General features: G+C 36.4%; 46 protein-coding genes, 1 riboswitch and 1 other annotated feature (1 of these 48 running past the window's edge). Of the genes, 13 read left to right on the forward strand and 33 right to left on the reverse strand.

Annotated elements, in window-relative coordinates; translation table 11 throughout:
- The 5 genes from CWO92_RS18825 to CWO92_RS18845 all read right to left on the reverse strand — a co-directional run.
- The coding region (locus CWO92_RS18825; RefSeq protein WP_101355758.1) for a response regulator at positions 1-1,149 on the reverse strand (1,149 nt) is incomplete at its 3' end.
- 184 nt (positions 1,150-1,333) lie between these two features.
- Entirely contained in the window at positions 1,334-4,525 is a 3,192-nt protein-coding gene (locus CWO92_RS18830) for a hypothetical protein (RefSeq protein WP_101355759.1), read from the reverse strand.
- Entirely contained in the window at positions 4,522-5,940 is a 1,419-nt protein-coding gene (locus CWO92_RS18835) for a glycosyltransferase family 2 protein (protein WP_101355760.1), read from the reverse strand. Before CWO92_RS18835 ends, CWO92_RS18830 begins: the two co-directional genes overlap by 4 nt.
- 2 nt (positions 5,941-5,942) lie before the next feature.
- Positions 5,943-6,983: a HEAT repeat domain-containing protein gene (locus CWO92_RS18840; protein ID WP_101355761.1), complete on the reverse strand. Its 1,041-nt coding sequence runs from the start codon at positions 6,981-6,983 to the stop codon at positions 5,943-5,945.
- Positions 6,980-7,903, reverse strand: a complete 924-nt coding sequence (locus CWO92_RS18845) for a response regulator (protein ID WP_101355762.1) — start codon at positions 7,901-7,903, stop codon at positions 6,980-6,982. The genes CWO92_RS18840 and CWO92_RS18845 overlap by 4 nt, the downstream gene beginning before the upstream one ends.
- Positions 7,904-8,772: 869 nt before the next feature.
- Here CWO92_RS18845 and CWO92_RS18850 point away from each other — a divergent pair.
- From CWO92_RS18850 to CWO92_RS18865, 4 genes are all read left to right on the forward strand, one after another.
- A complete protein-coding gene (locus CWO92_RS18850) occupies positions 8,773-12,900 on the forward strand; it encodes a collagen binding domain-containing protein (RefSeq protein ID WP_165786724.1) in 4,128 nt (1,375 codons plus the stop codon).
- 762 nt (positions 12,901-13,662) lie between these two features.
- Positions 13,663-14,226, forward strand: coding sequence for an alkyl hydroperoxide reductase subunit C (ahpC, locus tag CWO92_RS18855; protein ID WP_101355764.1), 564 nt, complete (start codon positions 13,663-13,665; stop codon positions 14,224-14,226).
- Between the two features lie 11 nt (positions 14,227-14,237).
- Positions 14,238-15,767: an alkyl hydroperoxide reductase subunit F gene (gene ahpF, locus CWO92_RS18860; RefSeq protein ID WP_101355765.1), complete on the forward strand. Its 1,530-nt coding sequence runs from the start codon at positions 14,238-14,240 to the stop codon at positions 15,765-15,767.
- Positions 15,768-15,949: 182 nt separating this feature from the next.
- Entirely contained in the window at positions 15,950-16,807 is an 858-nt protein-coding gene (locus CWO92_RS18865; protein WP_101355766.1) for a dimethylarginine dimethylaminohydrolase family protein, read from the forward strand.
- Positions 16,808-16,930: 123 nt separating this feature from the next.
- On the opposite strand, the gene CWO92_RS18870 is transcribed toward CWO92_RS18865, so the two are convergent.
- The 9 genes from CWO92_RS18870 to CWO92_RS18910 all read right to left on the reverse strand — a co-directional run bounded on the left by CWO92_RS18870 (position 16,931) and on the right by CWO92_RS18910 (position 26,455).
- Positions 16,931-17,665, reverse strand: a complete 735-nt coding sequence (locus CWO92_RS18870) for an SIS domain-containing protein (protein ID WP_101355767.1) — start codon at positions 17,663-17,665, stop codon at positions 16,931-16,933.
- Positions 17,666-17,671: 6 nt separating this feature from the next.
- Positions 17,672-18,397, reverse strand: coding sequence for a KDGP aldolase (locus CWO92_RS18875; RefSeq protein ID WP_165786727.1), 726 nt, complete (start codon positions 18,395-18,397; stop codon positions 17,672-17,674).
- Entirely contained in the window at positions 18,366-19,106 is a 741-nt protein-coding gene (locus CWO92_RS18880) for a creatininase family protein (RefSeq protein WP_101355769.1), read from the reverse strand. The genes CWO92_RS18875 and CWO92_RS18880 overlap by 32 nt, the downstream gene beginning before the upstream one ends.
- A 15-nt stretch (positions 19,107-19,121) precedes the next feature.
- Positions 19,122-20,114: a phosphotriesterase family protein gene (locus CWO92_RS18885; protein WP_101355770.1), complete on the reverse strand. Its 993-nt coding sequence runs from the start codon at positions 20,112-20,114 to the stop codon at positions 19,122-19,124.
- Between the two features lie 86 nt (positions 20,115-20,200).
- Positions 20,201-21,502 carry a PTS ascorbate transporter subunit IIC gene (ulaA, locus tag CWO92_RS18890; RefSeq protein WP_101355771.1) on the reverse strand — a complete coding sequence of 434 codons (1,302 nt, stop codon included), beginning with the start codon at positions 21,500-21,502 and terminating at the stop codon, positions 20,201-20,203.
- 23 nt (positions 21,503-21,525) lie between these two features.
- The gene (locus CWO92_RS18895; protein WP_101355772.1) at positions 21,526-21,792 is read right to left on the reverse strand and encodes a PTS sugar transporter subunit IIB; all 267 of its coding nucleotides are present in this window, start codon (positions 21,790-21,792) and stop codon (positions 21,526-21,528) included.
- The gene (locus CWO92_RS18900; protein WP_101355773.1) at positions 21,789-22,232 is read right to left on the reverse strand and encodes a PTS sugar transporter subunit IIA; all 444 of its coding nucleotides are present in this window, start codon (positions 22,230-22,232) and stop codon (positions 21,789-21,791) included. The genes CWO92_RS18895 and CWO92_RS18900 overlap by 4 nt, the downstream gene beginning before the upstream one ends.
- A gap of 33 nt (positions 22,233-22,265) precedes the next feature.
- The gene (locus CWO92_RS18905) at positions 22,266-24,365 is read right to left on the reverse strand and encodes a BglG family transcription antiterminator (RefSeq protein WP_101355774.1); all 2,100 of its coding nucleotides are present in this window, start codon (positions 24,363-24,365) and stop codon (positions 22,266-22,268) included.
- Between the two features lie 509 nt (positions 24,366-24,874).
- Positions 24,875-26,455, reverse strand: a complete 1,581-nt coding sequence (locus CWO92_RS18910) for a malate:quinone oxidoreductase (protein ID WP_268877606.1) — start codon at positions 26,453-26,455, stop codon at positions 24,875-24,877.
- A gap of 797 nt (positions 26,456-27,252) precedes the next feature.
- Here CWO92_RS18910 and CWO92_RS18915 point away from each other — a divergent pair.
- Together CWO92_RS18915 and nspC are read left to right on the forward strand one after the other, a co-directional pair.
- Positions 27,253-28,491, forward strand: a complete 1,239-nt coding sequence (locus tag CWO92_RS18915) for a saccharopine dehydrogenase family protein (RefSeq protein ID WP_101355776.1) — start codon at positions 27,253-27,255, stop codon at positions 28,489-28,491.
- Position 28,492: 1 nt separating this feature from the next.
- A complete protein-coding gene (gene nspC / locus CWO92_RS18920) occupies positions 28,493-29,620 on the forward strand; it encodes a carboxynorspermidine decarboxylase (RefSeq protein ID WP_101355777.1) in 1,128 nt (375 codons plus the stop codon).
- 194 nt (positions 29,621-29,814) lie between these two features.
- Here the strand turns inward: nspC and aspA are convergent, their stop codons facing one another.
- The 4 genes from aspA to yeiL form a co-directional block, all read right to left on the reverse strand.
- Positions 29,815-31,245, reverse strand: coding sequence for an aspartate ammonia-lyase (gene aspA, locus CWO92_RS18925; RefSeq protein ID WP_101355778.1), 1,431 nt, complete (start codon positions 31,243-31,245; stop codon positions 29,815-29,817).
- A 121-nt stretch (positions 31,246-31,366) separates the two neighbouring features.
- On the reverse strand, positions 31,367-32,764 hold the full coding sequence (locus tag CWO92_RS18930; protein ID WP_101355779.1) for an NAD-dependent malic enzyme: 1,398 nt from the start codon (positions 32,762-32,764) through the stop codon (positions 31,367-31,369).
- A gap of 341 nt (positions 32,765-33,105) precedes the next feature.
- Entirely contained in the window at positions 33,106-33,861 is a 756-nt protein-coding gene (locus tag CWO92_RS18935; RefSeq protein WP_101355780.1) for a uracil-DNA glycosylase family protein, read from the reverse strand.
- Positions 33,862-34,097: 236 nt separating this feature from the next.
- Positions 34,098-34,769, reverse strand: a complete 672-nt coding sequence (gene yeiL, locus CWO92_RS18940; RefSeq protein WP_101355781.1) for a transcriptional regulator YeiL — start codon at positions 34,767-34,769, stop codon at positions 34,098-34,100.
- A gap of 83 nt (positions 34,770-34,852) precedes the next feature.
- On the opposite strand from yeiL, the gene CWO92_RS18945 reads away from it, so the two are divergent.
- Positions 34,853-36,013: an MFS transporter gene (locus CWO92_RS18945; RefSeq protein ID WP_101355782.1), complete on the forward strand. Its 1,161-nt coding sequence runs from the start codon at positions 34,853-34,855 to the stop codon at positions 36,011-36,013.
- A 243-nt stretch (positions 36,014-36,256) separates the two neighbouring features.
- Here CWO92_RS18945 and CWO92_RS18950 read toward each other — a convergent pair whose 3' ends face one another.
- Complete coding sequence (locus CWO92_RS18950; protein WP_101355783.1) at positions 36,257-36,601, reverse strand: Na-translocating system protein MpsC family protein; 345 nt, start codon at positions 36,599-36,601, stop codon at positions 36,257-36,259.
- 302 nt (positions 36,602-36,903) lie between these two features.
- Between CWO92_RS18950 and CWO92_RS18955 the strand changes: the two genes are divergently transcribed.
- A complete protein-coding gene (locus tag CWO92_RS18955; protein ID WP_101355784.1) occupies positions 36,904-37,506 on the forward strand; it encodes a trimeric intracellular cation channel family protein in 603 nt (200 codons plus the stop codon).
- Positions 37,507-37,724: 218 nt separating this feature from the next.
- Here CWO92_RS18955 and CWO92_RS25580 read toward each other — a convergent pair whose 3' ends face one another.
- The gene (locus CWO92_RS25580; protein WP_158176775.1) at positions 37,725-37,874 is read right to left on the reverse strand and encodes a hypothetical protein; all 150 of its coding nucleotides are present in this window, start codon (positions 37,872-37,874) and stop codon (positions 37,725-37,727) included.
- A 78-nt stretch (positions 37,875-37,952) separates the two neighbouring features.
- A complete protein-coding gene (locus CWO92_RS18960; protein WP_367593496.1) occupies positions 37,953-38,816 on the reverse strand; it encodes an ATP-dependent DNA ligase in 864 nt (287 codons plus the stop codon).
- Positions 38,817-39,125: 309 nt separating this feature from the next.
- Here CWO92_RS18960 and ligD point away from each other — a divergent pair, with 309 nt between their 5' ends.
- Positions 39,126-40,019 (forward strand): non-homologous end-joining DNA ligase, encoded by an 894-nt coding sequence (ligD, locus tag CWO92_RS18965; protein WP_101355785.1) that lies wholly within the window; start codon positions 39,126-39,128, stop codon positions 40,017-40,019.
- A gap of 146 nt (positions 40,020-40,165) precedes the next feature.
- Here the strand turns inward: ligD and CWO92_RS18970 are convergent, their stop codons facing one another.
- Both CWO92_RS18970 and CWO92_RS18975 read right to left on the reverse strand, forming a co-directional pair.
- On the reverse strand, positions 40,166-40,822 hold the full coding sequence (locus CWO92_RS18970; protein WP_101355786.1) for a type 1 glutamine amidotransferase domain-containing protein: 657 nt from the start codon (positions 40,820-40,822) through the stop codon (positions 40,166-40,168).
- Positions 40,823-40,890: 68 nt separating this feature from the next.
- A complete protein-coding gene (locus CWO92_RS18975) occupies positions 40,891-41,922 on the reverse strand; it encodes an NADH:flavin oxidoreductase/NADH oxidase (RefSeq protein WP_101355787.1) in 1,032 nt (343 codons plus the stop codon).
- A 470-nt stretch (positions 41,923-42,392) separates the two neighbouring features.
- Positions 42,393-42,631 (forward strand) — a binding site (T-box leader).
- A 47-nt stretch (positions 42,632-42,678) separates the two neighbouring features.
- Between CWO92_RS18975 and gltX the strand changes: the two genes are divergently transcribed.
- Positions 42,679-44,343, forward strand: coding sequence for a glutamate--tRNA ligase (gene gltX, locus CWO92_RS18980; protein WP_101355788.1), 1,665 nt, complete (start codon positions 42,679-42,681; stop codon positions 44,341-44,343).
- 482 nt (positions 44,344-44,825) lie between these two features.
- On the opposite strand, the gene CWO92_RS18985 is transcribed toward gltX, so the two are convergent.
- On the reverse strand, positions 44,826-45,407 hold the full coding sequence (locus tag CWO92_RS18985; protein WP_101355789.1) for a TetR/AcrR family transcriptional regulator: 582 nt from the start codon (positions 45,405-45,407) through the stop codon (positions 44,826-44,828).
- Between the two features lie 157 nt (positions 45,408-45,564).
- On the opposite strand from CWO92_RS18985, the gene CWO92_RS18990 reads away from it, so the two are divergent.
- Positions 45,565-46,299: a glucose 1-dehydrogenase gene (locus tag CWO92_RS18990; protein WP_101355790.1), complete on the forward strand. Its 735-nt coding sequence runs from the start codon at positions 45,565-45,567 to the stop codon at positions 46,297-46,299.
- A 337-nt stretch (positions 46,300-46,636) separates the two neighbouring features.
- Here CWO92_RS18990 and CWO92_RS18995 read toward each other — a convergent pair whose 3' ends face one another.
- From CWO92_RS18995 to tenA, 6 genes are all read right to left on the reverse strand, one after another.
- Entirely contained in the window at positions 46,637-48,001 is a 1,365-nt protein-coding gene (locus tag CWO92_RS18995) for an amino acid permease (protein ID WP_101355791.1), read from the reverse strand.
- A gap of 719 nt (positions 48,002-48,720) precedes the next feature.
- Positions 48,721-49,734, reverse strand: a complete 1,014-nt coding sequence (locus tag CWO92_RS19000) for an NADP-dependent oxidoreductase (protein ID WP_101355792.1) — start codon at positions 49,732-49,734, stop codon at positions 48,721-48,723.
- A gap of 273 nt (positions 49,735-50,007) precedes the next feature.
- Entirely contained in the window at positions 50,008-50,745 is a 738-nt protein-coding gene (locus CWO92_RS19005) for an energy-coupling factor transporter transmembrane component T family protein (RefSeq protein ID WP_101355793.1), read from the reverse strand.
- Complete coding sequence (locus CWO92_RS19010; protein ID WP_101355794.1) at positions 50,742-52,319, reverse strand: ABC transporter ATP-binding protein; 1,578 nt, start codon at positions 52,317-52,319, stop codon at positions 50,742-50,744. The genes CWO92_RS19005 and CWO92_RS19010 overlap by 4 nt, the downstream gene beginning before the upstream one ends.
- A complete protein-coding gene (locus CWO92_RS19015; RefSeq protein WP_101355795.1) occupies positions 52,297-52,893 on the reverse strand; it encodes an ECF transporter S component in 597 nt (198 codons plus the stop codon). Before CWO92_RS19015 ends, CWO92_RS19010 begins: the two co-directional genes overlap by 23 nt.
- Positions 52,890-53,576, reverse strand: a complete 687-nt coding sequence (tenA, locus tag CWO92_RS19020; protein WP_101355796.1) for a thiaminase II — start codon at positions 53,574-53,576, stop codon at positions 52,890-52,892. The genes CWO92_RS19015 and tenA overlap by 4 nt, the downstream gene beginning before the upstream one ends.
- Positions 53,577-53,686: 110 nt before the next feature.
- Positions 53,687-53,788, reverse strand: a riboswitch (TPP riboswitch).
- A gap of 685 nt (positions 53,789-54,473) precedes the next feature.
- On the opposite strand from tenA, the gene CWO92_RS19025 reads away from it, so the two are divergent.
- On the forward strand, positions 54,474-55,043 hold the full coding sequence (locus CWO92_RS19025; RefSeq protein ID WP_101355797.1) for a bifunctional transcriptional activator/DNA repair enzyme AdaA: 570 nt from the start codon (positions 54,474-54,476) through the stop codon (positions 55,041-55,043).
- 88 nt (positions 55,044-55,131) lie between these two features.
- On the forward strand, positions 55,132-55,758 hold the full coding sequence (locus tag CWO92_RS19030; RefSeq protein WP_101355798.1) for a flavin reductase family protein: 627 nt from the start codon (positions 55,132-55,134) through the stop codon (positions 55,756-55,758).
- Positions 55,759-56,105: 347 nt separating this feature from the next.
- Here CWO92_RS19030 and CWO92_RS19035 read toward each other — a convergent pair whose 3' ends face one another.
- From CWO92_RS19035 to CWO92_RS19050, 3 genes are all read right to left on the reverse strand, one after another.
- Positions 56,106-56,486, reverse strand: a complete 381-nt coding sequence (locus tag CWO92_RS19035) for a hypothetical protein (protein ID WP_101355799.1) — start codon at positions 56,484-56,486, stop codon at positions 56,106-56,108.
- A gap of 226 nt (positions 56,487-56,712) precedes the next feature.
- Positions 56,713-57,192, reverse strand: coding sequence for a 23S rRNA (pseudouridine(1915)-N(3))-methyltransferase RlmH (gene rlmH, locus CWO92_RS19045; protein WP_101355801.1), 480 nt, complete (start codon positions 57,190-57,192; stop codon positions 56,713-56,715).
- Positions 57,193-57,509: 317 nt separating this feature from the next.
- A protein-coding gene (locus tag CWO92_RS19050; RefSeq protein ID WP_101355802.1) for a S1C family serine protease crosses the window boundary here: on the reverse strand, positions 57,510-57,671 show its 3' end. Its footprint extends 1,086 nt past the window's final position; only the last 162 of its 1,248 coding nucleotides appear in the window; its start codon lies off the right edge, out of view; its stop codon occupies positions 57,510-57,512.

Consider the following 57,671-nt stretch of genomic DNA (forward strand, 5'->3'; position numbering starts at 1 on the left):
TTTGAAGCTAGTTATGTCCCAGCCTCTTTTTTGACTCCATTTTTGATACCATGCTTTAATACTGGTGCTTGGATATACATTAAACTCCTCCATTAACACTTTAGCAAGGAGTTCATATTGTTGATGCACCATAATATTATTTTGTTCGGAAGCATATATCTGCATTAAAGCATAGTGCGCCTCTTCCGTCACCGGATGCCGTCTGCAAATTTCTTGATACTTCTCGATAGCATTTTCCTTTTGATTAGAAGCATAATACCATTCCGCTATTTGTAAGTTTTTCCGAATCCATAAATCTCTCAATCTTTGACGCTTACTTTCCGCCCACCAATAATCATATTCCGATAAATAGTCATCCGTATACAGAAGCATTAATTCTTCATACTTATGAATGGTTTCCTCATTGATTGGATTTTCTAAAAGAATGTAATTCTCCCATTCTTCGACATCCAATTGAACCCCTTCTATTTTTAAAATATAGCCATCCATAACATTTAAAATTTGAAAATGGATATTAAAGGGTTCCAAAGTCTTTCTAATATGATAAATTGCCGTATACAATTGAGCATAGGCTCTGTTTGGTTCATATTCCGGCCAAAGTAACTCAATTAAAACAGATTTACGAATAAGTTGTCCGTAATGATGAAGCAAATAATGAAATAGTTCCTGTGCCTTTGCGGTCCTCCAGCGTAAAGGAGTATAATGTCCTTTCTCTGTCTCTATTAAAACTTGCTTAAACAGTTTCATATGAATCTTGCGAGCGGGAGGGATTGAAACGGTCTCTTTCCCCTCCCCCTGATTTTGAACCCGTCGAATAGTTTTTACTATTCTCTCCGTACTGACAGGTTTTAAAATATAATCCAAAGCATTAAGCTCAAAGGCTTCAATTGCATAGCGATCATAAGCTGTAATAAACACAATATTCATTTCGGGTCTTTCTAATAAAATTTCCCCTGCCAATTCAATTCCATTGATTTCAGGCAATTGGATATCCAAAAATACAATATCTACCTTATCCCTAAGAGCACCCTCTTTTCCCATAAAGGGATTGGTATACTTCCCTACAATATCAATGTCCGCAACTTTTAGAAGCTGATGCTCCAAATAATCCAAAGCCAATTTTTCATCGTCAATTAGAATAGCCTTCATAGGTTTCTCCTCATTCTCATCATTTAGTAAGGTTAAAGAAGCTTTGATACTATTTAATGGATAAATATTCTAATTGAAATCTATTATATCTGGTTATGTGAGTCAATTCTAAAAAGATGCTTAATTGATTCCATTTCTTATATTTTTATAGTATTAATTTGCAATACTATAATGTATTTTTTTCTTATTGGTATTTTGAATACAGATCTTTCACTATATAATACGACTGTTTTAAACGTTCTGTATACACTGGTTTATTCCAGTTGGTCCATGAATAACCTTCCATTTTTAACAGATTCCCCTTACTTGTAGAAGGGAAGGTATCAGTCAAATTACCGCTATCATCAAAATACAAAGCTCCTATATTGATTTTATCAATGAATGTACTCGCCTGTAATCCTTTTTTGATGATATCTCCCATAAATTCCTTTTGGCTAGGGTCCTTTGCCTGTATTAACATCCACGGAATTCTTAGTTCAATCACTCCATCTTTTTCATTTACATTGTAATCTGCAAGTGAATTATAATTTTTAGAAGCCGGATTTCCGTTTCCCTCTTTTAGTTTCCCCGTTTCATATTTACTAAACGGAAGAGTAATGTCTCTATCAGGTATATAATATGGCTTATTTAATGCATAATATATCCTGGAAAATGCCCCGCTATTTTTCTTCGGCAACTCTGGGGTTGGTTGAATCAATTTTACTTTATGGCCATATAGATAGGTGAAAAAGTCATAGTAATCATCCACTTCCACTCTTGATTCTTTTTTATTTAAATTGATTAAAAAATCAACCCCGTTTGTAAAATGAATACTTTCATTTCCTTTTATAAAATGATTTCCCTGATTCGGAATGACATCTAATAAAAAGATAGGATATCCTTTGCTTTTTGGATTGTAATTTAAACGAATATATAAATATTTTTCATCATGGTCAACATATAAAGCCTTCATGTCCCCCTGTTTTTTTTCATATAAACTATTCGTTTTCCATTCCTTTGTATTGCCATCCACTTGAATTTTATTTTGATCAAAACTTAATAATCCAAATTCCTGCTCATTTGTTTGGGTATTGGACCAGAATGGCCGTCTATCAGGATTATCATAGTCCATCGTGTTCCATGTTCGTTTAAACCATTCATCCTGCCATGTAAATATAAGTCCGCCAAGCAGTTTTTCATCCGAAATGTCCTTGAACAAATGGCTGAGAATTTCTCCTTGCTGCTTCTCTGATAAGTTTCCTTGATTCATCCCATAAATATTTTTGTGCGTTAACCCCCGTGAACTTGGCACTCCAAACTCCGCAACTAAAATCGGAATGCGATGTACTTTATGTAAATCAGATAAATAACCAGCGTAATTATCTAATTGACCGCGACGATTAACAGATTTTTGATATTTTTTATCATAGTTCAGAAAATCAGGGTAATAAGGATAAATATGATAAGAAGCAAATTCCTTCGTTAGATTCATCTCACTTTTCGTATAAATCACATTTGGATTGACACTTACGATATCCTCCTGGCCCGTTGAATCCGACGGATGCTTCAAAATATCAGTCGTAACCCAATTCGTAAAGCTCATCGGTCTTATCCAATGATAATTTTTGATTTCATATTTCGTAATGGTGTCCATTTGCGAAGCAAGCCAGTATTCAAAAGGCTTAGCATTTTTTGTTTCAAAGTACTGTCCGCTATAATCTCCTAATGAAGAATGGACTTTATTTGTATTTTGAACCATAAATGGATCCCATTCTATCCCTAATATCCACCCTATTACGTACTTGGAAATATCTGCCCTATATACACCTGATGCATGTCCGGTTCTCGGTTTCACAATTTTATTTCCGTGAATCACATCTACTGTCGTTTTCATTGCATTTTGAAACGCTTGTAAATTTTTCTTTTCAAACGCATCCTGTGATTTAACTAACGGCTCTTCATCAATCCAAACCCCATGTAATACATATATTTTTTCTTTATGGCTTTCGTTATATCGTTTTAAAGCATTATAAAAACCTGGTGGATGCAGGGTGTAGATACGTATCGTATTGGCATGCATCTTCCCAATTTCCGTTAACCACCTATAATATTCCTCCTCAGTTATAGAGGCTTCACCAGGATAACTTCCTGGTTTCCCCATCCCAATATTCACCCCTTTTATGGTTATCGGCACCCACTTGTTCCCCTTCAAAATTTCAAAGGAATCCTTTTGAATTCTTGCATTATATCCTATTTTTTCTGTGCGATTCTCTTTACTAATGTTATGGGATTTCTGATATTCTTCTAAAATAGTTTCCATCATCGGAAGATAGGTAGACCAATAGAAGGAGCTATCAGAATACTTTTGAGCTAATTTATATACTTTCTGTATACCTTTTATTTGATAATATTGAGGCACTGTTGAAATATCATTAAAATCTCCCGCAAAATAGTAACTAGAGGATGAACCATGCTTACCGGAAATGACAGCTGCAAATTCATCAGGAATATTATTCTTTCTTAAAACATTCTTTCCTTCCGCGGTTAAATTCCACTTATAATTTGCTAATACGGTTGCATCTTCTTTAGGTGTCACGATATCAAACCAGTATTGATAGTTTGGACTATTCTCAAGCCCAAACAACTTCTTTCCTTCCTTTGTGAAAGAAAGGCTTATTCCCCCCTCCTTCATATGTTTCCCCGTTTCCAGGACAACTACTTTTTGAGTAAAATCATTTACTAAAATAAAGCCCTCGCCTTTATATTTCCAAGAATCCTGAAACTCATCCACAATCCATTTAGGAACTTCCTTATTTTTATTGGGATCAAGTTCATCAAAATAGCGTCCGGTCCAACCCGACCAATCAATTCCTAAATAATCCGTCACATTTTTCCTCACTACCTCATTTGTAGGGGACGCAAAAGTGTTATACTCTGCTACAAGCAGACTTTTCTTTTTCTTATTTAACCGGTCTATAATATTATTCCACTCTTTTTCCTGCAAACCGCCATATATCTTCTCTGATCGCGCTCCTTCTCGCGACTTTTCCACCCATGGGAGATCCTCTCTATAAACACCATATGTATCCGCAAGATAAATCACATCATATTTGTCATAGTTACTAGGCAGTGGACGAGTATGGTAGCTTTTCCTCTTTTCCTCTGGAACGAAACCAAAATAATCATTTGATGCGTTATATTTATTATTCTTATCATCTTTGTATTTTAAATAATTTAAAAGCCAAGTAATCCCTAGATGTTCCCGATATGTTTCATTGGGTACCGTTTTATCGATAATGGCAATTTGCAGCTTTTTGCCTGGCTCTAAATACCATAGTAGAATAGGCAAGGATAGAACGATAACCAAAATTAAGACTGCAAAATATACTTTCTTCATTCTGTCCACCCTTTCTTAGAAAGCCCGCCATGCTGCATATTTCCCCAATCCTTTCTTCTCCTAATAAAGGAGACAAAGCCCTCATATCTCCAAATGAGCGTTAATGGCTTATACCAAAATATCTCTAATAATGAAACCAGCATCAAACGATAGACATCTTTAATCCTTGGATATGTGTTCATTGCCCAAGCTTCCAGCAATATGGAGGCTACAGAAAATAGTGAACCATACAAAATAAAAAGGAAGCATAATGCGATTGCAAATTCATAATAAATATCTCCCATAAAAAAGGCGATAATAATATAAATATATCCTCCTAGTTCAATCAAGGGCCCAAAGCATTCAATCATCCAAAAATATGGGAATGAAATCAATCCCACCGCACCGTATTTTGGATTAAAGGTCATTTTTCTATGCTTCCATAAACTTTCAATTAAGCCTTGATGCCATCTTCTTCGTTGCTTTCTTAAAATCGACATATGTTGGGGAGCTTCTGTCCAGCATACTGGCTCAGGTACAAACTCAATTCTCTTCTTTAATTTTTTTTCTTTTATCAACCGATGTAATTTCACCACCAGTTCCATGTCTTCCCCAATCATCTTAGTGGAATACCCGTTTACCTCTACAGCCCATTGTTTAGAAAACACACTGAATGCGCCGGAAATAATAAGAACTAAATTAAATTTACTTAATGCCATTCTACCTAGCAAAAAGGCTCTAACATATTCTATTATCTGCATCACTACAAGAAGGTTACTGGATAATTTCCTTTGGAAAACAGACCCGAGGTGCACATCCATACCATTTGCAATCCGAACATTTCCTCCGGCGGCTATGACTTCTTCATTTGAAAAAATAATAGGTTTCATCACACGCAAAAGAGATTTCTCTTCCAGAAGAGTGTCACCATCAATCGTACAAAAGTATGGATATTTTGAAACATTTATTCCTGCATTAAGAGCATCTGCCTTGCCTCCATTTTCCTTTTCAATTAATAATAAATTTGGGTGAATTTCCGATTGAAATATTTGGCGGATAGGCTTCGTTGAAAGTTGTTCATGTACAACTTTCTGTATCTGTTTCATTTGAAATTGCTCTATCACTTTTTGTTGGGTCTGATCTGTTGAACCGTCATTGACAACGACAATCTCTACTTGAGGATATTGAAGACTGAGCAATGAATGTATGCTGTCAATAATACCAGCTTCTTCGTTAAATGCTGGTACAATTATCGAAACCGGCTTCGTATAAATGGCTTCTATATACTCATCTTCAGCCTCATTATCTAATTGATATTTTTTTCTTAATTTAAAAAAGGAAACAATCATCATGCAGCTGTATGACAAGATGACAATAGCCATATAAAGAAAGATGAGACCGCCAAAAAAAAGTAATATATAGTCTAATATCTTCATATTCAATACACCCTTTTCTTCAGGACTTCATTTGCCATATCTGCAGCAAAAGAATCCTTTGTTTCTAATATCACTTGCTTCAGCAATTTCTCACCGTCTTTATATTTTCCTATTGTCGTTGCCGCTTGGGAACGCACCCACCATGATTGGTCTGTTAATAATTTTTCTAAATGAAGACCAGCTTCTGACAGCGGCAATACTCCCAATAATTTTGCCATCATTAAACGCTCTTCCCATATAGAAGAGTCAATAAAAGGCATATATTGGTTAAGATCTGAAATGATTCCTATTGCATAAATAGCTTTCAAAGATCGAATACGAATTTCCGTATTTTCATGCTGAAGCATCGACTCTAAAAATGACAGGTATTCAGAATTTCTCTTTATCCCCAAAATATCGATAATCGAGCATTGTACATTTAGTGGCAACTTATCAAAGCAATCAAGCAATTCTTCAAGAATTTCAGAGCTAACACCCGCTAGCAATTTCTTATATTCAAATTCCGAAAATGCTACTGTTAAAGAAAGGAATTCTTTTAAAAATGTTTTGGAGTCAAAAGAGGAATAAATTTTCAACAGCAGGAATTGTTCTTCGGCAGATAAATTTCTTGCTTTCAATGCTTTACAATCATTTACAAGACTATCAATATAAAAGTCTATAATCCTGTACATAGCATTCATTCTGGAACTCCATTTTCTACTCTTTAACTTCTTTTGATAATACTGTTTTAAATGCTGATTAGAGAATTGTTTAATCTTATTTTGGATGGATTCATTTGACAAATGTTTTATATAAACAAGAAATATTTCCTCCAGCCCTTGGATTTCAAATTTATCTTTTGGGATTAATTTTCGAGTAAAGCTAATTTCGTCACGAAAATAGCGATACCATAAGGTTTGATTATTCTTGATATACGAATTCTTTTTTTGTAGATGGGCAACTTCTATTCCCCTTCGTATGGATAAATAAATGCATACAAAAAGAAGGAATACCGATAACAGAATAATTCCCCGAATTAAAACATTTATAGATATTTCTATCATGACCATAACCTCTTAAATATTCTTTTCATTTTTGCCTCAAATAGCCGAATATTGAAAGGCTTATTCAAGTACTCATCCACACCTTTTTCATATGCATAAATCATGTTATCTTCCGAATTCATTTTAGTCATCATAAAAATCGTAAACCTTTTGTTGTTCGGTAGCAGGCGCAACGCATGTAAAACTTCCAAGCCGTTCTTCCTTGGAAGAGTATCATTCATAATAACAATATGGGTATGACTTGAATGGTACCAGTCAGATTCCATAAATTCATAACCATCTTGAAAAGTTCTTAGTTCCAATTGAAAGCCCTCTAACGGCAGTCCTTCAATGGATGTTTGCAGTACATGACGAAATATATCATTTTCTTCTAAAATACTTACTCTAATGGTTTCAATCTTTCGCTCTTTAAACAGAGGTACATATTCAATCTGCCAAGCACCTTTCTGTAATCCATTAATTAATTCATTATAACCGCTTTCTAAGAGTGCCTCGAAGCTCACATCGCTTGTACCAATTTCCGCAATACTGGCTGAAAAAGAAAGGTCGAAACGTTGAAACAAGAAGGTGCTTTTATCTTTCACCTGTGCATGCAATCGTTGAAAAAACGCCTTAGCTTCCCTCTCACCACTCTGTGACAATATAACACCCCACGCGAGCCCAGGTCTTTCTAATGGGAATAACAAATCCGTCTGTCTAATGGTAGATTGCAAAAACTTTGTTACTTCTGCTTGTATTTGATCAGCTTCTTCATCAAAGAAATCCACTGAATCATGAATCGCAATAAATATTGCGGTAATCGTAGTCCTTGAGCGTATGACATTGGCTTTTAATACATTAAATAGATACTTAACATTCTCCAGGTCTAGTAAGAGACCATTTGTTTCTAAACTTCCATTTTCTACAACTGAAGCATTCATATATTTCTTCCCTTTATCGTATTTTTAATTTATATAGAGTGGTAATTATTATATTCTCTTAAACTCTACAATTTATCAACAAATGGAATGGGATATCTTAATACCTATATTTTCTATGTTTCAGTATACTACAACTCTGAAAATTTACAATTTTAGAAATTGTATAGAATGAGACGATATGATAGTTTTGATAGTTCTTTTCTAACAGGAAGAATTCATCACAAAATATACTTTTTTTTCAAGAAGGAGGTAGACAAATTAGATGGAGTTGTAAAAGGTGATAAAGCGGATTGGCCTGGGGTTTAGCTTCAGTTCTATTAGGAGTCGCTTTTCTATTGTATCCTTGGGTGCAAAAAGAAAGATTCCATGCTAAACGGGAACATTTTTTGAGTAACTCGGTAAGTATGATAGCAGCTATGATAAAGCAATTGTCCCAATTAAATCTATTTCCAAACAGAATATAAATTCATTAAAAGGGACAATCAGCACGATTACTATTCCAAAGATTCCTTTTAAAACACTTATTTTAATCGATCAATTCAGAATTCTTAAGATAAGGGCATTGGATGGGAACTGCAAAATATTGGACTTTCAGGGTATCGTTCGATTGTATATGGTTAACAATTCAATTGCTTTGAAGAACTTACCAATAATGACAAATGGAGATTGGAACTAAATCTATTACTTTCACTTTTGTCGTTGACCCTGCATTTGGCGTTTCCCGTACGAATTACGAATATAGGAGTATTATCAGATAAAAGCCACCTATATGTAACATTAGTTCCTGTACCCCCATTGGAAAGAAAATCCGCAAAATCAATTAATCAAAGGTGATTGAAAGGCAAAACTGAAATAGCATGGAGGTAATTATGAGGAAAATTAGCATCATCATCATGATGTTACTGCTTGCAGCACAAAGTGTTTTCACCCCACTTGTTACAAAAGCTGACGAACCTCAAGATAACAAAGAGATTAAGGAAAATATTCTTACAAACGCTGTGCTGACATTTGAAAACACCGTTGGTCAACAAGTTGATCAAGTGGACCGCAGTACCATTATCTCAGTAAAATATGACTGGAAACTACCAAATGGGCATGGATATAAGAGTGGAGCAACCTATCAATTTAGACTACCTGAACCATTAGTAGTCTATGAAACTATTAAAGAGGAGCCTATATTATTTAATGGAGAAACAATAGGAACTTTTTCTGTTGATTTTGACGGAACAGTGAAAATTGTTTTTAATGATTTCATTGAAACGCACTCGAATATCAAAGGAACTATAGAAGTTTTATCAAAAATTAGCGAAACTGTCACCATTACCGAAGATAAAAAAATTATTATAACACCCATTGCAGATGGTAAACAGATAGAAATCCCCATTGTTTTTCAACCGGAAGGTCCGACCATTACTAAAAAAGGAACCCCTAACAAACCCTATAACACCGAGAGTATTGCATGGACTATAGACTTTAATAAAAACTTAGAAAATATTCATAGCGCCGTTCTAAAAGACCCGATTCAAGACGGCCAGGAATTAGATGCTAACTCAGTCAAGGTTTATAAACTTATAACTAGATTAGATGGGAGTGTAACCCAAGGGGAGGAAGTTCCCGGATTAAAAATAGAAAAGACTTCTGATGGTAGGGACTTCCAAATCAATCTTGGCGATATAAAATCCGCCTATCGTGTAATTTATACAACAAACATAATAGACCAAGATAAAACCAAGTACGAAAACATTGCTTTTTTAACAGGCAAAAATTTCAAGGAGCAATCAGCAACTGGATCTGTCAGTGTTCACAGAGGTGTTTCTTTAGAGAAAACATCTACAAAATATGACCCTGTATCACAGACCATTACTTGGGAAATTAAATATAACTATAATGAAAAAATTATCCCAAAAGAAAAGGCTATTTTAACCGATATGTTTAATGATTCTCAAGAACTGTTAGAGAATTCATTTACTGTGAAAAAGGTAAACATCGATTCAAATGGCAGAGAAGGCAATATACAAGATGTCGATAGTAGTGAATATACCCTAAATAAATTAACTGAAGAGAAACAAAATGGCTTTAAATTAAAGTTTAACGAGGATATCCAATCTGCTTATAAAATTGTTTACAAAACGAAAGCCTCCAGCCGTGTCTTTGAAAATACGAAAATTACAAACACAGTTCTATCATCGGAAAATAGTAAAACCGCAGAAAGAACCATTTATCAGCAAATCCTTTCTAAATCGAATGATACAACCGACTACAAAAATAAAACTACATCTTGGACCATCACCTTTAATAAGGATTATTTTCCGATGAACAATGTTATACTAACCGACACTTTTACAAATAAAGGATTGACGCTTCTGCCAGAAACATTAACCATCTCTAGCAGTAAAGGTCCTATGCAAGTAAATGAAGATTATAAACTAGTAGTCATCAGCGATAACGAGTTCAAAATTGAATTTTTGAATGGTTGTGATGGCCCCGTAACATTAAAGTACAAAACAGTTTTTAACTATGAGGGAAGGCAGGATCAAACAAAAACATATTTAGACAATAGAGCAATTCTCGTTTGGGAAGACGAAAATGGAAAAGAACACTCTAAAGATGCGAACGCTCAATTCACGCCTGATACGTACACACAATCTAACGGGTTTAAAAATGGATCCTATAATGCAATTAATAAAGAAATAACATGGAACATAGGGGTAAACTATAATCTCAAATCTATCACAGATCCATCCATTGTCGATATCATAAGCGGGGGTCAGCAACTTTTACTCGATTCTGTGAAGGTATATAAAATGGATCTAACTGGAGGTGCAAATGGCACGATTCAAACGGAACTTGCTCCAGACACGGATTATTCTGTTAAATGGGATGAAAGCAAAAAACAGCTAAAGATTATTTTTAATAAAAAAATCCACTCAGCCTATCTCATAACCTATAAAACTAGTCTTAACCATTTGCTGATTAAAGATAAATACGTTAATACAGCAAGTATTTATGACGGCGAAAATAAAGTAACAGACCTTTCTGCCAGTGTTTCTGTACCAAATGGCGGAAAATATATCGACAAGTCGGGAAATCAAAACGGAAAAATAATTAACTGGACGGCTAATATTAACTTTGGACAATCCTATGTATCGGATGTTAAATTAACGGATACTCCAAGCCCGAACCAAGTGATACTGGAAAACTCCTTTCATCTATACACGACATCAGTAGCTGAAAACGGGTCAGTATCCAAAGGATCCGAATTACAATTAAACAAGGATTATAAGCTTGCTTACTTACGGAATTCTGATGGTGAGGATTACTTTGAAATTACTTTTCCAGAACCTATTAGTAAACCGTATATTCTTGAATATCAATCTATGATTCTTGCAAAAGTCGGAGAGTCTATTCAAAACAATATACGGCTTACCGGAAAAGAAATTACAACGGAAGTAACGAAGTCTCAATCATCCGTTACGGTTAAACGAACTATAGGAATGGGAACCGGGGAAGGTGAAGTTGGAAGTCTTCAGGTTACGAAAGTAGACGCCGCAGATAACAAGCTTATGCTTGAAGGAGCAATTTTTTCTCTAATTGATGAACAGAGTGGTGCTGTCATTAAAACATTAACTACCGATAAAGATGGTAAGGTAAAATTTGATAAACTGCTTTATGGAAACTACCTTTTAAAGGAAGACCGTGCTCCTGAAGGATATGTTATAGGCATAAACGATGCCCAACCTATTGAAATTAAAGCACCAACCACCGAGGCGAAAATTGAAAATGAAAAAATCAATCATGCTGTTGAATTAACGAAGATTGATAATGAAAATCATGATTTAAAGCTTCAAGGTGCTGAATTTAAATTGCAGCATAAGGAAGGCAAGGATTATAAGACAGTCGGTACCTACTTAACGAATGAAGAAGGCAAAATCACGCTTAATAATCTAGAACCCGGAGAGTATCAATTTTTGGAATCTAAAGCTCCAAAATATTATAAGCAAGATGATTCCCCTATAAATTTTACAATTGATAAAGATCAGACGTCTCTGAAGAAAGTTACCAAAACAAATGAAAGGGGAAAAGGAAAGCTTACAATCATAAAAGTAGATGCAGCGAATCAGAATTCGTTAACTGGTGCTACATTTGAAATCTATAACAGTAAAAATAATTTAGTAACTACCGTTACTACAGACCAGGACGGAAAAGCATTCTTAGAAGATGTTCCATATGATAAATATACAATAAAAGAAGTTAAGGCACCTGATGGATATGCCGTCAACCATTCCGACATAACCGTTAATGTTGAGAATTCAAATACCGAAATTACAGTTAAGAACAATAAAATTATTCATGCATTAAAATTAGTAAAGGTAGACGCGAATAATCCTACAAAAAGATTAAAGGATGCAGTTTTTAAATTGCTTTATAAAAACGCTGCAACGGATGAGTACGGTATAGTAGAAGGAAAAGAATCCTTATCTACCGACGCAAACGGAGAAATCTATATTGAAAACCTCATTCCAGGGAAATACCAGCTTATAGAAATTAAAGCACCAAACGGATATATATTAGATAACAAACCTATTGAGTTTGAAATAAAAAATGAGCAAATAAGTATCCTTTCCCTAACCATAAAAAATAGACAAATGCCATCTATCCCCGGAGGAACAGACAACCCAAATAACCCTGGAGACACAAATAATCCAGATACTCCAACAAATCCAGGGGATACGAATCACCCAGATAATCCGACAAACTCAGGAGATACTGTTAATCCTGGAGACGCAAATGACCCGGATAAACCAACGAAATCAGGAGACATAAATAACTCGGATAAACCTAATGCTCCAGGAGTTACTGACGTTGTTAAACCTAAAGGTGAAAATTTACCACTAACTGGTGAAAATTCAAACTATACTACTCTTTATATTGGTTCTGGGTTCATCCTTATGGGATTGATTATTTTGCTATATAGAAGAAAGGAAAAGGTTCGATAAAAAGATAAGCTATTGATTGTTACTCCACAATCAATAGCTTTTTACATTTCGATAGTTTTCCGTTTAAAATACCAATGGAATAACTAAAATACAATTGGAAACAGAGTTTTTAGTGCATAGTTCAATCCATATAAGTACTTACGCTTTCATAGAAATACATGCACAGTATCCTACAGTCAGTGATAAATCTATAGATTTGTTATCTACCAATCAATTTCTCGCAATTTCGCATTTATCCTAATAAATGACCTGCTTCTAAAGAAGACTAAGTTGGACAAAATGCCTGAAATCCTTAATCCATATACTTGTCTCACACTATGTTATAGATCTTGTAAATAATAATTATCTCGTATCTTTGAACAAAGTGAGGTTTGGAATATAGTTTCATTTTAAAAAATAAGCAAGCCTTTCCACACTCGTTAACCCTTTGAATATTAGGTGATGATTACATATCGATGAAAAGAATTAATAAATAATCCATAATATCTTTTGTGAAAGCGTTCAAATAAGGCTATCAACCTATCATTTACTTTTTATTTTTCTCAATTACAATTGAAATTCATTTATGATGAAATAAAACAACTATGCAGTGCTCAATATATTTAAACTGTAAATCAAGGTACTTTATATTTGACATATATAATTATCTCTATATAATAATTAGTATAAATTAAAAACAATTATAGATAGATTGCTTCTATCAATTGGTATTGGACAACCTATCTATAATTTATAAATATTACATTTAGGAGGAACTAGATTATGTCATTAATCGGAAAAGAAGTACTACCATTCACAGCACAAGCTTACAGAAACGGTGAGTTTATCGAAGTAACGGAACAGGATTTTAAAGGTCAATGGAGTGTTGTTTGCTTCTATCCAGCAGACTTTACTTTTGTTTGCCCTACTGAGCTTGAGGATCTTCAAGATCAATACCCTACCTTACAAGAACTTGGCGTTGAAGTATTCTCTGTTTCAAGAGATTCTCACTTCACTCATAAAGCATGGCATGATACATCAGATGCAATTGGTAAAATTACTTACACAATGATTGGTGACCCTGCACATGTTCTTTCTCGTAACTTTGATGTGTTTATCGAAGAATTAGGTCAAGCTGACCGCGGTACATTCATCATTGATCCAGATGGTATCATCCAAGCTATTGAAATTAATGCAGATGGTATTGGCCGTGATGCAAGTACACTTATCAATAAAATTAAAGCAGCACAATATGTTCGTAATAATCCTGGGGAAGTTTGCCCAGCAAAATGGAAAGAAGGTTCTGAAACCCTTAAGCCAAGCCTTGATCTTGTAGGCAAAATTTAAGGAGTGTTATCATGATACTTGATGCAGATATTAAGGCACAACTAAACCAATATCTCCAGCTTTTGGAAAACGATGTGCTACTTAAAGTTAGTGCAGGTTCTGACCAATTATCTAATGACATGCTAGCTCTTGTAGATGAGCTAGCAACAATGTCATCGAAAATTAAAGTGGAGAAAACAACACTAGAAAGAACTCCTAGCTTTAGCGTAAACCGTATCGGTGAGGATTCAGGAATTGCGTTTGCTGGTATACCTCTAGGACATGAGTTTACTTCTTTCGTGTTGGCTCTGCTTCAAGTCAGTGGCAGACCTCCAAAGGTGGATCAAAAATTAATAGATCAAATCAAAAGCATTAAAGGTGAGTACCACTTTGTAACTTACGTTAGTTTAACATGCCATAACTGTCCTGATGTTGTGCAAGCACTTAATATCATGAGTGTTCTTAATCCTGATATTAGCCACACAATGATTGATGGCGCAGCATTCAAAGAAGAAGTAGAAAGCAAAGGAATCATGGCTGTCCCAACTGTTTTCCTTAACGGTGAAACATTTGGAAGCGGACGTATGACATTGGAAGAAATTCTCGCTAAGATGGGAAGTACATCAGATGCTTCTGAGCTTTCCGACAAGGAACCATATGACGTACTTGTTGTTGGAGGCGGACCAGCAGGTGCCAGTGCGGCAATCTATGCAGCTCGTAAAGGTATACGAACAGGAATTGTCGCTGAACGTTTTGGCGGTCAAATCATGGATACTCTGGGTATCGAAAACTTTATTAGCGTAAAATACACAGAAGGTCCTAAGCTTGCTGCAAGTCTGGAAGAGCATGTAAAACATTATAATGTTGATGTGATGAATTTGCAGCGTGCTAAGAGCATCGAAAAGAAAGACTTCATCGAAGTAGAATTAGAAAACGGAGCTGTGTTAAAGGGCAAAACTGTTATCCTTTCAACCGGTGCCCGTTGGCGAAATATCGGCGTTCCAGGAGAAGCAGAATTTAAGAACAAAGGTGTAGCATACTGCCCGCACTGTGATGGTCCATTATTCGAAGGAAAGGACGTAGCCGTAATTGGCGGCGGTAATTCCGGAATTGAAGCAGCCATTGATCTTGCTGGAATTGTAAAACATGTAACCGTTCTTGAGTTCGCATCAGAACTTAAAGCTGATTCTGTTCTTCAAGACCGTCTTTACAGTCTTCCAAATGTGACAGTCTTAAAGAATGCTCAAACAAAAGAAATTACTGGTACTGATAAAGTAAATGGTATTACCTATATAGACCGTGCAACAGGAGAAGAACATCATGTTGAATTGCAAGGTGTATTCGTTCAAATCGGCCTTGTACCTAATACCGATTGGTTAAGTGATACTATTGAACGCAATAAAATGGGTGAAATTGTAATAGACAAGCATGGTGCTACCAGCATCCCTGGTGTATTTGCTGCTGGTGATTGTACAGATGCTGCCTATAAACAAATTATTATTTCAATGGGTTCAGGTGCTACTGCAGCATTAGGTGCATTTGACTATTTAATTCGGAATTAATAAGCGGATATAAACTCTATTATTAGAAACATCAAACCTTTAACCAAAAAAGCCTTGCTAGCATATTGTTAGCAAGGCTTTTTTTATTTTATACAACAACGGAAATATAAAATATCATTTGTAAATAAAAGTGTGCACTTAAGTACAGAATAAGAAAAAAGTGAAAACAGGAGTGCAAAAAAATGGAAGAATCGGGAGCGATAAGCAAAACTTATTGTATGAGTGAATATGACCTATTAAAAAGAGTGATCCTTTGCCAGCCTCAATATATGACCATTCGCGAAGTAATAAATGAAACACAGGAGCATTTCAAGAATGAGGGTATCCATATTGAACGTGCTCTCGCTCAACACGCTGAATTGGTAAAAACACTAGAGGCTAATGATATAGAGGTAATATTATTGCCATACCATAAAAAATACCCTGAACAAGTCTTTACTAGAGATATCGGTTTTACATTAGGACAAACGATTTTCGTTGCGAAGATGGCAACCGATGTGCGAGCAGGCGAAGAAGATGTTTTAAAGCAATGGTTAGAGGATGAGCAAATTTCTTATTATAACTTAGTGGAGGAACGGATTGAGGGTGGAGATGTTGTCATTGATCGAGAAACCATTTACGTAGGACTTAGCAACCGTACAGAAAAAAAAGCGGTAGAACATTTACAGCGCCTTTTGAGCCGATTCCAAGTTATCCCCATCGCTTTTAAAGAAAAGTACCTACATTTAGATTGTATATTTAATGTTGTGTCACCTGAAGTCGCTCTTGTTTACCCTAATGCCTTAACGAAAAAAGACATCGATTTTTTTGCTTCTCGCTATAATTTAATTGAAGTATCAGAAGAGGAACAATTCCAGTTAGGTACAAATGTATTGAGTATAGGTAACAATCGAATCTTAAGTCTCCCTGTCAACCAAAAAGTAAATGCACAGCTTCGTAATCATGGTTTTCATGTTATTGAAGTGGATATAACTGAAATTATAAAATCAGGTGGTTCCTTCCGTTGCTGTACCCTTCCTATCTTGCGTGAATCACATTAAAAACCCACCCTCCAATGGTTTAGGAACAAATACAATTGGAGGGTGCAGCTTTGTAGAAAGTAATGTAACTCTATCCATTTAAATCATATCAAGCGATTTTTTCTAAGACAAATTGGATATCCATTATTTCAGCAACGAAAGTCTTCCTTTGTATTTCTCCACCAAGCGCTGGTTATGCTCATCTGAACCTTCTATATTTCCACTTAGAAATACTGGTGGTTCAAAACCGTTGTCAGCTAGGATTTGGATAGCTTCAGCAAGGATGGCATTGATAATTACTGCTCCAACAACTGTTGAAGTAGGACCAAATGGTACGCTAACCTTTTCATAAGAAAGGGCTGCATCTCCTTTAGGAGAAAAGTTATCAATGACTAAATCTACAGAATTAAATAAGTGTTTGCCGCTTTCATGTCTGGATGGCTGACTTTGGGAATATTCCAAAGATGTGATTCCAATTACATATGCTCCTTTTTCTTTTGCTGTTAGTGCAACATCCACAGGGACCGGATTCCGACCGGAAGTAGAAAATACAAACATAACATCTTCTTTGCGTATGTCTTGATTCTTCATAAAATCAGCTGCCAAGCCATTTTTGCGTTCTAACTCTGAGGAGCGTAATGCCCCTTCATGAAGCATTAATGGTTCATATAAAATAGGATTAATAGGAACCAGACCTCCAGCTCGATAGCATACTTCTTCTGTTAAAATATGAGAGTGTCCACAGCCGAAAAGTTGAATGATACCACCGTTTTGGATAGCCTTAGCAACCTTCTCTGCAGCCTCTTTCATATTACTCATTTCATTTTTTTCCACTAATTCGATTTTTTCCTTTGCCTTTTCAAAGTATTGAAACAGCATACTCTCTCATCCCCTAACTAAGCTAACGATTTTTTCTACTTCTTGGGGTATAGTTCTCCCAGTTTCTTTGTCAATAGTTGAACCAAAAATATGCGGCATGAAAACGGAAATCCCAGTATCTCTAACACCATTTACAATCTCCACAATATTTTCTGCTGAAATGCCTCCTGCAGGTTCAATAGACACAATCCCTTTTTCGGACGCAACTTTGCATAAATAGACCAGCTCTTCTAAATGTGTTAGCCCCTTTAAAGGCATGAATTTTATAGATTCCACTCCCATGGAAACAGCTAAATCTACTAAATCTTCCACTCTAATTTCAACACCTGATAGTTTTACATATCCTACCTTGCCTGCTGGAGATACAAGACCATTAACAACTTGATTGATTCCTTTTGCTTTTAAATATCCTCTGGCGTAACTTGATTTTTCAAACGGCTGATTAATGTGCCCAGGATTTGCACCAGCTGCAATATGAAGGACCTTTTCCCAGTTGGCGGGATTTCCATTGTCTCCTAAGCCAATACTGACAACCGATGAAATTTCTTTTAATTCCGCTACCTTTTTTATTCCATCCTCTATTCTAGTAAACTCAGAAGATACAATACCAGGAACGACAAATCCTAGACCTGCATCAATAATTTCTTCTGCATTTTGCTTATCTTTAGCAAGAAAATTAAATAGTAAAAAATCATCCAGTTTATTCAGCTTTTTTAATTCCATCCCTCGCACCTTCAATCAGCTTAATCATGTTTTCAATAGCGATCTCAATTATTTTTTCCCCTTTGTCCTTTGTAGCAAGGGTTGCATTTCCTAATACCGCTGTTGAAGTAAACTCCTCCCATGGCGTTGGGGTAATATCTGCACTCATTGGAATCTGTGGGTCTTCCGCAAGTGCCTTCGACATATCCACGTACTCTTCTGCCAAGTAAAGCATGTAAGAAGTCTCAATTTCACAAGCATGGAAATAACTTGAATGCGCAGATTTTGCTTCCCGTACTTCTTCTGTTACCTTACCTACACCAGGATAAAAAAGATATTGAATTTGATAATCGGGATAATCGGCGTAAAGTTTGCGAGCTGCCTCTTTCATTGCTACTGAATTCCCTAAATGGCCACTAATCATAGCAAAGACACGAAATCCTTGTTCGTAGAGACTGACACCCATATCATAAATAAAGCTAATTAACGATTCATTGCTGATATTGATGCTTCCCGGAAAGTTTTTTAAACTCCAAACCTGTCCATAAGGTAGGGTTGGCAGAATGAAAGCACCAGTCCTTTGCGCCACACGTTCAGCTAGTCTTTCAGCTAAAAGATTATCGGTTCCAAGCGGCAGATGTGGCCCATGTGCTTCTACAGCGCCAATTGGTAAAATAGCCACTAAGCTTTTTTTTATTTTTTCTTTTACTTCAAATGAATTTTCATGTTGAAAAATCACAGTGAAAGCCCCCTCCTATTTTTTAAAGGTAAAGCATCTTGCAGGATTATCGATAAAAAATTTATGAACTAGTTTCTCCCCATCAAAACCTTGTCGGTTGGCATCGTCAATAAAGCGCGGCACCCATTTTGCAATTATGTATTCTAGCCCGAGGCCGAAATCATAGTGCTTATAGTAGGTTTTTCTTGCAGTATCGCCGCTTACCAGAATTTGATCTTCATACCCTTTTTTAACTAGCTCTAAAATGCAATGAATGCGTGTGCTTTCGGGTGCATATTTTATTTTCGCGATTCCATCAAAGCTTAGGAATGCACCTGTCCTGGCAATTTGTTCATGGTAATATGGATCCGGATTACGGTCCATATGGCCAAAACTCATATATTGGAGGTCGATCCCTTCACTTCGCAAAAGTTCAATTTGTTCGAGTCCCATGGTTCCGGCTTCTGTATGGGAGTGCATCGGAGCTTTTGTTTCATGATGAGCACGAGCAACGGCACGCAATGTTTTTTCTTCTAAAGGAGTAATGCGGTTATAGCCCGTTCCAAATTTGACTTGTCCCGCTTTAAAAGGTGTCCCCTCTAATCCATCTTCTATTTCACGAACAACAAATTCTGTTAATTCGTTGACGCTTGCACGATCAATCCATTCAGCATAAGTATGATAGTTTCCGATAATTGGTCTTAATTCTTCTTTAATTTTTGCATCCCATAGAAAGCTTTTATTAAATCCTGCTGTTCCTACAATATGGATATCCAATTCATCGGAAATTTCCTTAACCGCTTGGACATCACGGCCATAGTCAACAGCAGTAGCATCCACAATAGAACGCCCACCATGGTTCTTAAAGTCTTGAACATCTAATTTTGATTTTTCCTTATCATCAAGTAATAGGTCGTCTGCTCCTCTTTCTGCCCAGTAAGCCGGGCGACAAACAATATGCTCATGGGAATAGGTAAAACCTAATTCCTCCGGTTGGATATCACCTTTTAACGTACGAATAAAAGCCATGTTATCTTCCTCCATCTAATGTGAAATTAAAATAAATAAGTAAAGGGCAATGACAAGGCCCTTTACTCAAAAACAAGCTTATAAGATTAAAAGAGTAAATGAGCAAGTGCCTTCACAATTGGCCCGAGAATAAACATGTCACAATCGGCTGCCCACATTGCCGTATCAGGTATAGTAGATGAAACTAAGTAATGAACCATGATATATTGTCCCCAAGCAACAACCGTTGATGTTACAAATCCCCCAATCAGTGCACCACGTACACCGCCGGTAGAATTTCCAAATACCCCTGCCGTTGCTCCATGGAAGAACAATACAATCATCGTAGGAACAAACACATAAGAAACGGTATTTCCAATAACCACTAACCAAATTAATGCACCAAAGAATGCTCCCAGAAATCCAAGAATAACTGCATTAGGAGCGAAAGTGAATACGACTGGGCAATCCAGTGCCGGTACAGCACCGGGAACTAGTTTCGTTGCAATACCGTTAAATGCAGGGACAATTTCGCCAATAAACATTTTTACCCCTAATAGTACAACCGCAATACCACCTGCAAATGTAAACGATTGAATGATAGAATACATAGGGAAGTTTTGCCCTGCGGCTTGTTTAATTAACGCGTGAGATCCGGGTGTTCCCTTTAAAGTGATAATAATAGCACCCACTAAAAACAATACCCCCATTGTCAAAGCGGTGATTACATTAGAATCCCTCAAAAACTCCAGACCTTTTGGTAATTTGATTTTTTCCGAGTCATTTTGTTTATTACCAAGAACTTTTCCAAGTAAAGCAGAGAGTATCGCAACAATTGCGGAAGTATGACCTAACGCAATAGCATTCCCACCAGTCACTTTCCTCATAAATGGTTGAACGAGTGCCGGTTGGAAGGTCCAATAAAAGCCCATAAAAATAGATAAAAAAATGACTAATTTTACTAAGGATACATGGCTGGCTCCCACTGTTTCTACAATAATTCCTGCAAAAATAGTGGTAGTCCAAAACATCATATGACCTGTTAAATAAATATATTTAAACTTTGTAAAACGAGCTAATAATACGTTGATTAAAAATCCCAGAAACATGGCTAATGTCACAGCAGAACCAAATTTTAAGTTAAATGCAGTTTGACCCATAAACTGACCTAGGCTACCTGCCTTTAAACCAAATACCTCTGCCCACATTGGCTGGAATATATTTAATGCACCAGTAATAATCCCCGCCCCGGCATTGATAATCAAAAATCCAATCATCGCCTTAAATGTACCAGTTATTGTTTGACTCGTTGTTTTTTTCTGCAACAATAATCCTACTAGAACAATAATTCCGATTAGAAATGCCGGTACACCAAAGATATTATTTGCAATCCAAGTAAGTACTTGCATAGCTGTCCTCCCCGTAAAAGATATTAGTTAAAATGGCTTTCTAAAGCCTCTTTAATTTCATTTAAATCAAAGTAATTGTTTACAATTACTATTTTGCTAGGATGGCCTGATAATGATTCGGCCAATTCATTACTTGTAATAATCAAATCAGGTCTTTCACTCGAGGCACTGGATACATCCGTATTATCTACGTCTGCCTGAATTCCTAATTGGCGTAAAACATTATCTACGTTCATACGTAAAATTAAGCTTGTTCCTTGTCCTAATCCACATACACATAAAATTTTCATGATTCCATTCCTCCTAATAATTGTTCCATTTCCGTATAAGATGTTATATCCATTAGTTTTTGAACGTTTTCTTGATTGTTTAATAGAGTCATTAATTTTTGCAATATCTCTAAGTGTTCATTACTGGATGATGCTCCAAGAGCAAATACCAACTTCACCGGGTCATTAGAAGCGCTTCCAAAAACAATCGGGTTTGCTAATTGTAAAAAGGAAACAGATGCTTCTATTACCCCATCTTCCGGTCTTGCATGTGGAAGTGCAATTTGTGGAGCAAGGACAAAATATGGCCCATTTTCATGATAAGATTGAACCATTGCATCCACGTAACCTTCCTCTACCAATCCTTCCCCCACTAGCAATTTGCCGGCAGCACGGATTGCCTCATCTGGAGAGGTAACATCAACGTTAAATTCTACAAGATTCTTTTCTAAAAACTTCATTACTGATTCCCCTTACTGTTGATACAACTTCTCCTACTTAGAGTAGGCAGTAACTAGATCAAATATTTCTTCTGTAGATCTGGCTAATAAGACTTTATTTAGATTTTCCGGACTGGAAAACATTTCTGTTAGCTGCGAAAGTGCCTTCAAATGTGTCTCCCCATCTATCGCTGCAAGCACTATCACAATTTGGATATCATGCTTCCTACTTTCCGAAAACGGTGCTGCCTTTGATAGCTTTAATAGACTCATACTCAGCTTTTTCACCCCATCTTCCGGGCGCGCATGCGGTATGGCCACTTTCGGAGCAACTACAATATATGGCCCCATTTTATTGATACTGTGTATCATGGCTTGAACATATTCTTCTGATATTGCTCCTTCTCGAAGAAGAGGTTCTGATGCCATTCGGATAGCATCCTTCCAATCTGATGCTTCTTTTTTTAATTGAATATACTTCATTTGCAGGATGCTGCTTAAAGTAGGCTTTCCTATCTCCTTTGCCACTTTTTCAGGTTTATAAAGATATTGTTTCAACTCCTGCTGTAATAGTTCCTTATCAAGAATAGTTGCATGTTTTTGAATGATTTCCATTAAAACATCAATCGAAGAACTTTGTTTTGAACTATTATCGAAATATACATTAACTTTTTTTAATAAGCTTTCCATTTCACTTTCCGTTAAAATGGGATTTACAACAAAGACAGGTTTACTTTTTTCCTGCAGTGGAATAGTAGAAATAATAAAATCGGCATCATACTGATTCCTTTCATATTCCCTCAACGAGACACTGCCGATTAAATCTATCGTGGAAAAAAGCCCCTCTAATTGATGCAAGAGCAATCTGGAAGTTCCCACACCATTTGTGCAAACAAGCAAGGCTTTCTTTCTTTGGGCAGGCTTAGCTCCAACTTTCTGCATCCATCCCCCAAAATGCATCGCAATGAGGGCTATTTCATTCTCATTGACTTCTTTTCCGACCACTGCTTCCAGATGTGAAATAACTTTTTTGGTTAATAGAAAAATATCATGGTATTGTTCTTTAATAGATATGGTCATATCGCTTTCAAATTCCAAACCATAGCGAATTCGGTAATAGGCAGGCTTGATATGAAGAAGAAGGCTTTTTTCTATTTCTTGACGATCCTTAAAGAAGACACAGGCATACTTTTGAAAGTCTGTAACCATTTGCGTAACAACTTTCACTAGAATTTCACTACCGCTATTGACAATTTCAATATCCTCTGAAAATTGAACCCTTGAACTTAACAGATGCTTCGTAATATATAAAATTTCATCTTCAGGGAAATCCATTTCAAAAAGTGCTGAAAGTTTATTGCCAATTTTTTGAGCAGCTTTATATTGTTTGGTATCTCTAAGTACTTCTTTTTCAATTGGGTCAATTATAATTTTCTTACCTTGGGAAACCCTCCTGCAAAATAATAAAAGGCGAAAGGAAAGACTGTATAAAATTTCATCGGTAAATTGTATATTTAATTCTTGCTCACTTTCTCCTACAATTTGTTGAACCGCTTTCATTTTTTCGAAGGCAAATTGGTTTGAGCTTTTGTTTAAAATCATTGGGATTTTAGATAAAAGCGATTGCCAGTTTTCATTCGGCAACACATGTTGAAGGTAATGTACTATTGCTTTTCGTTTATCCTCTTCATTCCCGAAAATCACATATCCAGATTTCCTTTCGAATTCCAAGGTTAGGTTAAACCGAATCAACTCTAACTTTAAGCCCTTTAAATCCTCAATCGTTGTATTTCGGCTTACTCTTATTTTTTCCATTAGATTTTCAAGATACAATGGATTATCCCGCGCCATTAGATAAATAGCCAACCATGCTTTCCGTTCCCTTGCGGAATATTCATAATGCCATGTTCTTAATGTCCCTAACTTTCTTGGAACCTCTTTTGCTGTTTCCTCATCAATAAGAAAACCTGTTGAACGCACGTGTTGAATAGGTAATAAATCATTTTCTTTTAACCAATCATTGATTTTACCAATATCGTAATAAACCGTCCTTCGGGAAATACGATAATTCTCAACCAATTCCTCCACCTTTACATAAGTTTGAGCCTTGATTAAATACGAAAGTATTGCAGTACTTCTTTGATCTAATGACATTAGATAAATACCTCCCTTGCACCCAAAGTTTGTGCAAAAAAGTATTTTTATTCTTTTAGCAATTGCTTGACTATACTATACCTCTATATGTTAAAAATGTAGAGACCAAATATCCCCATTCATTTTGTGCAAATAAGGGATGAAATATCGTCCGTCTTTTTGTGCAAAATTGGACTTAATACGGTGCGCTCTTCTCCTTTATTCTTTAAAATGAAGTTGTTTTCGGAACTACTTATAAATTAGTAAATGGTAAAAACCATCCCTATGGCTGTGATGTTGAACAGACATACGCTCCGCTATTCACCGTACGTAAAAACCGAGTTTAATAAGGTTATTTATGCATTTAACAGAATTACTGTCTCCATATAGCAGAAACAATTGATTTCACAAAAGGTCAAAATAAAAACGCATGGATTTTTTTACGATCCATGCGTTACTGTATAGTATTTAAACCACTGCGATAAAAAAGAACTTTGCCTGAAGTTTAGTATACCTTTCCAACAACAATATTAAACCGTTGCTGTTTCTCTTTCTACATTACTGGACTCATTTAAAGAATCGTGTAAGGATGTGGTTTCACTTAAACCAAGAGCCGCAGCTGTTTTAGTATGAATTTCTTCGATAAGTTCTGGGTTTTCTAATAGTGATAACCCATAAGATGGAATCATTTCTTTTATTTTTGGCTCCCACTCTTTTAGATGTTGCGGGAAGCATTTTTTAATTACATTAAGCATGACCTGAACTGCAGTAGAAGCACCTGGAGAAGCGCCCAGCAGTGCAGCAATTGTGCCATCAGCCCCGGTAATAACTTCCGTACCAAATTGAAGTGTTCCTTTGCCGCCTGCTTCCGTATCCTTAATAACTTGGACACGTTGACCTGCAACTACAATATCCCAATCTTCACTTTTAGCGTTTGGAACAAATTCTCGTAACTCTTCGATACGTTGTTCCTTGGATAACATAAGTTGTTGTACAAGATATTTTGTTAATGGAATGTTTTTTGCACCTGCTGCCAACATGGTGAAGACATTATTCGGTTTCACAGATGCAATTAAATCCATATTGGATCCTGTTTTTAAAAACTTTGGTGAAAAGCCGGCAAAAGGACCAAATAATAATGATTTCTTATTGTCAATATATCGTGTATCAAGATGCGGCACTGACATTGGAGGAGCACCAACTGCTGCTTTACCATAAACTTTTGCATGATGCTGCTCTACAACCTCTTGGTTGTTACATACTAAAAATAAACCGCTTACTGGGAATCCCCCAATATGTTTACTTTCAGGGATACCAGTTTTTTGCAATAAAGGAAGACTTCCACCACCAGCACCAATAAAGACAAATTTTGCAACATGGCGTTCAATAATTCCTCTGTCATTTCTTATCTTCAATTCCCATGAGCCGTCACTAGTACGCTTAATATCCTTAACCATATGTTTGAATTTTATTTCAACATTTTTACTCTCTAAATGGTCGAACAGAATACGTGTTAAAGCACCAAAGTTTACATCTGTTCCTGAGTCAATTTTTGTTGCTGCAATCGGTTCCTTCGATGTGCGCCCATCCATTATAAGCGGAATCCATTTCTTTAATGTTTCCGGGTCATCAGAAAATTCCATACCTTGGAATAAAGGATTATTCGAAAGCGCTTCAAAACGTTTTTTCAAAAACTCTACATTCTTTTCCCCTTGCACTAGACTCATATGTGGCAATGGCATGATAAAATCTTTAGGATTACTGATTAGGTTTTTATTTACAAGATAGGACCAAAATTGTCTTGAAACCTGAAACTGTTCGTTAATATTTATAGCTTTGCTAATATCAAGGGATCCATCAGGTTTTTCGACAGTATAGTTTAGCTCGCAAAGTGCAGAATGCCCTGTTCCCGCATTATTCCATTCATTAGAGCTTTCCTCTCCCGCCCACTCGAGCTTCTCAAAAACAGTAATATTCCAATCCGGAACTAATTCTTTCAAGAGTGTTCCTAACGTAGCACTCATGATTCCGGCACCAATTAAGATAACATCTGTTCTAGTTCGTTCGTTGCTCATTTTTTTCATCCTTACCCTAAGATTTGCAGAAAGGATGCAGGCTATCTGCTTAGGCGTCACAGCAAGCCATGGCGCGACCTAGTCACACACCTTTTCTGCATCAATTATAATTTAATTATAGTATATCACTATTATTAATAGTTTAAAATATTTACGATTATTTGGTATTTATAAAGCTGTTAAATTTTGAAAAATTACATATAGTTCCATACAAAAACTTCCTATTCATTTTTTATATATAATTTTCATTTTCCTCTTGCTATATCTTTAATATGTGTTATTATAAAAATTGCACGAATTGGAAAGCTACTATTCGAAATATTTGAGTCTTTCCAAGCAGATAATTTTTGACCACTTCCCTTCAGGGAGTTAAGGCCATACGGACAGCCGGGTCAAATGCCGATCGGCAACTTTAGTTGCCTTATTGATTGAGTTAGAAGCTCAAATTTTATAAGTTGGTTACTTTACAACCAGTGCTATTGCACATCAACTTGTGAAACGGTCAATAAGAGTGGAAAAAGTAATTATTTGCTATATAGACTCTGATCTTATATTGATATATTCCGAATATTAAAAGGCTTTCTTACAAAAGTGCCATTTTTTTATTATGGATAACCTATACTTTTGTTATAGATTCTTTATGCTTTTTAATGATGTGGATTATATCGAAGCAAGTGTGATGCGCTGATAATGCGTTTTTGCACTTGCTTTTTTGTTTGAGTAGATTATGGCAATCATCCTTTTCCTCCAAAGATCGCTGACAGTTACTCTGTGTGAGTTGGAGTGCTTTGGGAATTTGTTTTAAAAATACTTTTTAGATAGGAGATAGAAGAATGGGAAAAGCTCTAATAATTGGTTGTGGCGGTGTGGCTTCTGTTGCGATCCATAAATGTGTGCAAAACAGCGAAGTTTTTGAAGAGATTTGTATTGCAAGCCGTACAAAATCTAAATGTGATGAATTAAAGGCTAAATTAGATGGCGGCAAAACGAAAATTACAACCGCACAAGTAGATGCGAACAATGTTGATGAACTTATTGCATTAATTGAACAAGTAAAACCAGATATCGTTATGAATCTAGCATTGCCTTACCAAGATTTAACGATTATGGACGCTTGTCTTGCAACAAAAACACATTATATGGATACAGCAAATTATGAACCGGAAGATACAGCAAAATTTGAATATAAATGGCAGTGGGAATACCGTGAGCGCTTCGAAAAGGCTGGAATTACTGCCCTTTTAGGCAGTGGTTTTGATCCTGGTGTGACAGGTGTATTTTCAGCTTACGCACTAAAACATTACTTTGATGAAATTGAATATATTGATATTCTTGACTGTAATGGCGGAGATCATGGATATCCTTTCGCAACAAATTTCAACCCTGAAATCAATATCCGTGAGGTTTCTGCTAACGGAAGATATTGGGAAAACGGCGAATGGATTGAAACAGAACCAATGGAAATCAAACGTGTTTACAACTTCCCTGAAGTTGGCCAAAAGGATATGTATTTGCTTTACCATGAAGAGCTTGAATCCCTTGCTCAAAACATCCCAGGACTTAAGCGTATTCGTTTCTTCATGACATTTGGCCAAAGCTATCTTACACACTTAAAAGCACTTGAAAATGTAGGAATGACTTCTATTGAACCGATTGAGTTCGAAGGAAAACAAATCATTCCGCTTCAGTTCTTAAAAGCTGTGTTGCCAGATCCAGCAACACTTGGACCGCGTACTGTCGGTAAAACAAACATCGGTTGTATTTTCAGAGGGAAAAAAGACGGGCAAGATAAGACTTACTATGTATACAATGTTTGTGACCATCAAGAATGCTATAAAGAAGTTGGCTCTCAAGCCGTCTCTTATACAACTGGGGTACCTGCAATGATTGGAGCTGCAATGATCCTAACAGGAAAATGGAACAAACCTGGTGTATATAATATTGAGGAATTTGATCCAGATCCATTCATGGAAGAGTTAAATAAATGGGGACTACCATGGGTAGAAGACTTTAATCCAGTGCTAGTTGATGATGAACCTGTTCAAGAAAAAGAACCGGAGCTAGCTCGCTAATATGAGGTTTGAAGAATTACCAACACCTTGTTATATAGTCGATGAAGAACTCATCGAAAAGAATCTCAAAATCCTAAATGGAGTCATGCAGCGTACAGGAGCCAAGATTGTCTTGGCACAAAAAGCCTTTTCTATGACAACCATGTATCCCCTTATCGGAAAGTATTTAAGTGGTACAACGGCGAGCGGACTATTTGAAGCACGTCTGGGCCACGAGGAGATGGGCAAAGAAAATCATGTCTTTGCCCCTGCCTATCGTGAAGATGAAATCGATGAAATAATTTCAATTTGTGACCATATCATTTTTAATTCCTTCTCACAATTGGAGAAATTTAAACATAAAGCTCTTCAAGCAGGCAGAAAGGTTGGTTTACGCATCAACCCAGAATGCTCCACACAAGTTGGACACGAAATCTATGATCCATGTTCACCGGGTTCTAGATTCGGAGTAAGACTGGAAGATTTCCGTCCCGATTTGCTTGATGGTGTTTCAGGATTGCACTTTCATACTCTTTGCCAGCAGAACTCTGATGATTTAGAAACTACTTTGAATGCAGTAGAAGAAAGGTTTGGCCAATGGCTGCCACAAATGGAATGGATCAATTTTGGCGGTGGTCATCATATTACAAGAGAAGATTATGATATTCCAACCTTAGAGTCCTGCATTAAGAGAATGCAAGAGAAATACAACTTAGAAGTATATCTTGAACCAGGAGAAGCCGTTGCGCTCAATGCAGGCTATCTCATCACCTCTGTCCTTGACTTCAATAAAAACGGTATCGATATTGCCATACTTGACACATCAGCAACTTGTCATATGCCTGATGTTCTAGAAATGCCGTATCGTCCACCGCTTTTAGGCTCAGGTGAACCTGGTGAAAAGGAATATACTTATCGACTCGGTGGGCAAACTTGCCTTACTGGTGATGTTATTGGAGATTACTCCTTCGATCAGCCGTTGCAAATCGGAGACCGATTAGTTTTTGGAGACATGGCTATTTATACAATGGTAAAGACCAATACATTTAACGGGATGGCCCTACCAGCCATTGCAGTAAAAGATAAAAATGGTGATTATAAGGTCGTACGTGAATTTGGTTACCAAGATTTTAAAATGAGACTAGCTTAATAGATAATTGAAATCAATCAAAATTCCCCAAGCTATTTAAGAACCAGACTCTACTAATATGAGTCTGGTCTTTTTATCTCTTATCTTTTTTTGCGGATATAAAGTAAGTAACGTCGGAATTGTTCCACGTGAAACTTGCCTTTTTATTGCTAATAAATAAGACACCTATTAAAGGTGTCTTATTCTAACCATATTTAATCCCTTTCCAGTAACTCCGCACCAGCAATTCCCGGATGCGTCATTTCATATGGATCTAATATTAAATTTAACTCTTCTTCTGTTAATACATCATATTTCAAACATAGTTCTCGGATTGGAGCACCGCTTAAAATCGCCTCGCGAGCAATACGAGCCGCTGCTTCATAACCAATATGCGGATTAACTGCAGTAATAAGTCCTGCACTCTTCTCCACATACTCTTTCAATCTTTCTTCATTGGCTTTTATGCCTTTTAAACAATTATCTGTAAAAGTGCGGAAAGCATTATTCATAATGCTGATAGATTGCAATAAATTAAATACGAGCACAGGCTCCATGACATTCAACTCAAGCTGTCCTGCTTCGGAAGCTAGGCAGATTGTATGGTCATTACCAATGACCTGGAATGCCACCTGATTAATTACTTCTGCCATTACCGGATTCACTTTTCCAGGCATGATGGAAGAACCAGGTTGCCTTGCTGGAAGGTTGATTTCCCCTAGACCAGCTCTTGGACCAGATGCCATCAAACGCAAGTCATTAGCGATTTTCGACATATTCATCATGCAAACCTTCAAAGCAGCAGATACCTCTGTATAGGCATCTGTATTTTGGGTAGCATCAACAAGATGCTCGGCTCCGATTAATGGCATCCCACTAATCTCTGCAAGATGTTTTACCACTAATTCGATATACCTTGGGTATGCATTTAAACCAGTTCCAACGGCTGTTGCTCCCATATTCAATTCATATAAGTGCTGACGAGATTGTTTAATTCGTTTGATGTCACGGCTAATGACGCGGCTATAAGCTTCAAACTCCTGACCAAGTCGAATCGGCACAGCATCCTGAAGATGGGTGCGTCCCATTTTAATGACATGATTAAATTCTTGAGCTTTTTCCTGAAAAACGGCATGCATATCTTCCATCGTAGCTAGTAAGTTTTCCAAAAGATTTAACACGGCGATGTGAATCGCTGAAGGAAATGCATCATTAGTTGATTGGGACATATTAACATGAGTATTAGGGCTGCAATGGAAATAGTCGCCTTTTTCTTTTCCCAGCAATTCAAGAGCTCGGTTAGCAAGGACTTCATTCACATTCATATTAATGGAAGTTCCTGCTCCCCCTTGAATGGGATCGACGATAATTTGATCATGCCATTTCCCTTCTATCATTTCATCTGCAGCCTTCACAATTGCCTCTCCAAGTTCGGGATAAAGACGCTTAACATCCATATTCGCAAGCGCAGCAGCTTTTTTTACAATTGCCATACCTTTTATTAAATCTTCGTGGATTCGATAACCTGTGATTGGGAAATTCTCAACAGCCCGTAGTGTTTGGATTCCATAATATGCCTCAGAAGGAACTTCCTTTGCACCTAAAAAATCCTTTTCTGTACGCGTTTGACTTTTTGTAATTGACATATTGTTCGCTCTCCTACTAAGTAAAGGCCAAAGCTGGTCGTATTACTCTATTTTATTTGATGGTTGAGCCCTAATTTCAACTGGTAATTAGGGCTCAAAGGAAATAAAAATTAGATTGCTACTATCTAAAATCTTTCGGAATACGACGGGACACTCCTGTTAAGATAGCAGCTTGTACAACAGCATGTCTTACTTTTGAAACGACATGTTCGTTAAAAATACTAGGAATTATATATTGCTCGTTCAATTCTTTGTCTGTTACCACTGAAGCGATTGCTCGTGCAGCTGCAAGCTTCATTGGCTCATTTATTAGAGTTGCCCGACAATCAAGAGCTCCACGATAAATGCCAGGGAAAGCTAACACGTTATTAATTTGGTTTGGATAGTCACTTCGTCCTGTAGCAAATACTCTAACATGTTCAAGCGCCTCTTCCGGAGAAATCTCAGGATTAGGGTTCGCCATTGCAAAAACGATTGGATCTTCTGCCATTTTCTGAACATCTGCAGCAGACAAAATGCCACCTCTTGATACACCAATAAATACATCCGCATCTTTAATAACGTCTTTTAAGGTTCCTTCTTGCTCTTCTACTTGATCTTGCTCAGCCAGCCATTGCCACATTGGGTACGGATATGTTCCGCCCTTTACAATTGCACCATCACGGTCAACAGGAACAAGACTCTTTACACCAGCATTGATAAGCATTTTACAAATGGCTACACCTGCTGCTCCGATTCCATTAACTACTACACGTACGTTTTCCATTTTTTTGCCGACAACCTTTAAGGCATTTAAAAGACCTGCAACCACAACTACTGCTGTACCATGTTGGTCATCATGGAAAACCGGAATATCTAACTCTTCCGTTAACCGCTTTTCAATTTCAAAACATCGAGGGGAACTGATATCCTCTAAATTTATCCCGCCAAAAATAGGGGCTATATTTTTTATCGTTTGGATAATTTCTTCGGTATCTTGTGTATCTAAACAGATTGGAAAAGCATCCACATCTGCTAATTGCTTAAATAACATCGCTTTCCCTTCCATAACGGGCGCAGATGCAAGTGGCCCTATGTTTCCAAGACCGAGTACCGCACTCCCATCGGAAATAACCGCGACAGTATTTCTTTTAATGGTTAAAGAGTAAGCCTTCTTTGGATCTTCATTAATAGCGGAACAAACACGAGCAACACCTGGAGTGTACACCCTTGATAAATCATCGCGATTTTTAATAGGTATCTTAGATTTAATTGAAATTTTCCCACCTAAATGCGCAAGAAATGTTCTATCTGATACGTTGATGATCTTAACACCTGGGATAGCTCTCAGATGTTCAAGGACCTGTTCCTCTACTTTATCACTTACTTCAATTGTGATGTCACGCACGGAAGATTCCGTACTAGAACTAATAACATCAATTGATACAATATCTCCGCCTGCTTTTCCTATAACAGAAGCGACTTCACCAAATGATACATTTTTTAATTCAACACGAGCCACTAAATTATTGTAAGCCATTGCTTATCTCCTTTTGACATTTTTTCTAAGGCATCCTCTATTTAAGAGAGACACTTATCCATCATAAGTCAGTTCTACATGAACTTTCTTATTCTTGGTACTAGTGTACAACATTGTACCAATCTATAAAACTTCTATTTGATTTAACCTTCAAGTACCCTATAGTTAGAATCACTTTCTATTGATTTATTATATAGGAATTTCCTCTTTGGATAAACAATATACAACGCTTTCATTATACTACTAAAATAAAACTTAATTGATAGTTTTTTGTTATTAAAAAATGTTAATTATTGCACGGTTCTATTTGGCAGAACACTAACTAGATAGTTAGTAACCTTTTATAGCTTATTCATTTTTTTTACAAAATAACGCTCTAGCTGTTGTTTCATTCCTTCTTTATTTTCTGCAAATTGTTTATGGCGATGACCATTTCCTCCAGATGGGTGCGGGAATCCTCTTAAAATTAATTCATGATCTATATATCCATTTTCAGCAAGATACAATAGTACCTTCGAAACATTTACACCTAATGGAATGATAAGTGGATTGTCCAAAGCCAATAATTCCTTTGTAAATTGTTGCAGGATATATTTCTTCAGTAATTCCGACTTTAACATATTTGGGGTAGAACCATTATAATTTTTTCCTTTATAAAAAACAGGATAGGAAAGAATCGATACCGTATGAACGAAGTGATTCGCTTTACCAAATAACTCACTTGTAGAAGATAAACCTAAATGATTCTGTAATTGAAGTTCATCCAGCATGGTGATTAAATTTTTCCTCATCGGACCAGAAAAGCTAGCTTGCTTCTTTACTTCATGCAAAATTTCCTCATCGGACCATTGATGATTAGCGCTCTTTACCGCTGAGAATGCCTGTTTCATTTGATACCATCCAGGTGTAATACCGACAATAACTATTCTTGCTTCTTCATTAATATAATCAAAAGGTGCATAGTAAACCTCAATCTTCTTCTTTTCATCTTTCTCCAGCAGAAAGGTTTTACTCTTTAATGTTTCTTCATTAAGAACCTTTAAAGAAAATATTAAATTCTTATACCGATTAAATTTTGAATGTCGGACGATTGCCACTAATAATCCTCCAGTATACTTATTCTTTGGCTTTCACACTTTTATATTAATCAAACAGATTAACAATTATCAGCTCAAAAATGATTGAATGGATTTAGGTAATGTCCGAAAGAATAACCCTTTATATTTAATGTCGAACAGACCAGCAATAAATATTATTATTAATAAAATAAGAATCTTATACTTATTTGAAATTAATTTCATCCGTTTACCCTCCATAAAAAACGTTTATTTAATTACTTATTCTTCAACACTTCTGCAAGTTCATATAAGGAATCGTACTGTTTAATCTGATAATACCGTCCTTCCTTCTGTAAGTATCCTTTCTCACAAAATTGGGTTAGTACATGCAATAAGTGACGGTAGGATACGCCTAAATAATCGCAAACCGTGACGTGTTTCTCTTTATAGATCCCATCATCAGCTAATTGCAAAATAAAATCTGCAAACCGGTTTTCCAGTGGGAAGGCGAGACTTTGTGAATATCTTGTTGCCATAAGTGTTGCCTTTACGCTTAAAAACTTGGTTAACTCGCGCAGAAATTTTGCATCTTCCATTAATTGCGTACGACAGCTAGAAATTGGTAAAGCAAAACAAATCGTCTTCGTTGAGGCTTGAATTCCCTTTGTATAGTAAACCTCATTTAATAATTCCATTTCCCCAATGTAGTCATTTGCGTTGATAAAATTAATTAAAGAAACCTTCCCATTCTGATGTGTGACATATATTTTTGCTTTTCCCTCTATTACATAAAATAGAAAATTAGGTCTCGTGCCTTCTTGAATAATCCATTCATCACGTTGATACTCATGCACTTCCATAATTTCTTCCACGGGCAAAGAAAACAAATACGCAATAGAGTACTTTTCCATATATAATCGCTTTTTCTCACCTGTGTAAATTTCCATCATCCACCTCAAAAAATATGAGATATCTCATATTATTCTCTCGTATCTCCATGATAACATGCAAACAATGGAGGGATATAGAAATGAACACACATCGCTGGATGAGTATGCGGTTTTTTAGTTTTTTCATGACATGGGGTATATTTCTTCCCTATTGGACGGGATGGATGATTCATACAAAAGGATTGACTGTGTCACAAGCTAGTTTGATCATGAGTCTCGGCTTGGTTGCAAGAGGCGTTTCCACCTTATTTGCATTTCCAAATCTATCGGGGAAATTCAGCAGTAAAGCCTTATTAAATGGTGCAGGAATTGGTACGCTTATCGCGATTTTATTTTATATTCCAACCGCTTCCTTCACCGGCCTACTTATCATCACATTAGTATTTCACTTTTTTTATCCTGCACTGATGCCAGCTTTAGATAGTGCTGCTGGTATACTTGTACAAAATAACCAATTGACACATTATGGGAAAAGCCGTCAGTGGGGATCCATTGGTTTCATCTTGGCAGGCATGATTTTGTCTGTCTTTACAGGGATGCTTGGAGATAAAGTGATTTTATGGGCGTTTTTACTTGGTACAGTGGTATCAGTATGTCTTGGCTTCATGCGCGCACCTGCCATTCTATCTTTGAAGCCGACTAAAGAACATACACAAAAGGGTAGTATATTCAAATTATTTCATATTAAATACTTTGGTTTGGTACTTGTTATAGTAATCTTAATGCAAGCGGCACATGCTTCGTATTACAATTATGGTTATCTCTATTTACAAGAAATCCATGCACCAAAATATTTAATAGGTGCGATTATTAACATTGCTGTGATCGCGGAGATTATCTTTTTCTTCATAGCAGATCGGAAGTTTCAAAAATTTTCAGTGGGCTCCCTGCTTGCGTTAGCAGCAGCAGGTTCTTCCCTACGTTGGATATTAGTATTCGCCTTTCCTAATGTAATTGTTTTCTCTTTCGCGCAAACTTTGCACGCATGCTCCTTTGCTATGGGGCATTACGCTTTTATGAAATACCTAATTAAAAACATTTCACCTGCGCAGATTCCGAAGGCACAGGGCATCTATTCAGCACTGGCTCTTAGCTGGAGCACCGCTCTGTTTACGGTTTTCGGCGGCTATTTATACGAGATCGAGCCAAGATATGCATTTATCGGAATGATTGTTTGTACCATTCCAGCAATGCTGCTTGCGCTTGCATATCGGAAATTGGAACTAAGAGAGAAAAAGTGATTTCTATATAGGACTTTATAAAACAGAGAGGCTATGATGAAGAAAGTTTTTAGAGCAAACGTCACAATGCTTTAAAAATTTTATAAATAGGAAAATAGCTGTGAATCTTAACATTCACAGCTTTTGCCTTCCATTTGAAGACAATTATAATTGTATTTTTTCAACAAGCTGAAATCTACTAATTCAGTAATCCAATCCCAGAAAAAGCTTAAAAATCTCTATTAATTGTTTCCACATAATGGTCTACACAATTGGCCTTTCAAAAATAAAGACAGAAACAGCCATATCCTCTTCAATCTTTGCATCCGAAAATAAATGAATTAACTTGGAACCCACAAGCTCTTCCATTCCTTCTGGCACCTTCTCTTTATATACATCCCGAATCATTTCGGTTCTAGCACTATGAATTACTTTTTTCCCCTCTTGGGATTGTGAAATAAATTTTTCCGTTGGAGTTAAAATACCGTACATAGTTGTAACAGCCATATTCTCCACAAAATGAGTAAAAACTCGTTCTGGCCCCTTTCCAAAAATATCTTTTCGCATTTTTCGTACAATATCATTAAACATAGTTTCCTTTTTTCCCATACTCTTGCCTCCTAACAGCCAAATACTATACAGCACAATTTATAAAAGGATTGCAACTTTTTCTTGTGTTTTTTTAGAGAGGAGTATAATGAATATTGCTTTTACAAATTTTTCAAAATGGGATTCTAATAAAGTATTTTGTTAGAGCTCTATTTACTATACCCAATGGATTGATTCATTAGTAGGGATTGCTAATTCATTACTCCATCATAAGAAACACCTTATTCAGAGGTTTTCTTGTGGTGGAGTTTTTTATTTGCTGGGGAAATTGGAAATAAACATATTGGAGGTTTTTTTAAGTAATGTCTTGGCTAGTCTTACATTTTATCGGAATTATTTCATATGCGGCAAGCGGAGCTTTTGTTGCACTTGAAGTAGAATATTCTTTTGTTGGGGTATATGCATTGGGATTAACCACATCCTTTGGTGGGGCACTCTTTCGAAATTTGATTATTGGTCTCCCAGTTTCAGATTTGTGGGACCATGCAACCATTTTAACCGTTTTATTAACACTGAGTCTCATCGTGTTATTACCTCTAACATGGATTAATCATTGGAAGCAGCGGAGTTTATTTTTTGATTCTATTGGGCTTGCCTCCTTTGCTCTGCAAGGAGCAATGTCGGCCAAAGAATATTTTGCCGATGATTTAGGTATCATGATCTTAGCATCGATGTTTACTGGCGTAGGAGGTGGAATGATTCGTGACATAATGGCGGCTCGAAAACCTCTTGCTTTAAAAGAGGAAATTCATGCAATATTAACCATTCTATGTGCTATATGTATTTGGCTCGGTTGGAGCGACCCTCTTCAATTGACAATGATTGTCCTAATAGTCATAGCCTTACGTATGTCAGCTATCCACTATAAGTGGCGGCTTTACTTACCATCTAAAAAGCGCGGGTAAAACCGTGGAGAATTTAAATGGACGAAAAGCAATAGAAAAATTAATGTATAAAAAAAACGAATAAAGATTTTACAACTAAATGTAATGGTTACCTATAATGCTAAAGTTAAAAGCTAGACCAAGATATAGCCCAGATTTTTCAACTGGGCTATATTTTCTTTTATAGGATCAAAATTCCGAAAAATTAGTGTAAGTCACTGTATTTCACAAAGATTTGGCTATTTCTCCTCGTTCGCAGGAGTATCCTTTGTTTCCATCGACCCAGATGGACTTGGCTTCGAGGATTCTTTCGCTGCCATATCCTCAATGACCTGTCCTACGGTAGTAGTAGTATTAAGTTTATGTTCGGGAATACGTTGGTTTTTCACCTGTTTTCCCCTCCTTTCCGTTTTATTTTCTTCTTTTTACTATGAGATATTCTTTTACCTGATAATTCCTTTATAGATTCATTCAAACAAACATTCTTCTGGTGAAACATCAATGAATCCCTCAATACTTGGCTGCCTCAGCGCACGACCTTCTGTCCACTCGGCAAATTTTACTTTTACTGTCTTTTCTGGACGTACCCAGGTGGCATCTGCATGGCGCTGCGGTTTCTTATAAAAAGGAACATTTTCCATAGTGATTTCTTTTAAATCTTTCGTGAGCTCTTTCCAGTCGCTTCCTGTCATCTTTCCCGTCCCAGTGTGTCCCACATAATGCAGTTTTCCATTGGAATCATATAGCCCAAGCAAAATGGAATTAACAGTATCATGTCTTAGTGTAAAGCCCCCAATCACCGCGATAATATCCTGGAAGTTTTTCACCTTGAGCCAATCTCCTCTTTTCTTACCAATTACATAAGGGGAACCGATTTTTTTTAGCACAATGCCTTCCAATGCTTGTTCTTTAACTGCATCAAATAAGCTACGGGTTTGGCTAATGGAAGGAACCAGTTGTATTTGCTTATTGGGAGTGATGATATGAGATAGTATTTCATTCCTTTCACGGAACGATTTGTCATATATCCACTTGCCGTTCCAGTAGATAACATCAAAAATCATATAAATAATCGGTACAGATTCGGACACTATCTTTATGCGATCAAATTTTCTTAATCCATCTCGCCTCATTACCCGTTGAAAAGATGGTTTACCATTTTCCCCTAAAGAAATTACCTCACCATCTAAAATCACGGAACGACTGCTGCAAAACTCACTAATTTTGGTAATCTCAGGATAATGCATTGTTCGTTCATTCTTTTTGCGATTATATAGTCGCACCTGGTCATTATCTGCATAGGTAAGGACACGGACACCATCCCATTTCACTTGTGCGATCCATTCCTCTCCAGTTGGAATGGTTGTACTAGAAACTTCTCCATCGGTAAAATAGGCTCCAGATTAATCACTCCAATTTTTAGATTGACTGCTTTCACAGATTGTTGTTTTCACATTGTTCTCATCCCTTGGTTTCGGAGTATCTTTTCTTAAGATGATGATGGATTTTTAACCAAAGTAAGAACGGATATATGGTTATTTGTCACCAAAAACAATACAGTTTAAGAAAAGAACCTGTAGGTAATACATAGTTTTAGCAATATCGATTGAAAATATAGAGAAAAAACGGGGGGCTTTTAGGTGGAGGAAGTTGTTGTGGAAGGTAAAAGGATTGTAATTACTTCACCAGACAAAATCATTTGGGAGACGCAAAGGATAACAAAAATGGACTATATTCACTATTTAATAAATATGTCGCAATATCTGATTAAGCATGCAAAAGATAGACTATTAATGATTTGGCTTTATCCAAATGGAATAGCTAACAAGAAAATTGAAAAAAGATCTGTTCCTGATTCTGCACCAGAATGGATAAGCCAGATTTTCTACAAAAACAAGGAGCGAATGTTATTAAATGATACTGCGACATTAGTTTGGGCAGCAAACTACGGTGCTATTGAATTTCATGTTCCGTTTGATTGCTATAATAATCCAGATTTCCCCATGGAAATGGTATTTGATTTAGATCCTCCAGATGATAATAGTTTTCATATGGTAATTGAAGTGTCTTTGAAACTGAAGGATGTTCTTCAATCCCTGGGTCTGCTATCTGTACCAAGAACATCTGGTGCATCTGGAATTCAAGTTTTTGTGCCAATTGAACCGAAATATACATTCGAACAAACAAGAAAAATAACTAACTTTATCGCGAAGTATTTTCAGGAACAAATGCCAAAGCAGATTACCCTCGAAAGAGTTGTTTCTAAAAGAGGAAACAAACTTTATTTTGATTACTTACAGTTATGGAAAGGGAGAACCGTGCCCGTCGTATATTCTCCAAGAGCAAAATCATGTGCAACCGTTGCGACCCCGCTGACCTGGTCTGAATTAGAGAATGGTATTGAACCTACAGAATTTACTATTTTAAATATCAGGAGAAGAATAGATGAAAAAGGGGATTTATTTAAGCAGATAACTACAGAAAAACACAATCAATCCCTTCGTGACATTCTAAGCTTTATTGAAAAAAACTAGTGCAGCTTTCATTAGTCCAATATACAGACCCATTTTTCATATACAAATTTGAGTACATATCGGACCTTTACTTCCCTTCCTTTGAGCAAAGCAATTGTGAACAAATATAAGGTCACCTTTTAGTGACCTTATATTAGGCACATTTGTTATGATTCTAAAGCCTCAATTAGTTTCTTTGCGGTACTTTCACTGGACTGAGGATTTTGGCCTGTTACTAATTTGCCGTCTCTTATAGAATGGTCTGTCCACTTTTGAGAAGCAATGAAATTTGCGCCTTTTTCTCGTAATTTGGATTCCAATAGAAAAGGCATATGCATATCTAATTTCATTTCTCTTTCTTCTTCATCGGTAAAGCCAGTAACCTTTTTCCCTTTTACAATTGGTGTTCCATCCTCATAGGTGGCATTTATTAAACCTGCAGGACCGTGACAAACAGCTGCAATTACTTTATCCTCTTCAGCAAATTGTTGTAACACATATTGTAGTGCTTCACTATCCGGAAAATCGAACATAGTTCCATGACCGCCGGGCAGAAAAATGGCGTCATAGCCTTTTCCATGTTCTTTGGTTAATTTCTCCGTACTTTTCAGTTCGGCTTCTGCTTCTTTCCAATTTGGTTTTTCCTCAATACTATTCGGATCGAGCGCCACTTCTCCACCGCTTATACTTGTAACCTTCACATCATATCCTTTTTCTTGAAAGACTAGATAAGGGACCGCGAATTCTTCCAACCAGAGACCTGTTTTATGATCATCAGTAATCGTAGTATGGTTTGTTACAACCATCAACACTTTTTTTGACATAATAAAACCTCCTTATGACGGTATACATATAATTTTTATAAAAAGTAACCACAAATCTCATTGCCCCTTTATTTCGTTGGAAAAGACGGTGAATATTGTTTAGGAACAACAGTTTCCTTGTTTAATTTAGCTGCAGCTTCCAATGTCCAGTATGGATTTCTTAACATTCCTCTTCCTACTGCTACTAGGTCTGCCTCCTCATTGCCAATTACAGCATTTGCTAAAGATGGTTCGTCTAGTCTTCCAACTGCAATAACTGGTGTATTCAGTTTTTCTTTAATCTCTCTAGCAAATGGTACTTGATATGCCGCATGTGTCCCAGGTCGTCCATGGGCTGCTATTTGTCCTTCTCCACCTGCACTAACATGAAACATATCTACACCGGCTTCTTTATAAATTTTCGAAAACTCAACACTTTCCTTTAATCCGTATCCGCCTTCCACATATTCAATGGCCGAAATACGCATTATTAATGGCATTTTACTTGGCATTACACTTTTCGCTGCTTGAATGATTTCTTTGCCAAACCTTGTTAAGTCTTGCCCATATTCATCCGTCCTTTTATTGGTGAAAGACGATTGAAATTGATGGATTAAGTAACCGTGAGCCCCATGAAGTTCAATGGCATCAACACCCGCCTTTACTGCACGTTCAACCGCAGATTTGAACTTATGTACCATTTGTTTGATTTCATCGATTGTAAGTTCTTTTGGAGTTTTTGAATTCTCATCAAATGGTATCGGGGATGGAGCAACAGGAACTTCAGCATCCTCCGCTTTACGTCCCGCATGGGCAATTTGAATCGCCACTTTTGCACCATGTTGATGGCAGGCTTCCACAATTCTTGCAATCGCCGGTACATGGTCGTCCGACCATAATCCTAAATCATAATCAGTGATCCTCCCATCCGGATCCACATCAGTCATTTCAATAATAATCAATCCTGCCCCTCCAATGGCACGGCTAACATAGTGGACATAATGCCAATCTGTTGCGATACCATCTATATTGGTAACGGAGTATTGACACATTGGAGGCATAACCACGCGGTTTTTTAACTCTAATCCTTTCAATTGAAAAGGGGTAAATAAATCCTTCATAGAAAAGTCTCCTTATATTATGATTTAAATTGCAAAGATAAATGTTAAAGATTCTACATAACCTCCTAACACAATCTACTGAAATAGATTGGTTTTGTGATAACCTTTTCAAGCCGACATTCACTCTAAAGTATTAGTACTAAAATCTCCGCTTTTAGTATTTTATAAATTTATAGGATAAACACAAGAAATTTAACCCAATGAATAATACGGGGGAAATTTCGGAGGGTTCACTCTGCTTTTCCTGAATATCCTATTTCGCTAAAACCTTTGCGTTTTACAATGTTAATATCTATTTCCTTATAGCAACTACTGCAATCTTTTGTTTTACCTTATTGTCTTCACTTCTTTTAGTTCAAACTTCAATAAGTGGTTAGTAGCTAACAGAGTATCGTCTTTAAATTTCGAATTCGATTGTTGACAATTTGACCATAATGTATTATCGTATCACTAATTATATTCATATATTGAATAATGCAATGAAGAGGAAGAGTAATTAATCACTCGAATCTTAGAGAGCCCATATTGGTGAAATTGGGTATTCGGGCTTAATGAAAGAAGCCTCGGAGCAGTTGACTGAAAAATGGGAGTAGGTCTACCGGTAATTTCCCGTTAAGGAAATGTGCAGCTTGATAGTAAATTGCTGTATAGTAAGCGGGTTTTTAACCAATTTAGGTGGTAACGCGGAAGCAAGCCTTTCGTCCTTTAATAGGATGAAAGGCTTTTTTTATTTTAAACGTATAGGGGGATATTATTATGTCAAACGACATGGCAGAACTGTTATTTCCGGATGTCCAGCAGTTACCGGCAGATATTTATTCACTATATCCGCCGAGGAAGTTGCCTTCATCTGCTTTGGTAACACGCTTTGCGCCAAGTCCAACTGGTGCATTGAATATTGGTGGTCTTTACGCTACCTTAATATCCGAAAGTTTAGCCCATCAAAGTGATGGAGTCTTTTTTCTGCGTATTGAAGATACAGATAAAAAACGTGAAGTTAAAGGCAGCATCGAAAACATCATCCAGTCATTGTTATTTTTCGGGATTCATTGCGATGAAGGACCTCAGCTTTCAGGTATTGATAAGGGGGCTTACGGACCCTATAAACAAAGCTCACGAATACAAATCTATAAAGTTTTTATGAAACATTTAGTCCAGAATGGATTAGCATACCCTTGCTTCTGTGATACCGACGATTTACAAAAGATAAGAATAAATCAGCAAAACCTAAAAGTAACAACAGGTTATTATGGCAGATGGGCTAAACATCGAGATATTTCTTATCAAGAAGCTAAGGAAGAAATTTCAAATGGTAAACCTTTTGTTATTAGACTTAAATCCCCGGGGTCATCAGATAGGAGAATAACCTATCATGATTTAGTGAAAGGCCCGATTGATTTACCGGAAAATGAACAAGACATTGTTATTATGAAAACGGATGGTTTACCAACCTATCACTTTGCTCATGCCATAGATGATTATCTAATGGGTACAACCCATGTCATTAGGGGTGATGAATGGCTTTCATCCGTGCCTATCCATATTCAGTTATTTGAAATCCTAGGTTTTCCAATACCAAAATACGGACATATTGCCCCAATAATGAAGCAAGTCGGAGCTACTAAACGAAAATTTAGTAAACGAAAAGATCTAGATGGTACCGCTGAGTATTATAAAGAACAAGGCTACCCCGGAATGGCCATAAGTGAATACTTCATGAATCTCATCAATTCTGACTTTGAAGAATGGAGGATGACAAACCCTGATAAATCATTTAGAGATTTTTATATCCATACTGATAAAATGAATGCCAGTGGTGCATTATTAGACATGAAGAAACTGGGTGACACTAGCAAGGATGTTATCGCTAGGCTCACAGCTAAAGAAGTATTTGACCATTTATACAATTGGTCCAAGGAATATGATTCTGCGCTTTATACTTTAATGGATAAGAATAAAGACTACACTATAAATATTTTAAATATTGGTCGGACAAATAGGAAACCAAGAAAAGATTATTCAAAATGGTCAGATGTGTTGCCAATGATTGCTTTCTTTTATGACGAATTGTTTGAAATGGATATATTAAGCGGTTATAAGTTACCTACTAATGTAAGTCTTGATGTTGCGAAAGAAATTATACTAGGATTTAGCAGAACATATAGGTTTCATAATGAAAAAGATGCTTGGTTCCACGGAATTAAAGAACTTGCCGGAGAACTTGGATTTGCCAAGGATATGAAGCAATATAAAGCTAATCCAAATAAATACAAAGGACATGTTGGGGATGTAGCGATGGTCATTAGGGTCGCTCTCACTAATAGAACCAATACACCTGATTTGTTTGATATTATGAAAGTAATGGGTGAAAAAAGGGTTCTTTTAAGAATGAAGGCATTTTTCAGCCAATCCATTGAGTGATCCTTTTATTTTTAAGATAAGTGATAGTTGTATCCATAAGGGCTCATGACAAAATAACAGGCCAAAATTGGAATAATACAATTTTGGCCATCCTTTTTCTGTCATTCGACTTTCGTTTCCATTTACATCGTGGTTATACCTAACCTAGTACCTGGCGAAGTACTCTTACAGCATGAAGCACTGCTTTTTTCCATATTCATAAGTACCTGTTTGCAAAATAAAAACCTAACCATTCCATCATAACACTTCATTTCCACCGGAATACCAGCTGCTCTCCGTTTCTAAGCCTAGACTTCACCCTCATCGAGAAGAGAATTAACTTGGCGGTGAGTACAAGAGGCATCCATTAAATTCTTCCGCCAAGATTGGCGAAGCATATAGGTGCGGCCACTAAATAATGGTTAGTTCCAAAAGCACCACACGGTTTCCACTGTCATATCAATCCTTCAGCATGTCCTTTATGGGTGCTACAAGCACTTATGTCATTCATCGAGAACAATGGCCTCTTTATACATCTTGCTTTGTAAATACGCTAATTTTTTCGCCATCACTTGAGGTGAATCTTTAAAATCTTGCTGTATCCAATATATAAAAAAACCAAGGCTTCCATATGTTAAGAAATAGTTTAGTGCAGGAATCTCAACCTCCGTTTTCTCATCTAGTGTTAGTTCAGTTTTAGATACTTGAACTAGGCTTTCACAAAATTGATTCTGCGATCCTGGTAGCACTTCGCCTTTTAAAATGAGCGAAAAAACGAATTGATTTTGATAAATAAATTCAAAAATAGGAAGATGTCGGGTATCATCATCAGATGAAAAGCGCTCTAAATTTCGATAGCTTTCACGAAAGTGCGCAATTAATTCTTTTAAATAATCATCAAATATCGCTGCTAATAAACTTTGTAAGTCCTTATAATGCGAATAAAATGTTACCCGATTGCATTGGGCGTATTGCGTTACCTCTGTAATGGAGAGACTGTTTAGCTCCTTTTCCTTTAATAATTCCAATAATGCTTTTTTTAACTTATTTTGCGTACGAGCATAGCGGCGATCATTATTCCCCATAGGTTATTGTTATCCCCCAATACTTTTTAATAGGTTTATTTTTACATATATTATGACATTAATTTTTTTAATTGGACAACATTCATAATTTCTGTTAATTTACAAATGTAGTTTATTTTTTTGTTCACTATTATTGATTCATTGGAGGGATAAGGTCATGACCCGTTTAGAGGGGAAAATCGCTATTATTACAGGTGCTGCTCAAGGTATGGGGGCATCACATGCACGTAAGTTTATCGAAGAAGGCGCTAAAGTCGTTTTAACGGATTTAAATGAAGAAAAGGGAAAAAACCTTGCGGCAGAACTCGGCAAAAACGCTTTATTTGTTAAACACAACGTTACTAGTGCCGATGATTGGGCAAATGTGGTGGCTGAAACAGAAAAAACATTTGGCCCGGTAAATATCTTAGTTAATAATGCAGGTATTACAATGGCGAAATCAATGTTAGAAGTAACGGAAGAGGAATACCGCCGAATCGTAGATATCAACCAAGTTTCTGTCTTTTTAGGAATGAAAGCAGTTATTCCAGTCATGCAAAAAGCTGGCAGTGGCTCCATCGTCAATATATCATCAATGAATGGAATGGTTGCGGGGGCAATCGGTTATACCGATACAAAATTTGCGGTACGTGGTATGACAAAAGCAGCCGCTATGGAGTGTGCTCATTACGGAATTCGTGTAAATTCCGTGCACCCTGGTGTGATTGCAACACCAATGGTGGTTCAAGAAGATACAAAAGCAGCAGTGGAAGAATTCTCTAAACATATTCCTCTAAAACGTGTTGCACAACCAGAAGAAGTTTCAAGCTTAGTAGTTTACTTAGCCTCTGATGAGTCAAGCTATTCAACAGGATCCGAATTCATCGTTGATGGCGGATTAACAGCCATATAATATAAACGCCAATCCTAAAGAACCCCTTTCCGCTTTAAATTGGAAGGGGTTCTTTTGTATATAAAATAATTTAATTAAACAATGTTCTGTTAAATTGAATGCTTTATATGGAACAACTAATTACATTCCAATATCACAGCAAAATAGCCTCTTTCCATTTTGCCTATATTGCTATTTACTCTGACCTTAAATACATTATTTAGTACAGTTGAGGCTAAACTGCCACAAGGAAATTTTTCAGATATAAATAATCATTTACCATTTTTACATATATTTTTTTCATCATCACTTATGATACGAATAAGAATATTGATGTTTTAAGAAAACCTGTTTGGTTTTAATTGTTCCTTCCTACACGCTTTCCAATGCCAAAGGTGTAATAACTGATGGAAACCAGTGCCAGAAAAACAATCCCCACAATAAGCGATACACGGGTATCTTTATTAAACAACATGGCTATTAATACTAGAACCAGAAAAGCGATGGTCAGATAGTTAGATATTGGGGTAAAAGGCATTTTAAATGGATGATTTGCCATTTTATCACCTTTTGCTTTTCTGAATTGAATCTGGCTAATCAGAATAACAAACCACGGAATCATCCCTGGAAGTACACTGGCACTATATACGTAGACGAATAAATTTTTAGGTGCAATATAACTTAAAATAATGCCCACTGCTAAACCAATCAGTACACCAATCGTACTTAAAAGGGGCACTCCATTTGAAGATAGTTTTGTAAAGATTTTTGGTGCTTGTCCATTAACGCCCAATGTGTAAAGCATCCTGCCTGCACTATAAATCCCACTGTTACATCCAGACATTGCCGAAGTGATGACAACAAAGTTAATAATACCTGCAGCCGCAGTAATTCCAAACTTTGCAAATGTAGCAACGAAAGGACTGCCAATTGAATTCAACTGGTTCCATGGGTATACTGTCACAATCACAAAGATGGCCCCGATATAAAAAATTAAAATCCGCCAAATAATGCTTTGGGTCGCTTTTGTTAACGTTTTTTGTGGATCTTTTGCCTCTCCAGCTGTAATCCCAATTAATTCAACACCCTGATATGCCCCCATAACAAGTGACAAGGCAAAGAGAAATCCTGACCAGCCGCCTGTAAAGAAGCCGCCATGTTTCCAAAGGTTTGCCAGCCCAGTTGGGGTTCCTCCATTGCCAAATCCGAAGAATATGAGTCCAACCCCCGCAACAATCATAACTAAAATAGTGACGATTTTTATTAAAGAAAACCAAAATTCAAACTCACCAAATGATTTAACCGAAATTAGATTGGCTGCCCCAAGGATTACAAAAGCAATTAATCCCGGAATCCAAGCCGGCAGATGAGGAAACCAATACTGCATGTATGTCCCAACCGCAATAATTTCCGACATACCGACAATTACCCATTGAAACCAATTGCTCCATGCCGTTAAGTACCCTGCCAGCGGATGGATATACTTATAACCAAATGTTGCGAAGGAACCTGTGCTCGGCTCCACATATAACATTTCTCCCATTGCCCTCATAATAAAAAAGATAAAAATCCCTGCCAGCATATAGGCAAGCAGTACAGATGGCCCCGTCCATTGAATGGTACTTGCTGAACCCATAAATAAACCAACACCAATGGTACCACCCAACGCAATCATCTGAATATGTCTCGATTTTAAACCTCTTTTTAATTCTTCCTTTTCCACTTTGTTTCCCCCTTGTTGTGCCTATCTATTCATCTGAATTATTATTCAATTATAATATTATTCTGTAAAAAAGTTCAATTGTATTTTTCAAGAAGACAAATACTCATCCGGCTTTCGTAAATAAAAGGGTTAAAATTATATTGAATTCTAGGATAATTTTCCGATTGGAATACCAAATTTCTAAATAGTAAGTGGGAATTGAAAAGGCCTAAAATGCAGAAGATTATTACCTCTAAGAAGAAAAGTACAGTTTAACAGTTTTCCAGAATCAGAAGAAATTGCTTGGTAAAAAATAACTTTTCAGTGGCAGCGGAGGTAGAGTTTTTTTAAACGCTTCCATTACAGGTCAAGGTTGTAACTTATCTTCATATTGCCCTGAACAATTGTTTGAAACCCTTATGGGACACAAAAATTGTAAATGGGAAATAAAAATATGAGAGACTTATTGGAAAACGAATAAAACAATATGAAAAGAAGTAAACGAATGAATAAATTCCATGACAAAACCATTACCAGATGCATGTTGTTCAATTGTTACTTCAAGGTGCCCAAGACCAAGTAATTGCGGATAACATTGCAGAATGGTTTGCCAATCCTACACAAAAGCGTATAAGGGTTCTCCTACATAAAAATGACGTGTCAAAAAGACACGTCATTTTTATGTATCTATTTCTAAAAGATCAGGGTTTTTGCACTCACTGTTGTAGAGACGTGCACCTTTACATAATATCTGCTACTTTGACAAGTGACTTTCCAAGATTTGCTCCTTTAAATAAGTCAAGGAAGGCATCAATAATATGGTCGAATCCTTCTGTAATGGTTTCTTCATATTTAAGTTTTCCCTCGTTTAACCATGCAGCTAGTGCTGCGCCACCTTCTTTAAATCGATTAGAGTAATCTCCGAGTGTGAAACCTTTCATAAGCGCACTAGTTTTTATGAGATAAGTTTGAACACGAGGACCCATATCAATATTTACATTATTATATGAAGAAATTGCCCCGCAAATTGGAATACGAGCATACTTATTAAGGAGTGGGAATACAGCATCAGAAATGGATCCCCCAACATTATCAAAGTAAATATCAATTCCGTTAGGACATGCTTTTTCTAATGCACTTGGAACATCTTCCTTTTTATAATTGATGGCTGCATCAAATCCAAGTTCATTTAAGAGGTAGCGACATTTTTCCTCCGACCCGGCAATTCCAACCACACGAGTGCCTTTGATTTTCGCAATTTGTCCAACGGTCGATCCCACCGCACCAGCAGCTCCAGATACAACTACGGTTTCTCCTGCTTTTGGTTGACCAATATCAAGCAGGCCAAAATACGCTGTTAATCCTGTCAATCCAATAATACTTAAATTCGCTGTTACAGGGGCTTGCTTCGGATTAATTCTCCGAATCTCCTTCTCATTTGCAACTGAGTATTCCTGCCAGCCAAGATTACCTATTATCACATCTCCTGTAGCAAATTGTTCCGATTTTGATTCTACTACTTGGCCAATCACTCCACTTGTAATGACCTCGTTTAATTGAAAGGGAGGAATATATGATTTTGCATCCTGCATCCTTCCACGTAAATACGGATCAACTGAAATATATATGGTACGAATCAGCACTTCACCATTTGATGGTGTTCCAATTGGTGCATCGATAAAAGCAAAATCCTCCATCTCTGGCATCCCAATTGGACGTTTTGCAAGCTTAATTTGTTTTTGCATCTTGGTCATATTTACTCCTCCATTTGGTAAGGTTAAGGCACTGTTATTTTTTAGTTATGCATAGTCTTTTAAATGACGTATTCCGTTCTCAACTCTAACAATTGATTGAATCAAAGGATAAATTAATAGTATACACTTGATATTTTTTATGTCAAAAGAAATACCTCTTTATTTTCTGCGTTTAGGTTTAACCCGAAATGAGCAACTTTAATATTGAAAGAATAACAAATAGGTTTTTAAAAGAAATTAGGAACCCTATTAGAAAGTCTCGAATCTTAAACTTCAATTAATAAAAATGATTATCCCAATAACACCAATTAACAAGGAAAGCAAATAGGCCACGTCTTTTGTCATTACTTCAGTGGTTTGATAATATGTTCTATCCCTTGTACCCGTAAAACCACGTACTTCCATTGCAATGGCAATTCGTTCTGATTTTCTAATTCCTTGCGTAAATAGTGGTAACGCGTACCTCATAAAAGATTTCCAACTATTTTTTTGCTTGTATCCTCTCACTTTATGAGCCGTTTTCATTTGGTTAAATTCAGATTGGAATAGCGGGATAAATCGAAACCCTGCTAACAGCCCATAAGCCCATTTAGGCGATAGTTTGCATTGATGTATTAAACTCATAATAAGTAATGTTAAGTCTGTTGTTGAAGTAAATAACATTCCATACGTTACAAACCCTAACATTCTTAAAGAAATCGTTAAGCCATGATTCATACTTTCCACGGTAATATGGAACCATGCCCATTTCCAAATTGTTTCTTTCCCTTCCCCAAAAGCCGCCATCATCCAAAATACAAGAATAAAAAATCCCAAGTATGGAAGCAGCCTTTTTAAAAGGTACCTGATTCTCCATCCTCCTAAAAATATCCCAATGAATACCCCAAGTATCCAAATCCAAAACGTTACTTTTGGATTTGGTATGGTCATCAACAGAAACATAACTAACAAATGAGAGAGTAATTTAACAGAAGGGTTTAAGAAAGCGAGAAAAGAATGATTTGATTTCATACCAAAGCCCGCTCCCCTCTTGCATGCATTAACTGGTAGTGAAGTGGGGGAATGATCTCTGCCTCACTTAAAATATCTTGATTAGAAAATAATCCATAGGGTGTCCCTTGATAGGAAACTCTTCCGTTGTTAAAGAGAATGACATGATCAGAATAAGTATCAACTAAATCCATATCGTGAGTTACCATTACAATGGTTGTTCCTTGTTCCTGTCTATCCTTTAATCGCTTAATCAATTCATTAGCTGTTTTTTCATCTTGACCGAATGTTGGTTCATCAAGTAATAATAAAGGCTGATCAAACAATAACATGGTTGCAACACTTAACCTCCGTTTTTGTCCTAAACTTAGGGTAAAAGGGTGAGAATTGTGATATGACTCCAGTCCAAACTCCTGTAACAGTTGAATTGTTTTGGCATAAATCTGCTCTTCTTTCCAATATCTTTGTCGGCCACCAAAGGCAATTTCCTCAAATACTGTATCTGTTATAAATTGAAGCTCTGGATTTTGAAAAACAAAACCTACTTTTTCGTATAATTCCCTTTCCGGCCATTTTTTAAGTTTCGTATTTTCAAAATAGATCTTCCCATTTTTTATTGGCTCTAAACGTATCAGACTTTTTAAGAAAGTGCTTTTTCCACTTCCATTTGCTCCAACAATGGAAACCCAATCACCTTTATGGATGTCTATATTAATGTCCTTCACTATTGTCTTCTTTCTATAACCAATTTCTACATTTTCTGTTCTAATCAAAGTATCCTTATTCATTCTTACTTGAGGATTACGTTTTAGCATTTTTGACAGTTTAATAGAAATAGGATGTGAAGCATTCTCCACAATATCCGTCCATTTGTATGGGAAGAGTTTAGGGCGCCAAATTCCTGCTTCTATCATTTCATGTTTATAATTAAGCAAAATTTCTTCTGGCTTTCCATCCGCAATAATGCTTCCGCTCTCATTTAACAAAATGACTCGATCCATCCATTCGATGCAGCCATCTAGAACATGTTCAACAAATACCATCGTTTGGTTCGTCAATTGTGATATTTGTTTCAATAAATCAAATATCTCTATCCTGCCGGCCGGGTCAAGTTGGGCTGTTGGTTCATCAAAAAACAATACTTCGGGTTCTAATGCTAATAAACTGGCCAATGCCAATCTTTGTCTCATTCCACCAGAGAGAGTTTCAATGGGTGTTCTCCTATCAACCTTTAAGCCCACTTTGTCCATTAACTCTAAGATGATTGGTTCCATTTCATTTCGGGGTATCGATTGATTTTCTAGACTAAAAGCGATTTCTTCATCAACCCGAAGCATACAAAATTGAGAATCCGGCTCTTGAAACATAACACCTGTCTGACTCCTAAGAAATACTTCACCACTTACTTCTGCCTCAACATGCTCAGGAATGATCCCTGCAAGAGCGGAAATTAATGTAGATTTCCCACTCCCGCTTGGTCCTAGTATTAATACTTTCTCTCCTTTTTCTATCGACAAAGTAATATTATTTAGTACCTTTTCAGAACGATTATAGAATCGAATAGAAAGATCTCTACATCCGAGAAATATTTCCATGTATGTCATCCCTTTTTCGTTTTTCCTTCATCAATTCATACTGTCCTAAAACTCCTGTTTTAGCCAGTCCATCCACTATTACCTTCGCTAACCAACCACCCAGAATGATTCCACTTATAATATGAATTCCTAATGTCGTAAAAAATACTCCTGTAGTGTAAAATCCATAACCATTAGCTAATATGTTGTAGATCATTCCCATAACCGCGGCTAAGGCGCCAGAAAGCATTAACGTAATAAGGTTGAAGCGCTTGTATCTAAATATGGCAAAGGCAATTTCGGATCCAATACCTTGAAAGACTCCTACTAGCAAGGCCGAAAGACCAAAATGACTTCCCGTTAATAATTCAACAGCAGCTGCCATAACCTCAGCAATAAAAGCAGCACCTGGTTTACGAATAATATACGCTACTATTGGACTAGCAATCACCCAAATTCCAAACATAAAACCTGCACCTACGGGTCCCACTAATGCAGAAATCGGTATCCAAAGTGTGGACCATCCTAAATAAATAACTCCGCAAGCAACGGAAAGAATGACTGTTAGTACTACCTCCTTCGTCTTCCAGATCATCTTTTCACCATCTCCATTTTTATTGGCCATTCCTCAAGTTTATAGGCCATATCCCAAAACATATACTCAAGTTGACAACTAATTAAAAAATGTTCTTTCATCCTTGCTTTTTCCTTTTCCGTTGCTTCTTTTGCCCATTCATTTATGCGGGTACAAAATTTGGTTGTAATCGAATCTGTCCGATTACCATAAAAATGAATCCATTCATAAAATGGATGAGAGTGATCCGGTTTAACCTCATTTAATAGTCTCTTTCCAATTTCCCAATATGTCCATGGACATGGCAATAAAACTGCCAGAACTTCCCCTAATGTTCCCTCATGAGCAACGGTCAACATATGACGTATGTAATGGAGGGCAGATGGTGATAGTGGAAATCCTTGCAGCTCCTCGTATCGAACACCCGCTACCTGACAAAAATTATTATGTGGATGGGTCTCACTGTTTAAAATAAATGATATCTGCTGATTAAACATCTCCATATCTTCACGATTCTCACATTTTGCAACGGCCATACCATAGATTCTGATAAAGGAATTTAAATACTCAAAATCCTGTTTGACATAATGAATTAGCTGTTCCTTTCTTAGATTACCGCTGGCAATTCCTCGTACAAAAGGATGCTCAAAGATAGCATCAAAGATAGGATTTGCTTCTTTCCTCAATTCCGCTGAAAAACCCATAAAATTTTCCTCCTCTTTGGTAATTGCGGGAAGACTTTAAATGGAGCAATTAATGCTACAAATGAAAAAAGCCACTCCAAAAATGGAGCGGCCGAATATTAGTATATACTCGCACATCGACTCCACTTCCCTACGCTAGTATGAACTAGATCAGGTTCAAAGGGTCCAGAGCAACTCTGTCTCAGCCAGTAATGGCTCCCCTAGTGGTCTTCCTATTAATATTCACTTTACACACGCTTTTTAATTAAGTCAATCACATTGAAAATTTATTGTTCTTAAGTATTAAAAATAATCCAAACGACTCATGTAGTAATGGAGTTGGAGAGTTGAAAATAGTAAAACCTCACTTGCTTATGATATAACTCACCATAATTTATCCAATTGAGATTGCTATTGTTTATTTAAAGTACATAACTTAATTAAATAAAGATTTATGGCAAGCATCATTTCGGAAACACTATCTTTCCAGATAGAGCCTTTGCACAAATCCTCGAGCTTTCCTTTGACCCACCCTCTTTGCATGCATACCTATTTCGATTTCTGCTTTAGGTGAGGATAGCTGCTTGGAATACATAGCCATTATCTCCGACTCAATTAATGAAAAAGATCTTCCTAGTTGTAACTATTTCAGCTTAAAATTCCTCCTTAAGGTGGCTGTTTTAAGTTGTTACGGCAAGGCTTGTAGATGCATGAACATTGTATTTCAAGAATTTCCTATAAATTAAGCTCTAACAAAATAACTATCCCTAAGATCAATTTAATGGGAAATTTTCCGTGTCTCCATCTACATTAGGGAAAATCAATTTGCATTTTAGTTGAACTTACATTAGTAATTAAATTATCTTTCTTCTTAGAGATATTAATTAAACCTGAAAAGGCAATGGGGTGAGAAATAAGATGTTAATTTTCGACCAAAATATCCCGAGTGAATACTGGAATGCCATTATTACAAATGACGAATCATATGATGGACTTTTTTTCTATGGGGTTATGACAACTAACATTTATTGCCGTCCTTCCTGTAAATCGAAAGAACCAAGAATGAAAAATGTAGTAATATTTCATAACCAAGATGATGCTGTTCACCACCAATTCCGCCCATGTAAAAGATGTAGGCCCGACTTATTGATACATCCAAATGAAGAAATCTTAAATGAGCTCGTTGAATGGATAGACCATCATTACCATGAGTCCATAACATTAGAAAAGCTAGCTTCCATAAGTAATATAAGTCCATTCCACCTGCAGAGAATATTTACGCTTTCAAAGAAGATGAGCCCGCTTAATTACATTAACAAGGTCCGCCTAGAGAACGCCACATCCTTTTTAATAAACACAGATAAAAGCATCACTGTTATTGGAATGGAAGTAGGATTTTCGAATCCCTCCTACTTTAGTACATTTTTTAAAAGAGAAACAGGATATACTCCTGTAATGTTTAGAAAAAAATATAAAACAAAATCATGAAAATATAACAGCAAGAATTTGAAAGTAATCGTCCTCCTGAAAATAATATACTTACTTTGCATCAAAAATAGATGGAGGACGTGAAGTCATGCATAAAACAATTGATTCTAAAATATTTTATTTTGGAACCCCAGTTGTCCTGATTAGTACGTTAAATGAAAATGGTACTCCTAATTTAGCTCCGATGTCATCTGCATGGTGGTTGAATCAGTCATGTATGCTGGGGATGAGCGGAAATTCCCAGACTGTCACAAATTTAATAAGAGAAAGAGAATGCGTTTTAAACTTACCTTCAGCAGCATTAGTCGGTGCTGTTGATAAGTTAGCTCTAACTACTGGAAAAAAACAAATACCAGAAAAAAAACGAAACATGGGTTATGAATATGTTGAAGATAAATTTGGAAAGGCTGGCCTTACTACAAGTCCAGCTCAAGTTGTGAAAGCACCCGTTGTACATGAGTGTCCTGTTCAGCTAGAAGCAATTGTTAAGAACATTCATTCATTTGATGAACCTAGTGCAATCAAAGCGATAGAAGTGGAGATAATAAAAACCCATATTGACGAATCTATTTTAATAGCAGGCAAGAAAAATTACATTGATCCTGAAAAATGGAAGCCTCTTATCATGAACTTCTGTGACTTTTTTAGTTTAGGAGTTAAAATACATCCTTCCCGGCTTGCAAAACCATTTATTTCTCAATATGACAATGATTAAAAGGGGAAGAAGATATAAAGGCAAGCACGATTTTAGAAATCAGACTTGCCTTTCTTCCCTGACTAGCTATTGTCTCCTGTATCCTTCTCCAAAAAACTCATTTTTTACAGAAGCAATCAAGTGAGTTAATACCATAATTCCCTGTGAAGTGATGGTTTCCCAAATGGGTAGATGTGAGCCATATATATGGAAAACTATTGATTTATCATGTACTTTGATTTGTTAGCTGCAGTGCGTGTATGCTCTCACCAAGGAATTTAAATACTAAAGAGTAAACTATAATGCTCGTTACTTAAAAAAAGTGCCCCAAAAGTATTGATTTCAGGAGCACCTACTATTTTTCATGACTAATTATCTAAACTGGCAAACACTTTGTGAATTTTGTTATAAAGATGTTTCCAACTTTCGGATAAGCTTGCAAGTTCAGATAAACTCTTCATATAAAGCTTAATAATAAACTTTCCAAGCTTACTTCTAGGATTTGTTTCAAGCGTATCCATAATCTGCTGCAATCTTTCATTCATAACCTTGACCGTTTCCACTTCAAATTCATCATTAGTATAATCATATGTGGCATGTTCATACGCATCTTTAAGATCAAAAGGTGCAGTTAATATATAAACAATGGAAGAAACAATTGGTTCAACAATTTGCGGATTACTTTCCCTCATTTCCGGTGAAACCTGGTTTAACACAACAGTTTCTAATTTATTGATTACCTCTGACATTTAATTGACACCTCATTTTATAAAAATATTTGAACTTTGTATTCTGGCTAAAACAATCACGTATGATAAAAAGAAACTGCATTAGCATCTTTTCAAATTTCATCATGATTATACAAAAAGCTACGCACATTTTTATACAATTTAAAAAAAATAATTTTCCAGCAAGGGTGTGTTCTGCACTTAAGGAAAATACACCGCTTTTTATAATGGGGGAATGAATCATCATTTACTTATGGTACGGTTCACCCCGAATAATCCTAAACGCCCGATACACCTGCTCCACCAACACCAACCTCATCAGCTGATGTGGAAATGTCATTTTCGAGAAGGATAACCTTTCATTTGCACGTTGCATAACCTCGGAGCTTAGTCCAAGCGAGCCGCCTATCACAAATGCAATTTTGCTTTTTCCGTATGTGGCAAGCTTGTCCAGGTCGTCAGCAAGTTCCTCTGAAGTTTTCATTTTGCCTTCTATTGCCAAAGCAATCACATGGGTATCTTGGCTGATTTTTGTTAGGATTCGTTCTCCTTCTTTTTGTTTGACTTGTTGCATTTCCGTATCACTTAAAATTTCCGGAGCTTTTTCATCTGGAACCTCGATGATTTCCACCTTTGCATAGGCAGTAAGTCTTTTTAAATATTCGTCAATTCCTTGTTTTAAATATTTTTCTTTAAGTTTTCCAACTGCAATAATTGAGATATTCACAATTCATCCCCACTTTACAAACAGATTACAAACATGATATCCACAGAACTTATCCACATACCCACAAAATGTATCCACATTTTGTATAGGAATATTCGTTCCCCACAATATATATAATCGTATTCACAGTTGTGGATAAGTGCTTTAGGCCCAAGTTTTAGACATGAAGTCTGAAATTTCGCGTAAAATCTAATTCTTTTTACCTAAAAAATGTATGAGTTCAAAAATATATACATCTCATCATACCATAGTTTTTTATCCACAAAAAAATGCAAGGAATGATTTATCCCCTGCATTTTTCGTTTATCCACATGTGATTACATTCTTGACTCATTTGACAATTTTACCGATACCTCTTTTAACTTACCGCTTCGGTAGAAGGTAATTTTCATTGTATCTCCTGGTTTTTTCTTGTCATATAGATATTTTCTTAATTCAAGAATATCACTTACTTTATGTCCATCTAATTTCGTAATAAC

This window comes from Heyndrickxia camelliae (genome assembly GCF_002844575.1).
GTDB classification, from domain to species: Bacteria; Bacillota; Bacilli; order Bacillales; family Bacillaceae_C; genus Margalitia; species Margalitia camelliae.

Coding starts and splice junctions, on each gene's coding strand:
- CWO92_RS18830 (WP_101355759.1), bottom strand. CDS start 4,525: ATGAAGAAAGTATATTTTGCAGTCTTAATTTTGGTTATCGTTCTATCC.
- CWO92_RS18835 (WP_101355760.1), bottom strand. CDS start 5,940: ATGAAGATATTAGACTATATATTACTTTTTTTTGGCGGTCTCATCTTT.
- CWO92_RS18840 (WP_101355761.1), bottom strand. CDS start 6,983: ATGATAGAAATATCTATAAATGTTTTAATTCGGGGAATTATTCTGTTA.
- CWO92_RS18845 (WP_101355762.1), bottom strand. CDS start 7,903: ATGAATGCTTCAGTTGTAGAAAATGGAAGTTTAGAAACAAATGGTCTC.
- CWO92_RS18850 (WP_165786724.1), top strand. CDS start 8,773: ATGAGGAAAATTAGCATCATCATCATGATGTTACTGCTTGCAGCACAA.
- ahpC (WP_101355764.1), top strand. CDS start 13,663: ATGTCATTAATCGGAAAAGAAGTACTACCATTCACAGCACAAGCTTAC.
- ahpF (WP_101355765.1), top strand. CDS start 14,238: ATGATACTTGATGCAGATATTAAGGCACAACTAAACCAATATCTCCAG.
- CWO92_RS18865 (WP_101355766.1), top strand. CDS start 15,950: ATGGAAGAATCGGGAGCGATAAGCAAAACTTATTGTATGAGTGAATAT.
- CWO92_RS18870 (WP_101355767.1), bottom strand. CDS start 17,665: ATGCTGTTTCAATACTTTGAAAAGGCAAAGGAAAAAATCGAATTAGTG.
- CWO92_RS18885 (WP_101355770.1), bottom strand. CDS start 20,114: ATGGCTTTTATTCGTACGTTAAAAGGTGATATCCAACCGGAGGAATTA.
- ulaA (WP_101355771.1), bottom strand. CDS start 21,502: ATGCAAGTACTTACTTGGATTGCAAATAATATCTTTGGTGTACCGGCA.
- CWO92_RS18895 (WP_101355772.1), bottom strand. CDS start 21,792: ATGAAAATTTTATGTGTATGTGGATTAGGACAAGGAACAAGCTTAATT.
- CWO92_RS18900 (WP_101355773.1), bottom strand. CDS start 22,232: ATGAAGTTTTTAGAAAAGAATCTTGTAGAATTTAACGTTGATGTTACC.
- CWO92_RS18905 (WP_101355774.1), bottom strand. CDS start 24,365: ATGTCATTAGATCAAAGAAGTACTGCAATACTTTCGTATTTAATCAAG.
- CWO92_RS18915 (WP_101355776.1), top strand. CDS start 27,253: ATGGGAAAAGCTCTAATAATTGGTTGTGGCGGTGTGGCTTCTGTTGCG.
- nspC (WP_101355777.1), top strand. CDS start 28,493: ATGAGGTTTGAAGAATTACCAACACCTTGTTATATAGTCGATGAAGAA.
- aspA (WP_101355778.1), bottom strand. CDS start 31,245: ATGTCAATTACAAAAAGTCAAACGCGTACAGAAAAGGATTTTTTAGGT.
- CWO92_RS18930 (WP_101355779.1), bottom strand. CDS start 32,764: ATGGCTTACAATAATTTAGTGGCTCGTGTTGAATTAAAAAATGTATCA.
- yeiL (WP_101355781.1), bottom strand. CDS start 34,769: ATGGAAATTTACACAGGTGAGAAAAAGCGATTATATATGGAAAAGTAC.
- CWO92_RS18945 (WP_101355782.1), top strand. CDS start 34,853: ATGAACACACATCGCTGGATGAGTATGCGGTTTTTTAGTTTTTTCATG.
- CWO92_RS18950 (WP_101355783.1), bottom strand. CDS start 36,601: ATGGGAAAAAAGGAAACTATGTTTAATGATATTGTACGAAAAATGCGA.
- CWO92_RS18955 (WP_101355784.1), top strand. CDS start 36,904: ATGTCTTGGCTAGTCTTACATTTTATCGGAATTATTTCATATGCGGCA.
- CWO92_RS18970 (WP_101355786.1), bottom strand. CDS start 40,822: ATGTCAAAAAAAGTGTTGATGGTTGTAACAAACCATACTACGATTACT.
- CWO92_RS18975 (WP_101355787.1), bottom strand. CDS start 41,922: ATGAAGGATTTATTTACCCCTTTTCAATTGAAAGGATTAGAGTTAAAA.
- gltX (WP_101355788.1), top strand. CDS start 42,679: ATGTCAAACGACATGGCAGAACTGTTATTTCCGGATGTCCAGCAGTTA.
- CWO92_RS18985 (WP_101355789.1), bottom strand. CDS start 45,407: ATGGGGAATAATGATCGCCGCTATGCTCGTACGCAAAATAAGTTAAAA.
- CWO92_RS18990 (WP_101355790.1), top strand. CDS start 45,565: ATGACCCGTTTAGAGGGGAAAATCGCTATTATTACAGGTGCTGCTCAA.
- CWO92_RS19000 (WP_101355792.1), bottom strand. CDS start 49,734: ATGACCAAGATGCAAAAACAAATTAAGCTTGCAAAACGTCCAATTGGG.
- CWO92_RS19005 (WP_101355793.1), bottom strand. CDS start 50,745: ATGAAATCAAATCATTCTTTTCTCGCTTTCTTAAACCCTTCTGTTAAA.
- CWO92_RS19010 (WP_101355794.1), bottom strand. CDS start 52,319: ATGGAAATATTTCTCGGATGTAGAGATCTTTCTATTCGATTCTATAAT.
- CWO92_RS19015 (WP_101355795.1), bottom strand. CDS start 52,893: ATGATCTGGAAGACGAAGGAGGTAGTACTAACAGTCATTCTTTCCGTT.
- tenA (WP_101355796.1), bottom strand. CDS start 53,576: ATGGGTTTTTCAGCGGAATTGAGGAAAGAAGCAAATCCTATCTTTGAT.
- CWO92_RS19025 (WP_101355797.1), top strand. CDS start 54,474: ATGTTAATTTTCGACCAAAATATCCCGAGTGAATACTGGAATGCCATT.
- CWO92_RS19030 (WP_101355798.1), top strand. CDS start 55,132: ATGCATAAAACAATTGATTCTAAAATATTTTATTTTGGAACCCCAGTT.
- CWO92_RS19035 (WP_101355799.1), bottom strand. CDS start 56,486: ATGTCAGAGGTAATCAATAAATTAGAAACTGTTGTGTTAAACCAGGTT.